Source organism: Methylobacterium sp. Leaf102 (genome assembly GCF_001422425.1).
Lineage (GTDB): Bacteria > Pseudomonadota > Alphaproteobacteria > Rhizobiales > Beijerinckiaceae > Methylobacterium.
On the sequence record NZ_LMMX01000001.1, the window covers coordinates 721,840 to 779,510 of the forward strand.

Sequence of the window (57,671 nt, forward strand, 5' to 3'; positions counted from 1 at the left end):
CTGGCCGAGGACGCGTCGGATACACGCAACCTCGCCGCTTCGCGGACGCGGCTCGATACAGGCGCCGACGAGCTGTTACGCGAGGCCGACCTCGATGCCCTGCGCGCGGCGCCGACGCCCCTCGTTTTCTGGCGCGAGCGCCGCGGCATGGCTGCGGCGGCGCTGGCCGAACGGGCCGGCATCACGGAGCCTGATCTCGCGGCGATGGAGCAAGGCGCATACGCGGGCGACACCACGGACTACCGATCTCTCGCCGCAGTGCTCGGCGTCGATCCGGACGATCTTCTGCCGGACGCCAAGGCCGCGTGAGCGTCTGTCACCCCGCCACCCCCCCGAGCGCCGCCAGCTCGCCCGGCAGGGCGTAGGCCCATTGGGTGATGTTGCCCGCGCCCAGGCACACGACGTAGTCGCCCGCCTTCGCCCGCCCGGCGACGATGCCGGCGAGATCCTCGGAGCGGTCCAGGGCGATGGCATCGCGGTGGCCGCGCGATTTGAGGCCCGCGACGAGGCCGTCGCGGTCCATGCCTTCGATGGGGGGTTCCCCGGCGGCGTAGACGGGGGCGACGATCACCGTGTCGGCGTCGTTGAAGCAGGTGCAGAAATCGTCGAACAGGGAGGCCAGCCGGGTGTAGCGGTGGGGCTGGACGATGGCCACCACGTTGCCGTCCGTGGAGGCGCGGGCGGCCTTGAGCACCGCCTTGATCTCCACGGGATGGTGTCCGTAATCGTCGAAGATCAGGGCGCCGTTCCACTCGCCGGTCTTGGTGAAGCGGCGCTTGACCCCGCCGAAGCCGGCGAGCGCCTTGCGGATCGCCTCCGGCTCGACGCCGAGCTCGTGCGCGACGGCGAGCGCCGCCGTGGCGTTGAGGGCGTTGTGCTTGCCCGGCATCGGCAGGACGAGGTCCTCCATCTCGATGCGGAAGCCCGGCCGCCGGTCGCGGATCATCACCCGGAACTTGCTCTGGCCGCCACGCAGATCGATGTCGATGAGGCGCACATCGGCCTGCGGGTTCTCGCCGTAGGTGATGATACGGCGATCCTCGATGTGCCCGACGAGGTCCTGCACCACCGGGTGGTCGATGCACATCACGGCGAAGCCATAGAACGGGATGTTGTCGATGAAGCGCCGGAACGCGTCCTTGACCGCGTCGAACGAGCCGAAATGGTCGAGGTGCTCAGGGTCGATGTTGGTGACGATGGCGACATCGGCCGGCAGCTTGAGGAAGGTGCCGTCGGATTCGTCGGCCTCCACCACCATCCACTCGCCCTCGCCCATGCGGGCGTTGGTGCCGTAGGCGTTGATGATGCCGCCGTTGATGACCGTGGGGTCCATGTTGCCGGCGTCGAGCAGGGTCGCGACCAGGGACGTCGTGGTGGTCTTGCCGTGGGTGCCCGCGATGGCGACGCACGACTTGAAGCGCATGAGCTCGGCCAGCATCTCGGCCCGGCGCACCACCGGCAGGCGGCGCTCGCGGGCGGCGACGAGTTCGGGGTTGTCGCGCTGGATCGCCGTGGAGACGACCACGAGGGCGGCGTCCTCAACGTTCGAGGCGCTGTGGCCGACGAAGGTGCGGATGCCTTTCTCGGCCAAACGTCGGACGTTGGCGTTGTCCGAGGCGTCGGAGCCCTGGACGGTGTAGCCGAGGTTCATCATCACCTCGGCGATGCCGGACATGCCGATGCCGCCGATGCCGATGAAATGGATGGGGCCGAGCTTGTCGGGCAGCTTCATGGGATGAACCAGTCCAGGCCGGGCGCACCCGAGGCGGCGCCCATGGAGGGGAAGATCAGGTGCGGGCGGCCGTGGCGACGACGATGTCGGCGAGGCGTTCGGCGGCGTCGTGGATGCCCGCGCTTTTGGCCGCTGCCGCCGCCGCGGTCAATTTCCCGCCCTCCGTGAAGCGGTCCACGAGTTCGGCCGCGAGGCGATCGGGCGTGAACTGGCTCTGGGGAATCGCCAGGGCCGCGCCGATGGAGGCCAGGGTCGCGGCGTTGGCGGCCTGATCCTGATCCAGCGCCCCGGGGAGCGGCACCAGGATCGACGGTCGGCCGATGGCGGCGAGTTCCGAGACCGTGGAGGCGCCGGACCGCCCGACGACGAGGTGGGCGGCGGCCATGCGGGCCGGCAGGTCCTTGAAGAAGGGCGCCGCCTCGAAACCGCCGAGGCCGAGGCCGAGATAGAGGTTCTGCACCGCCGTGAGATCCTCGGCCCGCACCTGCTGGACGAGGTGGAGGCGGGCGCGCAGGTCCGCCGGCAGGCTCGCGATGGCTTTGGGCACCACCTCGCCCATCACCCGCGCGCCCTGGCTGCCGCCGAAGACGAGGAGGTGGAGGGGGTCGCCTGGCCCGACGGAGGGATAGGGCGTGGCCGCGGCCGCGATCACCGCCGGGCGCAGGGGATTGCCCGTGTGGGTGCGGGGCGCCAGCGCCTTGAGGGGCACGCCGCGGACCTCCCGGAAGCCCGTGGCGATGGCCCGCGCGCCGCGGGCCAGGAAGGCGTTGGCCCGGCCCATGACGGCGTTCTGCTCGTGCAGAACTGTCGGCACCCGCAGGATCTGCCCGGCGAGCATGGGCGGCACCGTGGGGTAGCCGCCGAAGCCCACGATGGCGGCGGGATCGAGGCGCTTGATCTGCCGCGCGGCGACGCCGAAGCCGCGCCCCAGGGTGAGGAGGGCGAGGCCGCGCTTCACCGGGGACCGGCCCGAAGGCGTGGCCGACGCGATGGTGACGATCTCGGAGGCCGGAAACCCCGTGGCGATGGAATCGACCCGCGCGTCGGTGGCGAGCACCACCCGCATCCCGCGCGCGCGCAGGACGTGGGCGAGGCTCTCGGCCGGAAACAGGTGGCCGCCCGTGCCGCCGGCACACAGGAGGATGGTAGCGGTGGCGACGGTCAACGCATCACTCCGGCGACGGTCGCCGGGGCGGTCCCCGGCGGCTTCTGGCTCAGGGTGGTGGTGCGCGGGCGCTTGCGGGTCAAGGCGACGAGGAAGCCCATGCCGAGGGCCAGGGACAGCATCGACGAGCCGCCGTAGGAGACGAACGGCAGGGTCATGCCCTTGGCGGGCATCAGCTGGACGTTCACCGCCATGTTGATGCAGGCCTGGAGCCCGAACAAGGTGACCAGACCCGTGATCGCCAGGCGCGAAAAGGTGTCGTCCGTGCGCCGGGCGAGTTTCAGGCCGCGCATGACCAGGTAGGCGAACAGCGACACGAGGCCGAGGCAGACGAGGACGCCGAACTCCTCGCCGATCACCGAGAACAGGAAGTCGGTGTGCGCGTCGGGCAGGTGGCGCTTGGCCAGGCCCTCGCCCGGCCCGACGCCGAGCCAGCCGCCGGCGTTGAACGATTCGTGCGCCCAGAAGCCCTGGAAGTTGTCGCCGGACTCGGTGTTCATGAACCGGTCGATGCGCTCGCGCACGTGGTACAGGAAGCGGTAGGCGACGCCGACGCCGAGCAGTCCGGCGATGCCGAGGCCCGCGACCCAGAACCAGTGCAGGCCGGCCACGAAGAACAGCGCGCACCACACGATAGTGATGAGCATGGTCTGGCCGAAATCCGGCTGGAGCACGAGGGGCACGATGGTGATGGGCAGGAGCAGGATCGCCAGCAGGCCGCCCGGCATGTCGCGGCGCTGGGCGCCCTCCGAGAAGGCCCAGGCGGCCACCACCACGAAGGCGGGCTTGACGAATTCCGACGGCTGCAGGCCGAAGGGGCCGAACTGGATCCAGCGATGCGCGCCCTTGATCTCCGGCCCGAACTTGCCGGCGAGCACGCACAGGACCACGCCCATGAGCCACGTCGCCAGGGCCACGCGCCGGATGTGGCGCAGGGACAGGAACGACACGGCCACGATGATCAGCAGGGTCGGCGCGAGGTAGAGCGCCTGCCGGTTGAGGAAGTGGAAGGTCGGCAGGCCGATCTTCTCGGCCACCGGCGGACCGCCGCCCATGAGGAAGACGAGGCCGGCCACCATGAGGGCGCCGAGGCCCGCCAGCAGGCCGCGATCGACGGTCCACCACCAATCGGTGAGAGGCGTGCGTTCCGCGCGGGACATCATGGTGAGCGCTCTCCGTGAGGCCTGGGCGCTCGAAGGAGCAGCCGCCGGCCGCCGGCAGCATCGGGAGCCGGCACGGCGCGATCCTGTGCCGGAATGGTAAACCAATCCTTTGCGGTCAGGCCCCATCCTCGGGATGGCGCATCATCCGTGTCGCCACCCAGCCCACCGCGATGGCGACGGTGACGCCCCAACCGACCTCGAGGAGGCGTGAGCCGAACATCTGCTGGGCGGTGCCGACATGGGGCACGAGCAGGATGATGGTGGCGGTGATGCCGGCGAGGCGCCCGGCGCTCGCGACGTTGAGGAGCCAGCACGCGGTGAGCGAGAGGATGACGGCGACCGCGTAGGCGACGAGGTCCTGACCCACGGTACTGAGCACGCCAAGACCGATGAGGCCGCCCGTGGCTGCGCCCAGGAACTGGTCGCGGGCCATGGTGCGGGTGGCGCGGAACTCCGTCTGCACCACCGCGATGGCCGTGATGGCGCTCCAGAATCCCTCGCGGAGGTTCAGCGCCTGGGTCGGCATGTAGGCGATGAGGGCGGCGGACGCCGACATCAGCCCGTGCGCGGCCCCGCCGACGAGGCGCCGGCGCAAGGGCATACGCTTGCGCAGGCGACCGATCTGCTGGCGCAGCCAGCCGATGCGGACCTCGTCCCGCGTCACCTCGCCCGGCAGGACCGGGGGCTCGCGCAGCTCGTGCTCCACGGAACTCACTCGATGGGGCTCAGGCCGCCGCCTTCGTCGCGGAAGCGAGGCCGGGGGCGACCTGCGCGGCGATCTGACCGGAGGCGAGATTCTTCGATTTCGCCTCGATCTCGAAATCCGCCCAGGCGAGGTGCCGGCCGACGAGGGCGTTGACGGCGCGGTTCCACATCATGTCCGAATGGGCCGCGAGGTCGCGGCGGGAATGACCCGCAGCCGAGAGCGCGACGAAATCGGGTGCGGCCTCGGGGTCGGTGCCCGCCAGGAGATTCTCCCGCGAGACGCTGATATGCGCGATGGGGCGCACGCCGCGCCACGAATCGCGCACCTGCGCGATGCGCGGATCCTCGGGCTCGATGTAGGCGCCGCCACTCTCGACCCAGTGGTGATGGAGGTCGAGCACCACCGGCACGACGTCGGCGAGTTGCAGCACCGTGTCGAGGCCGAAGGCATTCTCGTCGTTTTCGACGGTGATGAGGTCGCGCGCCGTTTGCGAGAGCAGGGGCAGACTGGCACGGAACCCCTCGACGCCGGGGTCGCGGGCGCCGACATGGATGTTGATGTGCGCCCCATGCGGGTGCCACCCGGAGCCGTACCCCATCAGCGCCATCACCTCGGCGTGATACTCGAACTCGGCGATGCCGTTCGCCTGCGCGGACGGGTTGCGCGAGGCGATGACGCAGAACTGACCGGGATGGAAGCTGAGGCGCACGCCGGCTGCCCGGGCGAGATCGCCGATGCGGGCGAGCCCCGGCTCGATCAGGGCGCGCAGGCCCGGCTCGGCGTAGATGTCGCTCGCCACCGGGTGCGTGTAGCCGGGGAGCACGTTGCTCGCCATGCGCAGCAGCCGCTCGAGGGGCGGACGCGCGGCGACCCAGGCGATCTGCCGCTCCAGGGCGCCGAGGTTGTGGCGGGCCAGATCCTCCAGCTTCGCCCGGCGGTCCGCAGGCGCGAGGCGCGTGAGGTTGGCCATGGTGACGTGGCTGAGGTTCATCTCCAGGGCCGCCTCGCGGGCGGCCTTCAGGGTCTTGAAGCTCTCCGGCGGGGCTTCGAGGATGAACTTGCAGCAGAAGCCGAGGCGCGGTTCGCCATCGGTCAGGGGTGCGGGAAGGTTCGGGGTCTGGGTCATCGTCTGAGTCATCCTGGCCCCAACGCCGCTGGGCCGGTTTGGTCCCGCCCGACCCGACGCGTGCGGGCCACAGCCCCGATGAAAAACGTCGCGCCCGGCCTCCGCTCCCCGGACAGGCATTGACGGGGCGGCGGGCCTCGCCTTTACCCGCTTCCATGCAGGCAGATCGGCCCAGGGGAGCGAGCCGCCGCGCGATCATCGCCGTGATCGCGCTCTACGCCCTGTGCCTGCAGGCCATCCTGGGGACCGCCGTGCCCCTGTCGCCCCCCGGGGTGGACCCCGCCCTGTGCCTGCACGAGGCGGGCGAGGCCGGGCCGGACGCGCCCGCTCCCGTCCACGTGCACGTGTCCTGCTGTACGGCGGCCCAGGCCGTGGCGAGCCTCGACCTGCCGTCCCTCGTGCCCACCGGCGTCGTCTGGCCAAGCCGGCGCCGCGTCGCTGTGGCGTGGCGCCCGCACGCGGCCGCGCAGCCCCGGGCGCCCCCCGAACGAGACGCACAACCGCGGGCACCGCCCGTCGCCTGAGGGCGCCCTTCGTCCGCCGCCGAGCTTCGGTGCGGCCGGCGCCCCGATCCCCGAACGACCGTCCGCCAGACCGGACGGGTTCGATGGATCGGCCGTGCCCGCGAGGCGCGGCCCCGAGCGCTCGCGACCGTCCAGGACGACCATGCCCTCCTCCCTCACCGGCGCCGCCGCGCCGTTCGCCGCGCCCATTCGCCTCTCCCGCGAGGCGGTCTACCGCGCCGTGTGGCGCTGGCACTTCTATGCCGGGCTGATCTGCCTGCCGTTCCTGATCCTGCTCTCGACCACGGGGGCGCTCTACCTGTTCAAGGACGAGATCAACGTCGCCCTGTTCACCCGGCGCTTCGTCGTCCCGGCCTCGGACGGAGCGTCCCTGGGCCCGGACCGCCTCGTCTACGTGGCGAGCCAGGCGGTGCCGGACGCCACCCCCCTCACCTACCTCGACCCGGCCGGCCCGACATCCCCGGCGGTGGTCACCCTGGTGAAGGACGGGGCCAGGACCCTGGTCTCCCTCGACCCGCGCAACGGCGACATCGTCGGCCACGTCGCGGCGGATGGCGACGTGATGGCGGTGATCCGGCGCCTGCACAGCCTGTCGTATTTCGGGCCGGTGGCCAACGGGATCGTCGAGGTGGTGGCGGGCTTCCTCGTCGTGCTCGTGATCACCGGCACCTACCTGTGGTGGCTGCGCGGCCAGTCCGGCGGGGTCGTCGGCGTCCGGGGTACGCCGCGCCGCCGGGTGTGGTGGCGCGATCTCCACGCGGTGACGGGCTTTGTGGCCGGAGGCGGCCTGCTGTTCCTGGCGCTCACCGGCCTGCCGTGGTCCATCGTCTGGGGCCAGCAGCTGCGGGCGCTGTCCAACGCCGCCGGCCTCGGCCAGCCGAGCGCCCTCTGGGCGCGGGTGCCGGTGTCGACGGTCCCCATGGGCGACGCCCTCACCACCGCCGGCTGGGCCCTTGAGGACGCGCCAGTGCCCCTGTCGCGGCCGGCCCCCGGCCAGTCCATCGGCCTCGACCGGGCGGCGGCGATCCTCGTGGAGCGCGGCATGCCGGCGGGCTACGAACTCGCCCTGCCGGTGGGCGAGACCGGCGTCTACGCCGCCGCCGCCTACCCGCGCGACGTCACCCGCCAGCGCATGATCTCCCTCGACCAGTACACCGGCCAGGCCCTCGTCGACGTGCGCTTTTCCGAGATCGGCATCGTCGGCCGGGCGATCCAGTGGGGCATCGGCCTGCACAAGGGCGAGACCTTCGGCCGGCTCAACCAGCTCCTCATGCTCGCTGTCTGCCTCGCCGGCCTCCTCCTGAGCGTCACCGCCGGGGTGATGTGGTGGAAGCGCCGACCCTCGGGGAGTCTCGGCATCCCGCCCTGGCCGCGTGCGCCCCGCGTCGTCGCCGGGGTCACGCTCCTGGTTCTCGGCCTCGGCGCCCTGTTCCCGCTCACGGGCGCGGCGATCCTGGCGATGATCCTCCTCGATTGCGGCGGCCGTGCCCTCGCCGGGCGGATCGCGGCCTGAAGCCGACCCTTACCGGGCGCGTCGCCCGTGTCTTCCCGCGCCCTCCGGGACCGCCTCGGAACCGCCCTTCTTGTTCTGGCCCTCTGGCTGCAGGCCCTGGCGCCGGGGGCGGCCCTGCGCCTGCCCCCGCCCGATCCCCTGGCCCACGCGATCATCTGCGGCCATGGCATCGAAGCCGCCGTCGCGGCGGAGGACGGGATGCCGGGCCCCTGTGCGGCCTGCCCGTTCTGCACCGGCATCGCCCTCGCGCCCCTCGTCCCGACCGGCCCACGGGTGGCCCGCACCGCCCGGTGGCACGCGGTCGCCTGGGTGACACCGCCCCCGATCCCCTCCCTCCGCCGGCCCCGGCCCGCCGGCCAGCCCCGGGCCCCGCCCCTCCCGTCCTGATCCCGTCGCCCCTCCCCCTTCGACCGATCGGACGCGTTTTCCCATGTTGCTGTTCTCTCCCGCACGACGGCGCCTCGCCGCCTTCCTCCTCCCCGCCGCGGGCCTGCCCGCCGCCTGCCTGCCCGCCGCATCCGTTCCCGCCGCCGCGCAGGCGCAGGTCGCGTCCAGCGTCACCCTCGACGAGGTCTCCGTCGTCGGCGACGGCACCGGACGGCCGACCGGACGCACCGGCTTCGGCGTCGCCGCCCTGCCGGGTTCGGCCGCGAGCGTCATCGAGAATCCCGTCGGCCAGATCGTCACCGCCGTCGGGCGGGACAGCACCATCGCCAACCGGCCGGCGACGAACATCGGCTCGGTGCTGCTCGACAGCCCCGGCGTCACCGTGCGCCAGGGCAACGGCGCCCGCGACGTGATCATCTCCGTACGCGGCAACAACGCCCGCTCCACCGGGGTCACCCGCAACATGGTCGTCCTTGAGGACGGTTTCGTGCTGACCCAGCCGGACGGTTTCTCGCGGTTCGATCTCGTCGACCCGCGCGCCTATTCCCGCATCGACGTGTTCCGGGGTCCGCAATCGGCGCTGTTCGGCAATTACGCCACGGGCGGCGCGCTGGCGTTCCGCACCCGCACGGGACGGGAGATCTCGGACGGGAAGATCTTGGGCTACGAGGTCGGGGTCGATGCCGGCAGCTTCGGGTACCTGAGCAACTACTTCACCGTCGGCGGCGTCAGCGGCCCGGTGGAGATCAGCCTGTTCGCCAGCGACGTCCGCGCCAACGGCTACCAGGACCATTCGTCCTACGACACGCAGACCGTCAACCTGCTGGCGAGCTACACCCCGACGCCCGACAACCGCTTCACCCTGAAGGTGATCAACAACGAGCTCCACGCCGACATCGCCGCGCGCGCCTCCCTGAACCAGTACCGGATCAACCCGTACCAGCGCGGCTGCGCCTCGGCAGCCACCGCGGCTTCGGGCTGCACCACATACAGCTTCTTCCGCAACGGCGCCTTCGGCGCCACCTCCCCCGTGACGGCGACGGAGGTCGGGCTGGAGCGCAAGGACCGGCGCACCATCGTGGCCGCGCGCTGGGAGCACGACATCGACGCCCAGACCACGTGGCGGACCCAGGTCGGCTTCGACGAACGCAACATCAACCAAGCGTTCTTCACGAGCTCCGGGCGCGGCAGCGTGCCGTCCTACAACGCGATGAGCGACATCACCCACCGCTCGGAGCTGTTCGGTCTGCCGGCGGTGAGCTACGCGGCGCTCTCCTTCAGCGCCCTCGATTCCCACGCCACCACCTTCAACCTGACACCGTTCGCGGGGCCGACGCTCGGCGCCCTCATCGGCGATCAGTTCGCCGTCCAGTCGAACCTCGGCGGCCGGGCGCGGACGGAGGTCGCCCTGTCGGACACCTGGACCGGCGTGGTCGGGATCAGCGCCGAGAACACCTGGATCACCGGGCGCAACCTCGCCTACGCCTACTCGGCGGCCGGGCGGACCACGAGTCCGGCCCTGGCCGACCGCAGCTTCCTCAACGTCGCGCCGGAGCTCGCCCTGGTCTACCGGCCGAGCGCCGAATGGGCGTTCCGCGGCCGGGCCGCCACGGGCTACACCGCCCCGGCCGCCGGCAGCCTGTTCGTGACGCCGGCCGGGGTGCCGGGCAACAACACCCAGCTGCAGACCCAGCAGAACCTCGGCTTCGATCTCGGCGCCGACTGGACTCCGTGGGAGGGCCTGCGCTTCAGCCTCACCGGCTTCTACGAGTTCTTCCGCAACGAACTGGTCTCGCAATCGCCCGGCGCCGGGCTTCTGGCCTACACCTTCAACGCCCCGGCCTCCGAGCACCGCGGCATCGAGGTCGCGGCGGACTGGGCCTTCAGCCCGGGCTGGCGCGCCACCCTCGCCTACACCTTCGACGATCAGTTCTACACCCGCTACGTCGAGCAGCTGAGCGGGGTAAGCTTCACCGCGCGGTTCGACCGGGCCGGCAAGCTCATCCCGGGCGTGCCCGCCCACCAGCTCCTCGCCCGCCTCGGCTACGAGCAGGTCGGCGGCCCCCTCTCGGGACTCGGCGGCTTCGTCGAGGTGGTGGCGCAGGACGATTTCTTCGTCGACAACGCCAACCTGCTCAAAGCCCCGGGCTACGCCCTCGTCAACGCCAACGTCCACTACGTTACCGACCTGACCGGCGGCTACGCCCGGCGTCTCAACCTCTACGTCGAGGCACGCAACCTTCTGGACCGCACCTACGCGTCGTCGGTCCAGAACCTCGCGAACAGCCTGAACGCCGGGACCGGCGGTCTCAACGGTGCCGGTGTCCTCGCGGGCATCACCGGTTCGGTCTATGCCGGCGCGCCGCGCACGGTGGTGGCGGGCATGAAGCTGTCGTTCTGAGACGCCGAGGGCGTACGCCGGCGTCGCCCGCCTGCGCGAACGGGCTTTTTCGCGCCCATTCGGCAGGGTGGCGTAGGGTCGGGTGTCCGGGGAGGCCGGTCGCCGGGCCGGGACGTCCGGAATCCTCGGTCCCCTTGTTCCGATCCGCGCGGGCGCCCCGGCCCTATTTCAACTGGCGCCGGCGGAACGGGATCGGACGGCGCCCCCGGCGCGTTCGGTTCCAGACTTCGTATCGGTTCCAGACTGGTCGCCCCCTTGTCCGTGCGGGCTTCGGATTGGCCGGGCGATCGATCGCGAGAATGCAGGGGACCAGCGCATGAGCGACGAGACCGCCCGCGAGATCGGGTCACGTCGGCCCGTCCCGCATGGGACAGGACTTGAGACAGGGCTCGGGGAAGGACTTGGCTCAGGGCTTGGCTCAGGGCTTGGACCGAGCCGCCGCAGGGTCATGGAGGGGGCCGCCGCCCTCGCGGCCTTCGGGGTCGCCGGGTTCGGCACCGTCCGGCCGGGTCTCGCCGCCCTCGCGCCGGCCCCCGGCGACCCGGCCCCGCAGACTCTGCCGGTGCGCCTGACCATCAACGGCGAGGCGCGCGACCTCGTCCTCGACACCCGCACCACCCTCCTCGACGCCCTGCGCGAGCACCTCGATCTCACCGGGACCAAGAAAGGCTGCGATCACGGCCAGTGCGGGGCCTGTACGGTGCTGGTCGACGGACGCCGCATCAATGCCTGCCTGACCCTGGCCGCCATGCACGAGGGTGACGCCATCGAGACCATCGAGGGGTTGGCCAAGGGCGACACCCTGCACCCGCTCCAGGCGGCCTTCCTCGATCATGACGGCTACCAGTGCGGCTACTGTACGCCGGGGCAGATCTGCTCGGCCAAGGGCATGCTGGCCGAAGTCGAGGCCGGATGGCCGAGCCACGCCAGCGCCGACCTCCTGGCCGTCCCGCAACTCACCGAGGCCGAGATTCGCGAGCGCATGAGCGGCAATCTGTGCCGGTGCAGCGCCTACCCGAACATCGTCGCGGCCATCGTCGACGCCGGGGGCCGCAGCGGCTGAGTTAACGGAGTGTTTCACGGGAAACACCGTCCCGTCCCATCCCGTTGTTGTCCCTTCGGGATTCGGACGGATGGGTATCTTGTCCACAGGACCCCACCAGAACGGGTACCGCGCCGATGAAAGCCTTCACGTACGCCCGACCGAAGACCGTGGCGGAAGCGGCCGAGATGGCGGCCGCGCAACCGAACACCCGCTTCATTGCCGGCGGCACCAACCTGCTCGATCTGATGAAGCTGCAGGTCGAGACACCGGCTCACCTCGTCGACGTGAACCGGCTCGGCCTAGCGGAGGTCACGGAGACCGGTGACGGCGGCGTGCGCGTCGGCGCCCTGGTGCGCAATGCCGATCTCGCCGCCCATCCCCGCATCCGCAGGGATTACGCGGTACTGTCGCGGGCGCTGCTGGCCGGTGCCTCCGGGCAGTTGCGCAACAAGGCGACCACCGCCGGCAATCTGCTCCAGCGGACCCGGTGCCCGTACTTCTACGACACCGCGCAGGCCTGCAACAAACGAGCTCCCGGTTCCGGCTGCGCCGCCATCGGCGGCTTCACCCGTATCCATGCCGTGCTCGGCGCGAGCGAGGCCTGCATCGCCACCAACCCGTCCGACATGGCGGTGGCGATGCGGGCCCTCGACGCAACTGTCGAGACCGTCGACGCCAAGGGCACGGAGCGGACGATCCCGCTCGCCGACTTCCATCGCCTGCCCGGCGACACGCCCGAGATCGAGACCGCGTTGCGGCCGGCCGAGCTCGTCACCGCCGTGACCCTCGGCAAGCCCGTGGCCGGCACGCATCTCTACCGCAAGGTCCGCGACCGGGCGTCCTACGCCTTCGCGGTGATCTCCGTGGCGGCGGTGATCGACAAGAGTGCCGATGGCCGGATCCGCGCCGCCCGCCTCGCCTTCGGCGGCCTCGCTCACAAGCCCTGGCGGGTCCCGGCGGCCGAGGCGGCCCTCGTCGCCTCCAACGGCGATCCGGACGCGGCCGCCGATGCGGTCCTGGCGGGGGCCAAGGGCCAGGGCGGCAACGACTTCAAGATTCCGCTCACCCGCCGGACCCTGCGCGCCGTCGTGGCCGAGGCGCTCAGGGCCTAAGACCCTTCGAGCCTCCCGCGACGCCCAATCCCAGAAGAATCAGGAATCGTCCGATGGACATGAACCAGCCGATCGGCCGCACGCCCCTCGACGACAGGCCCGACGGCCTGCTGGGCAAGCCCATCGACCGGATCGAGGGTCGTCTGAAGGTGACGGGCGCGGCGCCCTACGCCTACGAGACGCGCGAATTGAAGAACCCGGCCTACGGCGCCCTCGTGGAGGCCGGCATCGCCAAGGGTCGGATCCGCCGGCTCGACGTGCGGGCGGCCGAGGCCATGCCGGGCGTGCTCCACGTGATGACCCACGAGAACGTGCCGCCCCAGGGCGAGAAGAAGGAGCAGGTCGCTCCGGTCCTGGCCGGACCCGAGATCCGGCATCATGGCCAACCCATCGCTTTCGTGGTGGCCGAGACCTTCGAGCAGGCGCGCGCCGCCGCCGCTACGATCAGGGCCGAGTACGCGCGGGAGACCGGCGCCTACAGCCTGCGGGCCGGCATGGCGGGTGCCGTGGTCCCGAAGCAGCTGCAGAGTCCGCCGGATTCGACGCTGGGCGATTTCGAGGGCGCCTTTGCGGGAGCGCCCGTGCAAGTCGACGTCGAATACACCACACCGGTCCAGACCCACGCGATGATGGAGCCGCATGCCACCATCGCGTCGTGGGAGGGCGACCACGTCACCCTGTTCACGTCGAACCAGATGCTGAACCGCGGCCAGGCCTCCCTCGCATCGGTGTTCGGCCTGCCGCCGGAGAACGTGCGACTGGTGAGCCGCTACATCGGCGGCGGTTTCGGCGGCAAGCTCCAGCCCCAAGCCGACGCGATCTTCGCCGCCCTCGGCTCGAAGGCGGTGGGCCGGCCGGTGAAGGTGGCCCTCACGCGCCAGCAGGAATTCCACGTCACCACCCGGCGCTCGGACACGATCCAGCGCCTGCGCCTCGGCGCCGGACCGGACGGCCGGCTCGTTGCCATCGGGCACGAATCCTGGTCGGACACCACGCCGGGTGACGGGTTCTACGAGACCTCGGCCAATGCCACGCGCTCCCTCTACGCCGCGTCGAACCGGATGACGAAGCATCGGCTCGCCACCCTCAACCTGCCGCTCGCCTCGGCCATGCGGGCGCCGGGCGAGGCGGTGGGCATGCTGGCGCTGGAATGCGCCATGGACGAACTCGCCGAGCGCCTTCGCATCGATCCCATCGAGCTGCGCATCCGCAACGAGCCGACCCAGGACCCGGAGAAGGGGGTGCCGTTCTCCACCCGCCAACTCGTGCCGTGCCTGCGCGAAGGCGCCGCGCGCTTCGGATGGGACAAGCGTCGCGCGGCCGGCACGACGCGGGAGGGGCAGTGGCTCGTCGGCCTGGGCGTGTCGGCGGCCGCCCGCCTCAACCCGCTCAGGCCCTCGTCGGCCGCCATCCGCCTCGAAAGCGACGGCTCCGTCACGGTCCGCATGGCGATGACCGATATCGGCACCGGCACCTACACGATCCTGGCACAGATCGCCGGCGATATGCTCGGCCTGCCGGTGGAGCGGGTTCACGTCGAACTCGGCGACACGCGCCTTCCGAAAGCCGCCGGTTCCGGCGGCTCGTTCGGCGCCGGCAGCGCCGGGTCGGCCCTCTACGTCGCCTGCGAGGCTCTGCGGGCGAAGATCGTCGCGGCGGCCGAACTCGGCCCGGAGGAAGCGCGCTTCGCGGACGGGCGCGTCGTCTCCGGAAACCGTTCGGAGAGCCTGGCCGACATCGCCGGCCGCGCCGGGGACATCGAGGCCACGGGGGAGATCAAGCCCGGCGCCATGACCGAGGCGTTCTCGCAATATTCCTACGGCGCGCATTTCGCCGAAGTCGGCGTCGATGCCGATACGGGCGAGGTGCGCCTGCGCCGGATGCTCGGCGTGTTCACCGGGGGGCGCATCCTCAACCGGAAAACCGCGCGCTCGCAGGCCATCGGCGGGATGGTGTTCGGCGTCGGCGCCGCCCTGATGGAGGAGGTGGTGATCGACCCGCGCACGGGCCACTTCGTCAACCACGATCTCGCCGAGTATCACGTGCCGGCCCATGCGGACATTCCCGCCATCGACGCGGTGTTTCTCTCCGAACTCGACGACAAGGCCAACCCGCTGAAGAGCAAGGGGCTGGGCGAACTCGGCATCTGCGGCGCCGGGGCGGCCCTCGCCAACGCCGTCTACAATGCCACCGGCGTCCGTATTCGCGACTACCCTCTCACCCTCGACAAGGTGTTGCGCGGTCTCGAGGCCCGCGATCGGCCCCCGGTACGGCCGACCTGACACGTTCGGACCGACGATTTCATGATGATCGGCGTAAGATCCGGACCGAATGCGGAGCGCGACGACGTCGTGATCCAGGTCGTCTCCCTCCGTTTGAAGCGGGCGGGCCGCGCTTCGCGCAGACAACCTTGTGCGATGCTGCCCGGCAAGCGCGGAATGCAAGGGGTTCGAAAGGAGCAGGGGGGCAGGTAGAGCGTGCGCACCGGATCGCGGTGCGAGCCCGAAGCCCCGTCGCCCCATGGTCCCCTCGCCTTACCTTCCCAGCCGGGCCCTCACGCCGCAGACGCTGGTCAGCCGGTTCCGGCATGCCCGCGCGGGTGCCACGGCGGTGGAGTTCGCCATCCTGGCGTTTCCGTTCCTCGCCCTGATCACCGGCATCATCGACATGTCGATGATGTTCTGGGCGAGCCAGACCCTCGACGACGCCCTCGCGGACGCGACGCGCACGATCCAGACGGGACAGTTCCAGAGTGCTAATTCCGGCGTCACCGACCCGGCGACGATCTTGGAGAACCTGCGCCAGAAGCTGTGCCAGGTGAACGGGGCCGAGCGCCTGACCCTGTTCCGGTGCACGGACGTGAAGCTGGAGGTGCGGGTCTACGCATCCATGACCGCGGGTACGAGCACCAATCCCGTCGATCCGTCGACCCGGGACTGGTCGACGGGGTTCGGCACGGCCTACGCGAACGCCCAGGCGAGCACCATCGTGGTGGTGCAGGCGGCCGTGAAGTACCCGAGCTTCACACTAATGTTCCCCATCACCCAGAGTTTCGCGGACGGCTCGCGCCTGCTGCACTCCGTCCAGGTCTTTCGCACGGAACCGTTCTAGGCCCGAGGATGCTGCGCACCCCCCTGCCCCCGAGCCGCGTTTCCGGCGCGTCTCTTCCCGCCACCGACCGGCCGGCCCCGGGCGCCTTCGGCCGCTTCCGGCGGGCCCGGGACGGCGTGGCGGCCGTCGAGTTCGCCCTCATCGCCCCGGTGCTGCTGCTGGTTTATGTCGGCAGCGCCGAGCTGGCCCGCGGCACCATGGCCCAGCGGCGCACCACCCTGCTGACCCGGACCGTTGCCGACCTCACGTCCCTCGGCGACACGACCTCACCCATGACGCGCACGACCATGGACAGCATCCTGGCGGCCTCGAAGCTCGTCTACAGTCCCTTCGACGCGACGAAGGCCGTCATCCGGGTCGCGGCCATCGGCATCTACATGCAGGGCACGACGCGGACGGTGCGGATCTGCTCGAGCGACGCATCCCCGGCCACCGCCAAATGGCCCGTCGGCCTCGCCCCCGCGAGCCTGACCATCCCGGCGAGCTACAACCGCCACGGCATGCGCCTCGTGGTCGCCCAGGTCACGACGCCCTACACACCGGTTCTGGGCGCCGCGTACGTCAGCTTCACCCGGGCGAGCACCGCCGAGTTCCCCCTGGAGGACACGGTCGTCTGGCCGACCCGCCAGGGCAAGGCGGTCACCGGCGGCGCCGACGACGAGGTCGTCCTGCCCGCCGGCGTCGCCTGTCCGGTGACCGCGAACTGAGAGGCGCGGTCCGCCCGCCGGGTCAGCGCACGATGCGCAGTTTGCCGATGCTCTTGGCGATGTCGTCGAAGGCCGCGATCAGGGCGGTGGACGAGTTGGCGACGTAGGCCTGGGCCGGAACCGTCGCGCAGTCCCGCAGCAGATTGATGCCCGCCTGGTCGATGGGATCGTTCGGCACGCTGAAGCCGATGGTGAACACGGCGATGTTGCGCGCCTTGGCGTTGGTGCAGGCCTCGCGCGTGAGGGCATCGAGGGCGGCCCGGGCCTGAGCCAACGTCGTTGGCGTCCCCGTCCCGGACGTGAGACGGCTCGGCAGCCCTGGGCTTCCCGACACCTTGGTTCCGTTGGCGTTGATCATGTAGCTGAACGGACTGAAGATGGAGTTATGCATGTTTGTGAGATCGAACGCGGAATTCGGGTACCATGAGTTCTCGCCGTCGGTCATGAGAACGATGACCTTCCGAACGCTCGTGTCGCTGTAGGCCGTCGCCTGACCGAAGACGCTGGTTGGGGAGATCGTCCGCCAAGCCCACATGAACCCTTCGAAGATGTTCGTACTGCCGCTGGCGATCAGACTGTCGATGAGGGTCTTGAGCTTCCCCGTCTCGTTGGTCAGGGTTTGAAGCGGCTTGCTCGTGCAACCGTTGTTCGGGCCATTGGGCAGTTGCAGCACGTTCTTCGAGGTGGAGACGGACCACACCGGCTTGTAGTATTTGCAGACACGCATCTCCGCCTCGGTCAGAGTCATCGCTTTGAAGGCGCAACTCGGCTCGTTCGTATTATCGTCGAGATAGCTATTGATGTAAGTTTGCGCTTGCAGCGGAAGCCCCGTGTAGCTGTTCTTCGTGTCGGGACTCTTGGAAAGGACACTGAGGGTCACCTTGCCCGTCGTGTCACCGCCGGGTTCGTCCGGGGCGAACATCGGCACGAAATAACTGTTGGGGTCGTCCAAGGTGGGGGCCGAATCCTGGACGTTGAGGGGGTAGGGCAACGTCTCGAGGCAGCCAGCCCAACCCCAGCTGGAATCGAGTTTCCTGAGCTGATCGAAGATATCGAACCGGCTCCTGATCGCCGTCTTGACGGTGCTGCTGGCCGCGGAAAAGTCGACGTTGGTCCAGTGATAGGCCGACTTCGCGGCTCCATCGATCCAGGGCGTCGTCGACCCGTAGGTCTTGGGGTCCACCGCCACCCCTCCGGCGAAGGGAACGATGGAGATCCGGGTCTGCGGGCTGAAGGCCGGCTTGGTGTAGACGTAGTCGATGAACTTCTTGGCGGCGTCCTGAGCCGCCGACATCTTGGTGCCCGAGCCGCCCGCCACGTCCATCGAGCCCGTCGTATCGAGGGCGATGGCGATCTCGAAGGTCTGCGCCATGGGAGTCGCGCATTGCGACGCCGCACCGACATCGATGGTGTTGATGCGCAGAAGGCTGGCGAAGGCGGTCCGGTAGGTGGCGCTGGCCTTGACCAGGATCGTGCGCGGATTGGCGCCGATGGCCAGCGGCGTCTCCAACGTCGCCCCCGGCATGTAGGACGCGATGAGCTTCGTCGCCTGATCCTCGAGGGCGGCGCTGGTCGTGGCCGTGCCGGTCTGGCACAGGCTCAGGGCGGTCCCGTCGACGGCGTTCTGCAACCGGGCGCGCATGGACGAGGCGCGCCCGTAGTCGATGCCGGTTCCGGCTAGGAACATCAGCGGGAGAAAGCTGAGTCCGAAGATGACCGCGATATTGCCGCGCCTGTCGCCGAGAAATCGACGTGTAAGAGACATCGCTCGAGTCCTGATCGATCTCCGGACACATCCATCAGGTTTCGATTAATACCTCGTGTACGATTTCGAACAGGCGCTACACTACCATTGATCGGATCGAAATCACGATACAACTCCGCGGCCAGACCTAGAGCTGCGCCCGACCACGTTGGGTCGGGACACATCTCGAGCGCGGCCTTTGTCATGCCGCGCTCTTTTCGCCGAACCGGCATCCACTTCGGCGGAGAGCGCTTTGGCACCGCAGCGGTCGCGTGTGGTGGTCGGTCCGATCCGCAGGGGCCGCGCGCATCCGTGCATGATGCCGTATGACCGGGCGCGGGGCACGCATCGCCCCGGGCGGGAGGCCGGCACCATGCGCAAGAACGATCCCTGTATCGCCGTCTGCCGCTTCGACGGTCGGACCGGCTGGTGCGTGGGATGCGGTCGGACGATCCCGGAGATCCGCGCCTGGATAAAGCTGACGCCGTTCCGGCGCACGGCGCTTCTGCGCGAATTGCCCGCCCGGGTCCGGAAGGTTCAGGATGCCCCCCAGCCGGATTGAACGGGTCGCCGCTCCCTCGAATGTAACCCCGATCAAGATTTCGGGGCCGCCGTGCTCCGTCGCAGACAGGCGCGGCGCGATCCCGTAAGCCTGTCTCAAGGGCCGCGCCGCAGGAACGTGGGACGACGGCTCAGCGGAGGACACCCCCATGATGATGCGCCGCGCACTCCTCGGCCTCGCCGCCTTCCTGCCCCTGGCCGTCCTGGCGATGCCCGCGCAGGCCGACCCCATGCCCTTCGAGGCCGGCGCCTTCGCGGCGGCTCAGAAGGCCGGTCGGCCGATCCTCGTCGAGGTCAGCGCCCCGTGGTGCCCGATCTGCAAGACGCAGAAGCCGATCCTCGCCAAGCTCGCACAGGACCCGCGCTTCAAGGACCTCGTGATCTTCGATGTCGATTTCGACAGCCGCAAGGATGTGCTGCGCCGCTTCGATGCCCGCATGCAGAGCACGCTAATCGTCTTCAAGGGCGAGACCGAGACCGGGCGCTCGGTGGGCGAGACCCAGCCCGAATGGATCGAGGGCCTGGTGGAAAAGGCGCTCTAGGCGTGCCCGACAATCCGCGCGATCGCCCCGGGATCCCGCTTCAATGCGGCGGGCGTTCCGTGAGAGACGCGTAAGGCGACCCATGGGCACCTCCCTCGGCCTCGCCTTCCTCGCCGGACTCCTGTCGGTGCTCTCGCCCTGCGTGCTGCCGCTGCTGCCCCTCGTCCTCGGCGCGGCGAGTTCGGAGCACCGCTACGGGCCCGTGGCGCTCGCGGGCGGCCTCGCCCTCGCGTTCGTCGCCATCGGGCTGTTCGTCGCCACCATCGGCTTCGGACTCGGCCTCGATACGGATGTGTTCCGCAAGGGCGCCGCCCTGCTGCTGGTCGGTCTCGGCTTCGTCCTGATGCTGCCCGCCGCCCAGACGCGCCTCGCCGTCGCCGCCGGCCCGTTGAGCGACCGGGTCCAGGCGCGATTCGGCGGCGTGTCCTCCACGGGCCTCGGCGGACAGTTCGGCGTCGGCCTGTTGCTCGGCGCGGTCTGGAGCCCCTGCGTCGGCCCGACCCTCGGGGCCGCCTCCCTGCTGGCGGCGCAGGGCCGCGACCTCGCCGCCGTGGCCCTGACCATGGTGACGTTCGGCCTCGGGGCCGGGCTGCCCCTCGTCGTCCTCGGCACCCTGTCGCGGGCGACGCTGCTGCGCTGGCGCGGCCGGATGATGGGCCTGGGCCAGGGTCTGAAGGCGGTTCTCGGGCTGATCCTGGCGGCGACCGGCCTCGCCATCCTGACGGGCCTCGACAAGGTCCTGGAGACCGCCCTCGTCGACGCCTCGCCCGCCTGGCTCACCGCCCTGACGACGCGGTTCTGAACACCCACTCCTCGCGGGCGCCCGCGACGGGACGGCGCACGACCGGGCGGCAGACATGATTCCCAAGAAAGGCGAAGCATCGGGGATCTCGCGCGGTCTCGACAAGACAGCCTGCGACCCAGACACCGGGAACACAGAGCTTCGGCGCATCGTCCCGGAGCAACGGACCCGGTTGCGGTCCAGACCCATCACGCCCCCGACAGGCGAGGACTGGCGGAGCGGCGATGCGCACCGAACCGCCCCCCCCTTCTTCATCGCAGATCTTCACGAAGTTCGGATGTTTCTGGAATAGCACGTGGTTATTCAATCGTTACGAAATCCAGCTGCGGCCGCGAATGGTTCGATCGTGGTAAACGGTCTCTTAATGAAGCCCACCCCATAACCGCCGGAGGATCAACCCGGGAATGGGGAGCAGGCACGAACGGTCATGGGAATCCCGGCATCCCTCGGTCTCCTCCTGGCGTTCGGCGCCTCGGCCCTCGGCCTTGGCGTCGCGACGGCGGCCGAGCCCGATGCCGTCTATGGCCGCCCGGTTCCGCCGGCCGAGTCGGTGTCGCGGCGGGGGACCGACCAGTTCATCGGCGGCGTACCCGAACAGGCGGTGGAGTTCCGCCCCGGCGTCGTCAGCCTGAACCTCGTCGAGGTGCCCATCGCCGTCGCCGCCAAGGCGGTCCTCACGGATGCCCTCGGCTGGGGTTACACCCTCGACGAGCGCGCCTCCGGCACCATCACCCTGCAGACGGCCGGGCCCGTGCGCCGCGAGATCCTCCTGCGGATGTTCGAGAGCGCGCTGTCGAGCCGCAACCTCACCCTGCGCCGCCGGGGCACCACGGCGCAGATCGTACCGGCGGGGCCTGCCACCGGCGCCGTGCCGGTGCAGGGGCTCGGGGCCGCCGGCGGCGGCGCCCAGGCCGTGCCGCTCCGCTGGATCGCCGCCGCGGAGATGCAGGCGATCCTCTCTTCGGTGGCGCCCCGCGACGTGGTCCTGCGGGTCGACCGGGTCCGCAACCTCCTCATCCTGTCGGGGGACGCCGCCCAGATCGAGGCCCTGCGTCAGACCATCAGCGTGTTCGACGTCGACTGGATGCGCGGGATGTCGACGGCGATCCTGCCTGTCCGCAGCGCGAATCCGGCCGCGATGGCGCGTAACCTCACCCAGATCTTCGGCGGCGAGACCGCCGGCACCGGCGACATCATCCGGTTCGTTCCCAACGAGGCGCTGGGCGCGGTCCTGGTGATCAGCACCCGCGCGGCCTACCTCGACCGCGCGCGGGACTGGGCGGCGCGCCTCGAATCCGTCGCCGCCGACCGGGAGCGCCAGCTCTTCGTCTATCGCATCCAGAATCGCTCGGCCAAGGAGTTGGCCGCCGTGCTGCAGGGCGTCATCGCCGCCGAGATGGGGGGCGGGGCGAACGCGGGCGGCTACGGCGGCGGGGGCTATGGCGGTGCGGCCTATGGCGGGCTCGGCGCGGGCGGACTCGGCGTGGGCGGACTCGGCGCCTATGGGGGCGGAGGCGGCGGTTACGGCGGGGCGGGTCTCGGGGCACCGGGGCTCGGAGCACCGGGGCTCGGAGCACCGGGTCTTGGCGCCGCCGGTCTCGGCGCGGCGGGCTTCGGCGCGGCAGGTGCCGGCGCGTCCGGTTTCGGAGGGGCGGGCGCGGGCTTTCCCGGGGCCGGCGGTGCGTCGGGAGCCGGCGGCTTCGGCGGCGAGGCGGGCGGGGCCGGAGCGGGCGGCATCGGTGCCACCGCCACGGGTGCGGGAGGTTTCGGCGGCGGTGCGGCTGCGGCCGGTTTCGGCGGCGGTGGCGGCGAAGCCTGGGGCGGCTCGCCCGCGACCGGGGGCGGCGTCTTCGGTGCCGCCGGACACGAGGGGGGCTACGGCGGGGGGGCCGGCTACGCGGGTCAGGCGGCGCATGCGGGGGCCATCATCGGCGTCGTCGCCGACGATGCCAACAACAGCCTCGTGATCTCGGCCACCCGCACTCAGTACGACAAGCTCCTGCGCATCCTCGCCAGCCTCGACGCGATGCCGACCCAGGTTCTCCTCGAGACGGTGATCGCCGAGGTCACCCTCAACAACGAGCTCCAGTTCGGCGTGCAGTGGTTCCTCAAGAACCAGGGTTCGCGCTTCAACCTCACCCAGGCGGCGACCATCGGTGCGGCGAGCGCCGCGACGGGCGGCACCGCCGGGCTCATCGCGGCGGCGACGCGCGGCGTCACGGGCTTCAACTACCTGTTCAACAACCCCGACTTCAGCGTGGTGCTCAACGCCCTGCAAGGCATCACCCGCGTCAACGTCATCTCGTCGCCCAATATCACCGTCCTCGACAACCGCACGGCCAAGCTCCAGATCGGCGATCAGGTGCCCATCGTGAAGCAGACGGGCCAGAGCGCGCTCGCGGGCAACGCCCCGATCCTCAACCAGATCGAGATGAAGGACACCGGCGTGATCCTCTCGGTCACGCCGCGGGTGAACAAGAACGGCCTCGTCGTCCTCGACATCAACCAGGAGGTCAGCGACGTGGTGCCGACCACCACCTCGACCATCAACTCGCCGACCATCCGCCAGCGCCGGGTCGCCACCAGCATCGCGGTCCACGACGGGCACAGCCTCGCCATCGGCGGCCTGGTGCAGGAGCGGGCCCTGATCACCAACGAGAGCCTGCCGGTGCTGGGCGACCTGCCGCTGATCGGGCCGGCCTTCCGCAACCGCATCGACAGCCGCATCCGCACGGAACTCATCATCTTCATCCGCCCGCGGGTGATCCGCGGCACCGTCGATGCCGACCGGATCAGCCAGGATTTCCGGGCCCAGCTCCGGACCATGATGCCGGTGCGCCCCGTGCCGGCGCCGATGCCCATGGCCGCCGCACCGGCCGGCCCCCCCGGCTTCCTGCGCCGGATGGTCGACTGACCCGGGATCGGGCGGAGCGGCGCCCCCCCGGTGCGGATCAGGGCCGGGGCGGCGTGATCGGGATCGTGCGCACGCGCGCCGGCACCGTCTCGGGGGCGAGCCGGAGGGCGGGCGGCTCGACCCACGACGGTGCGGCCGGTGCCGGTTCGGCCAGCACGACGGCCTCGGGCGGCGCCCGGTCCAGCGCCCGCCGGCGGCGCGGCGGCTGCAGCGTCGCGGGCTCCCCGAGGAACGCGAGATCGTAGGTGCGGCCGTCCTGGCGCACGGTGACGCGCTCGGCCTGCACGGCGGCGAGAACCCACCCGGCGCGGCCCTCGCCAGGGGCGAGCCAGACGGGAAGGCCCGCCCCCTCCTCCTCGATGAGGGCGCGTCCGCTGCCGTCGCTCATGAGGATGCCGCGCACCCGGAGCACGGAGCGGATCGGCGTCGCGGGGCTGAGGTCCGCCAGGGAACCCCGCGCGGTCCAGGCCCGGCGGTCGGGATCGAAGAGCGGGCGATGGAGCGCGCCGCCGCTGTCGGCGCGGCGGACCGGCGCGGCGGGCGCCGCCACGGGCCCGGCATCGAGGGGGGCGGCGGGCCAGACCCATGCGGCCAGCACGGCGAGGCCCGCGAGGCCCGCGAGCGCCCGGGGGACGGGACGGCTCGCGGCCAGCGCCGACGCCAGGGGGGCGAGGCGCGCCCTCATCGGCCCGTCTCCGGCCGGGGCGGCGCGTCGGCGGGCGCGAGCAGCCCGCGCACGGTCAGCGACAGGCGCAGGAGGGTCGGCCGCTCCTCGTCCGCATCGGCCGGGCTCGCGACCGCGATCTCCGCCGTCTCGGTGCGCACGCGCGGAAGCCCCCCGTCCAGCTCCGCCAGGACGCCGTGCAGCCCCTCGGCCGTCCCGCGCAGGGCCGCGTTCAGGAGCGGCAACCGCACCTGATCCGGATCCGGGACCACGGTGACGTCCTCCAGGATGACGGCGCGGCCGGCGATGGCGGTCTCGATCCGGGCACGGAACGCGGCGGACACGGCGTCCGCATCGACCCCGGAGAAGGGCGTCGACGGGACCGGCCGGGCGGCGGCCGCACGGGTGCGGGCCAGGCGGTCGCGGGCCTCGGCGATCCCGTCCCCGAGTTCGCGGATCTCGGAGACCGGCCCGGCGACGGCGAGCCCCAGGACCGCGAGGGCCCCGAGGGCGAGGAGGACGGGCGCGCGCGGCATCCAGCCGGAGACGCGATCGGACAGGGCGGCGATCATGGCATCGGCTCCGGAGCCCGGTGGGGAAGCCGCACGGTCAGCCGGCGCGGCGCGCCCGGCGTCTCGGGCGCGTCCAGCACCGCGGCGGGCCCGAAGCCCGGAAGGGCCGCCAGGCGGGGCAGCGGATCGGTCGCGTCCCGGACCAGCAGCGTCAGGGTCAACCCCTGCGCGTCGAGGCGCAGGGCTTCGGCCGAGACCGCATCGGGCAGGGCGTCGGCGACGGCGCTCCAGACCGGGGCGAGGGACGGCCGAGCCGCCGCACCCGCCAGGATCGCGGCGGCGCCGGCGGGAAGCGGGGCCCGGCGCAGGGACGGGGCTCCCCGCGCGGCCAGGATCGCATCGTCGAGGGCGGCCAGCGTCGCGCCGCGATGGTCCCGCACGAGAACGAGGCTGCCGAGCAGCAACAGGCCCGCGAGGGCCAGGAGCGCGAGGTCGCCGAGGCCGAGCCCGCGCAGCAGCGGCGGGATCGCCCGACGCCCCCCCGACAGGAGGTCCACCGGCATGGCGGTCGTCTCCGCGCGCCCGACGGCGACCGGACCCGGCACGAGGCCGGCCCGGCCCATGGCGGCCAGCAGCGGATCGAGGCGCACGCGCTTGATGACGACGTGGCGGACGCGCAGGGTCCGCGTCGCGGCGTCCTCGCCCTCGACGTACCAGTCGCTGTAAACGCCCTCGGCCCGGAATGGGGTCGCCGCCTCGAGTTCCTGCACCAGCACCTCGCGCATGCGCGGCAGGGACGCCGTCGGCAGGGTCAGGGTGCGGACGAAGCACTGCGCCGGATCGAGGAGGATCTTGGCGCCGAGCCCCCGGCCGCCGCCCCGGATCGCGCTCAGGCGCTCGGCGAAGTCGTCCGCGTCCGTGTCGAGGCGATAGGTGCGGGGCTCCGGCCCGCGCCGGTCGGTGAGCAGGAGGGTGCGGCCGCCGGGTTCGGGACTGAGGAGGATCCCCGTCGTGGGCCGGTCCGACCGGACCTCGGCGAAGCCCGCGCGGGCGGCCCAGCCGGCGAGCCGGCCCCGGATCCCCGGGAGGCGGCCGGACGACCCGGCGGCCCGCAGGGGTGCGGAGGGCGTCACCGTGTCCATGAGATCCGCCTCCATGAACCGCGCCTTCGATCGCATCCGCAAGCGAGGGGCCGCTCCGGGAGACACGTTGTTAACCCAACGTCGGTTTCTATCGGCTTAAGAGCGACTCACGACGGCTCCTCCTCCGGGGCACCCGAGAACGGACATTCGTCATGCTGAACATCTGGGCCGGAAAGCGCCGCCCGAGGCGCGCCCGGCCCGACCGGCGGGCGCCCGAACGCGACGCCCGGGATGCGGCCCGGGATGCAGCCCGGGCGTTCGTCGCGGACCTCGCCGAGATGCAGGTGCTCGATGCCGCCGGCCTGGAGCGGGCGCTCGCCGCCCTCGACCTGCCGGGGCGGCGCCCGGTTCCGATCCTGCTCACCGAACTCGGCCTCGTCCACGAGGCCACCCTGGTCTCGGCGCTCGCCGCCTCGACGGGCCTGCCGTTCCTGCGCGACGAGGAGGTGCCGGCCGCCCCCGTCCTGCCGGCGGAGATCGGCGCCGAGTATTGCGCCCGCGTCCGGGCGCTGCCCATCGCGGTCGACGCGGACGAGCTCGTCGTCGCGGCCGTCGACGTGTTCGACAGCGAGATCGCGCTGGCCCTGGAGCATCTCACCGAGCGGCGGGTGCGCCTGTGCATCGTCGGACCGGCCGCCTTCGAGCGCGTCCATCGCGCCGTCTACGGCGACGCCGCCCCGGATTCCGAGGCCGGCCTCGACGACGACCTCGCCCGGCTGCAGGATGTGGCGAGCCAAGCCCCCATCGTGCGCCTCGTCGCCCGCCTCGTGCGCGACGCGTTCGCGCGCGGCGCCTCCGACATCCACGTGGAGGCCGAGGAGACGGACGTGCGGGTGCGCTACCGGGTCGACGGGGTGCTCGTCGAATCCGAGCGCCTGCCGAAATCCGTCCAGCTCGCCCTCACCACGCGGGTGAAGATCCTGGCCGGCCTCAACATCGCCGAGCGGCGCCTGCCCCAGGACGGGCGCATGCAGGTGCCCGATCGCGGCCACGACATCGACATCCGCGTCTCGACCCTGCCCACCGCGCACGGGGAGAGCGTGGTGATGCGCGTCCTCGACGGCTCGCGCCGGGTCGACGATTTCTCCGGCCTCGGCTTCGACGCCGCCGCCATCGCCGAGATCGGCGCCATGACGGCGCGGCCGAACGGCCTCGTCCTCGTCACCGGCCCCACCGGCAGCGGCAAGACCACGACCCTCTACGCGGCCCTGCGCGCCATCAGCGGCGCGCACCTCAAGGTCGTCACCGTGGAGGACCCGGTGGAGTACCGGATGGCCGGGATCAACCAGGTCCAGGCCCATCCGGGCATCGGCCTCGACTTCGCGGCGGCCCTGCGCTCGATCCTGCGCCAGGACCCCGACGTGGTCATGGTCGGCGAGATCCGTGACGGCGAGACCGCCCGCATCGCCGTGCAGGCCGCGCTCACCGGCCACCTCGTGATCTCGACCCTCCACACCAACTCGGCCCCCGCCACGGTCACGCGCCTCGTGGACATGGGCGTCGAGCGCTTCCTCATCGCCGCGACCCTGAACGGCGTCATCGCCCAGCGCCTCGTGCGCCGGGTCTGCGCCGATTGCGCGGCGGACGAGCCGGCTTCGCCCGAGGCCTGCCTGCGGCTCGGCCTCGACACCGCCGCGCCCCCGACCCTGAAGCGGGCCCGGGGCTGCGCGGCCTGCAACGGCACCGGCTATCGCGGCCGCATGGTGGTCTCCGAGATCATGACCCTCGACACCCCCCTGCGCACCCTCATCGCGGAGGGCGCCGACGAGCAGCGCCTCGTGGCGCAGGCCCGCGCCTCCGGCATGGCCACCCTGGCGGAGACCGCCCGCGCCCGCGTGATGTCCGGCGAGACCACCCTCGACGAGATCGGCCGCGTGTTCGAGGGGCTGGTCTGATGCCGGCCTTCGCCTACAAGGCCTACGCCCCCGATGGGCGCCTGCGCACGGGCCGGATCGAGGCGGAGGGCCGCGAGCGCGCGGTGTCCGCCCTGCGCAACGACGGCCTGCAGGTGTTCGAGATCGCGCCGGCCGCCGCCGGAGGCGTTCCGTTCTGGCGCCGCGACCTGTTCGGGCGCGACCGCATCAACGATGCCGGCCGCATCGGCTTCCTCAAGGAATTCGGGACCCTGCTGGGTGCCGGCCTCACCGTCGACCGGGCCCTGCGCCTCGTGGAGCGGCAGGCGAGCGGGGCGCTCCGCCCCGTCCTGTCCGATCTCCTCGAGCGGGTGATGGCCGGCGCCGCGCTGTCGCGGGCGATGAGCGCGCACCCGCAGGCCTTCCCGCCCGACATGATCGACGCCGTGCGGGCCGGCGAGGCGACCGGCACCCTGGTGGGCGTCCTCTCCAGCCTCACGGCGTCCCTGGAGCGGCGCGACGCCGTGCGCCGCCACCTCACCTCGTCGATGGTCTACCCGGCGATCCTCATTCTCATGGCGATCGGCACGCTGGCCATGGTGATCGGCGTTCTGGTGCCGGCCCTGGCCCCCCTGTTCGACGGCACCGGCAAGCCCGCGCCCCTGGCGATCCGCGCCGCGTCCGCCCTCGGCGACGCCCTGGCCGCGTGGTGGCCCGTCCTCCTCGGCGGCGTGTTCGTGACGGGGGCGCTGCTGGCGAAGTTCTGGGCGAATCCCGCCTTCGCAGCCTTCCGCTCGCGGACGGCCCTGCGCCTGCCCATCGTGCGGGAGATCGTGGTCGGCGCCGAACTCGGCCGCATCTGCCGGGTGCTCGGGACGCTCCTCGAAGCGGAGGTGCAGATTCCCGACGCGGTGGCGGCCACCCGGCCGCTGGCGCGCAACGGCCTGTTTCGCGAGGCCCTGGCCCAGGCGTCGCGCCGCCTGAGCGAGGGCGGCAGCCTCGCCTCCGGCCTCGCGGGCTTGCGCCCCTACGCCGCCTCCACCCTCAACCTCATCGCCAGCGGCGAGCAGGTGAACCGCCTCGGCACCGTGCTGCTCCACGCCGCCGAGATGCACGAGACCCGGACCCGCGAGCAGATCGACCGATTGCTGGCCCTGCTGACGCCCCTCGTCACCGTTACCATCGGCGGCCTCATCGGCGGCCTGATCATCTCGGTGATGAGCGCGATCCTCAGCGTCGGCGACCTCGCGCAATGACGGAAGGACCGGCCCCGGGAAGCGCCGGGATCAGGCGCGGGCGCTGACCGTCTCGATCATGCGGGCGATGGACCCGACGGAGTAGAAATTCTTCGGGTTCAGCTGCGCCGGCGGGATCATGATGTCGAACTCCGCCTCGACGGCGATCATCAGGTTGACGAGGTCGAGGGACGAGAGCCCCACGTCGACGAGGGCGTCTTCGGGCTGGAAATCCCGCGCCTGCGACTGCTGCGCCAGGATACCCTTGGCGAGGTACATGGTCCGATCTGTATAGTTAACGGTATCCAAAGCAGGGCTCATGACGATGCGTCCATGTTGAAGCCGGGTCCGCGCACAGAGGCCACGCAACCGCGACGGTCGTCCAGCATCTTTGGATCGCCGCCCAGCGCCGGTCAACGTTCGGTCGAATCCGAGCGTTATTGGCGTTAATTTTAATCATATCCTCAGGGTTCCGATTCCGCTTCCACAAATAAGCGCGCCTTAATGTCTTCCCTATATTGCTGCATCCCGTGCCGGACAGCACGTTGGGCCCTCGGGTTCCGTGGCACGTGCCGTGACTGAACCGGAATGCTTGCGGGCGGAAGGCTCGGAAGCGGAATGCTTTCGAGGATGACCATGACGATCCAGCAAGGAGCGATGTCCGCCGGGGCCGTGGGCGAGGCCGCCGATCTGCAGGCCCGGGCCGCCGCCGTGGCGGCCGTGGCCGCCGCCCACGCGGAGGCGGTGGACCGCGAGGGCCGCTTTCCGGACGAAGCCCGGGACGCCATGCGGACGCACCGCCTGCTCGGTGCGGCGATCCCCATCGATCTCGGTGGCGAGGGCGCCTCGATCCAGGCGCTCGCCGACATCTGCTACACCCTCGGACGCGCCTGCGCCTCCACGGCGATGATTTTCGCCATGCACCAGACCAAGGTGGCCTGCCTCGTCCGCCACGGCCGCGGCGCGGCCTGGGTCGAGGCGGTGATGCGCCGCATCGCCAGCGAGCAGCTGCTCATGGCGTCCTCCACCACCGAGGGAAACAACGGCGGCAACGTCCGTGTCTCGGCGGCCGCGGTGGCGCGGGACGGCGAGGACATCGTCCTCGACCGCGCCGCTACGGTGATCTCCTACGGAGCGCAGGCCGACGGCATCGTCACCGTCGCGCGCCGGACGGACGAGGCCGCCGCGTCGGACCAGGTGCTGTGCGTCTTCCTGAAGGCCGATTACACCCTGGAACGCCTCGGCGGCTGGCAGACGCTCGGCATGCGCGGCACCTGCAGCAGCGGGTTCCGCCTCCTCGCCCGCGGCCGGGCCGAGCAGGTGCTCGCCGCCCGCTACGCCGACGTCCACAGCCAGACCATGACGCCGGTCTCCCACATCCTGTGGTCGAGCGCCTGGACGGGCATCGCGGCCGGGGCCGTCGACAAGGCGCAGGCCTTCACCCGCACGGCCATGCGGGGGGCCGGCGGCGTCGCCCCGCCCGGCGTCCTGCACTACACCCGCGCCGTGTCCGGCCTGAAGCAGGCCCGCGCGCTCATCGGCCAGAGCCTCGACCGGTTCGAGGCCGCCACCGGCGATCCCGCCGCCCTCTCGGCCCTGGATTTCCAGACCGCCATCACGATGCTCAAGGTCGAGGTCTCGGAACTCGCCGTCTCGACGGTGATGAGCGCCATGCGGGCCAACGGCCTCGCCGGCTACCGGGAGGACGGCGACTTCGCCATCGGCCGGCACCTGCGCGACGTGCTGTCCGCGCCGATCATGATCCACAACGACCGCATCGTCGCCAACCTCGCCACCGCCACCCTGATGGCGCCCGTCGCCGCCTCCCTGCGCGACTGATCGTCGAGACCCGCCGCCCTCCCGCCGAATCCGCCTTTCGCGAAAGTCGAGACCCATGAACATGAATGTCGGCCGCGCCCCGGCCTCGCCCCCGGCCACGGATCCCCTCGACGCCCTGTTCGACACGATGTTCCGGCCCATGGACGCGCAGGGCGTCTACGCCCGGACCGGCGCCTACGAATCGGTGGTGGAGGCCCTGACCGCGCTGATCTCCTCGAAGCGCGAGGCGGACACCGAGGTGTTCCGGTTCCCGCCGGTGATGAGCCGGGCGCATCTGGAGCGGCACGGCTACCTCAAGAGCTTCCCGAACCTGCTCGGCTGCGTCTCGTGCCTGGAGGGCACCGAACAGGAGATCCTCGCCAAGGCCGATCTCCAGGCGAAGGGCGGCGACTGGACCAGCGGCCTGGAGACCGCCGACCTCGTGCTCACCCCGGCGGCCTGCTACCCGGTCTATCCCATCGCGGCCGCGCGCGGCGCCGTGCCGGCGGCGGGCTATCGCTTCGACGTCGCCTGCGACTGCTTCCGCCGCGAGCCCTCCCCGCACCTCGACCGGCTCCAGTCGTTCCGGATGCGCGAATACGTCGTCATCGGCACGCCCGATCAGGTCGCTGAATTCCGCGAGCGCTGGATCGGCCGCGCCACGGCGATCGCCGACGAACTCGGCCTGCCCTACGTGATCGAGCAGGCGAGCGACCCGTTCTTCGGGCGGCTCGGTCAGATCAAGGCGTTCAGCCAGCTCGAGGCCGCCCTGAAGTTCGAGCTGCTGATCCCGCTGCGCGGCGAGGCCGCCGGCACCGCCTGCATGAGCTTCAACTATCACCGCGAGCATTTCGGCACGACCTGGGATCTGCGCCACGCCGACGGCGAGCCGGCCCATACGGGCTGCGTCGCCTTCGGCATGGACCGCCTCGCCGTGGCGATGTTCGCGACTCACGGCGCGACCATCGCCGATTGGCCGGTCTCCGTGCGGGCGGCCCTGTCGCTCTGAACCGAACCCGATCGAAGGCGAGCGTGATGGGCCTCGACCCCGCCGTGCGGCGGTTCCTCGACATGATGGCGCTCGGCGGCACCGGCGCGCGCGGCGTCGCCGAACGACGCAAGGGCCAGCAGGTGCTGGCCCAGCTCGCGGGCGCGACGCCCGTCGCCGTCGCGGCGCGGGATCTCGTGCTCGATCTCCCGTCGGGGCCGTGCGCCGCGCGGGCCTACGCGCCCCGCGACGCCGGGGAGACGGGGCCGGGGCTCGTGTTCTTCCACGGCGGCGGCCTGGTGTCGGGGGACCTCGACACCCACGACGCCATCTGTCGGATCCTCGCGGACTCGGCCGATTGCCGCGTCGTCGCCGTCGCCTATCGTCTCGCCCCGGAGCACCCCTACCCCGCCGCCATCGAGGATGCGGTGGCGGCGTTCGCCCACGTGGCGCAGGCGGCGGAAGCCTTCGGCCTCGACGCGAGCCGCCTCGGGATCGGCGGGGATTCGGCCGGCGCGGGTCTCGCCGCGCGGACGACCCAGATGTTGCGCGGCCGCGCGGCCATCGCCGGTCAGCTCCTGATCTGCCCGGTCCTCGATCTCACCTGCGCGACGGAGTCCCACCGCGCCTTCGCCACCGGCCACTTCCTCGACGCCGAGACCGTGCGCCACGACATCGCCGCCTGCGGCGTCGCGGACGTCGTGGCGGATCCCCGCGTCTCGCCCGGGCGCGAGCCGGACCTGACGGGCCTGCCCCCGGCCCACATCCACACGGCGTCCCACGACATCATGCGCGACGACGGCGCCGCCTACGCGGCCCGTCTCGCGGAGGCCCGCATCCCCGTGGTCCACACCTGCCACGCGGGCATGATCCACTACTTCTACGGTCTCGGCCGCCTCATCCCCACGGCTCGCCCGATCCTCGCGGAGATCGGTGCCGCATTCGGCGCTCATCTGCGCGGCGATCCGGCCCGAACCATCCCCCAATCCCCGCACCGGAGAGCATCATGAGCGTTCGTTCCACCCTCGTTTCCGAGATCGAAGCCATCACCCGCGATCACGACAAGGCGATGCCGCCGCTGACCGACGACCTCGTGCTCCTCGACACGCCGTTCGATTCCCTGTGCTTCGCCCTGCTGGTCGCCCGCATGGAGGATCTCGTCGGCGTCGACCCGTTCAGCACCCTGGAGGTCGCCGACCTACCGGTGACGCTGGGCGACCTCGTGGCACTCTACGAGCGCGCCGCCGTCGCGGCCGCGGCCTGAGCCGATGACCCTGCGTGACCGCCTGACGCGCGCGGGCAGCCTCGACGGCTTGTTCCTCTCGGACCGAACCGCGCGCCGGTCGCTTCCCGCCCTGATCGCGTCCCAGACCCGGACCGACCTCACGGAGCGCCTCGCCGGGCGCGCGGTCCTCGTCGCCACGGGCGGCCAGATGAACGCCGCCCTGGCGATGCTCGCCCTCGACGGGCTGGTGGGCCGGATGGTGCTGGCCCCTCCGGGCCTCACGGGAGAGGAAGCGGCACAGATCCTCGCCACCGCCGAGATCGACCTCTGCGTCACGGACGCGGCCTGTCCGTTCCGGGTGGCGCTGAACGGGCTGCCCTGCGTGGAGGCCACGGAGGCGGCCCTGGCCGCTCCGCTCGCGGCCCCCCGCCCGACCGAATGGGTGCTCGCCACCTCGGGCACCACGGGTGCGCCGAAACTCGTGGTCCACACCCTCGAGGGCCTCGCGGGCGGGATCAACGTCGCGGCGACGCCCGAGCCCGGCACGGTCTGGAGCACGTTCTACGACATCCGCCGCTACGGCGGCCTCCAGGTGTTCCTGCGGGCGATCCTCGGGCCGACGCCCCTCGTCCTGTCGGAGGCGGACGAGCCGGTCCGCGACTACCTCGTGCGAGTGGCCGAGGCCGGGGTCACCCACATCCTCGGCACGCCCTCGCACTGGCGCCTCGCCCTCATGAGCACGGCCCTCGACCGCCTCGCGCCGCGCTACGCCCGCCTCTCCGGCGAGATCGCCGACCAGGCGATCCTCGACCAGATGCGCGCCGCCTTTCCCGAGGCGCGCATCGCCCACGCCTACGCCTCGACGGAGGGCGGCGTCGGCTTCACCGTCGAGGACGGCCGCGAGGGGTTTCCCGCCGGGTTCGTCGGCGCGCGCACGGGCATCGAGATCGTGGTGCGCGAGGGGACCCTCCAGATCCGCTCGCAGCGCACGGGCCGGCGCTATCTCGGCGCCGACGCCGCCGCGCTGACCGACGCGGACGGGTTCGTCGACAGCGGCGATCTCGTGGAATTGCGCGGCGCGCGCTACCACTTCCTCGGCCGGCGCAGCGGCATCATCAACGTCGGCGGCGCCAAGGTTCAGCCAGAGGAGGTCGAGACCATCCTCAACAGCCACCCCCGCGTGTCCATGTCCCGGGTCCGGCCGCGGCCGAACCCGATCCTCGGCGCCGTGGTCGAGGCCGAGATCGTCCTGCGGGAGGATGGCGGCGCACCGGACGATCCGGCCGGCCTCAAACAGGCGATCATCGCCCATTGCCGGCCGCATCTGGCCAAGCACAAGGTCCCGGTCAGCGTGAAGTTCGTGCCCGCCCTGCCGATCTCGGCCGGCGGCAAGCTCCTGCGGGGCGTCTCGTGACGGGGCCGAATCCGACCGAACCGACCCCGACCCAGCGGCGCACCGTCATCGTCACGGGCGGGAGCCGGGGCATCGGGCTTTCCATCGCCACCGGCCTGGCGGCGGAGGGCTTCCGGGTGGTGGCCGTCGCGCGCCGCCCCTCGGAGGCGTTCGAGGCCGCGGCGCGGGCGGCCCCGGACGGGGCGATGCATTTCTCGGCCTGCGATCTCGGGCAGACCGAGGCGCTGCAGCCCCTGGTGCGGGGCATCCGCGCCGCGCACGGCCCGATCTACGGGCTCGTCAACAACGCGGCCATCGGCACGCCCGGACTGCTCGCCACCATGCCCGACCGCGAGATCCACGACCTCGTGCACATCAACACCGTGGCGCCGATGGTGCTCACCAAATACGTGGTGCGGGGGATGATGGCGGCGGGCGCCGGGCGCATCGTGAACGTGAGCTCGATCATCGCCTTCACGGGCTACAACGCGCTCTCGGTCTACGCCGCCACCAAGGCCGCCTCCATCGGCTTCACCCGCTCACTCGCACGGGAAGTCGGCCGGCTCGGGGTCACGGTGAACGCCGTCGCACCGGGCTTCGTCGAGACGGCGCTGACCGAGGGGATGGACGAGGCCGAGCGCGGGCGGGTGGCCAACCGCGCCGCCCTGCGCCGCCTCGCCGACCCGGAGGATGTGGCCAACGCCGTCGCCTATCTGATGTCGGACAAGGCCCGCAACGTCACCGGCACGGTTCTCACCGTGGATGCCGGCAGCACCGCCTGAGCCTCACGCGCTCCGGCGACGGACGCGCTTCACCATCCGGCGGGGCGAGACGCGCGGGGCCCGGGCGGAGCCGTCGATGAATTCGAAGCCGCCGGCGGCGTTGAGCGAGTGCAGCCGCGAGCCCGGCCAGAGGGGGCCCGCCTCGATCCGCGACAGGAAGCTCTGGGCGAAGCCGTCCTCGTCGAGGCGGTCGATCCGCATGAGTCCGAGGGCCCAGCCGTAACCGCGGCTGCAATCCTGGACCGGGCGCACCGCCTGCCCGTCATGCACCACGACGCGGCCGGCGGGCCGCGCGGCGGCGGTGTCGACGAGGACCGGGTTCGCCCGGTGCGGCGCCCATGGTCCGCGGAAATCCGGCGCGCTCCAGAGGTAGAGCGCGTCGGAGAACGAGCCGTGCCCGAGGGGGGCCGCCGCCGGCGCCTCGCGCACGGTGGCGAACAGCCACCAGCGGCCATCGTGCTCGAACAGGGTCGGGTCGCTCGCCGCGACGTCGGCGACGAGGGTCGCCTCCTTGACCCAGCCGCCGGGGAAGTCCGTCGCGCGGTAGAGGTCGATGGTGCCGGCGGCGCAGCACTCGGGCACCATCCAGACGGCGCCGTCGCGCGCGAAGACGAACGGATACGACAGGTGGTGGGCGGTCTCCAGCACCCGGACGGGCGTGCCGACGGGCCCGGTCTCGTCGAAGGCCACCGCGGAGATCACGCCCTTGGCCGAGGCGTGATCGTACTCCTCCACGAACAGCCAGCACCGGCCCGCGTGCACGATGGGGAAGGGATCGGCATAGAAGCGTCGTCCGTCGTCGGGGAGTTCGTGCCAGCCCGAATCCGGGTGGCGGCCCAGGGCGACGAGGTCCGGTCCGTCGAGGCGTCGCCAGCCGATGCGCCAATGCGGGGCGCTGTAGCCGAGGTGATAGAGGCGCCGCACCGCGCTGCCCACGGCGATGCGGGCCGCGCGCCGGGCGAGGTCGCGGGCGCCGAGACCCGCCCCGGGCGCGGGCGGCGGCGAACCGGCGGGGATCGGCGCCGCGCCCCCCACGAAGGCGGCGGCGATCATCGTCACCGTCCGGGCGAGCCCGTCCTCGAAGGTGGTGCGGACGACGCCCCGCACTTCCGTGCCGAGGCGCGCCTCGCAGAGGACGCGGCCATCCGCGACCAGGCTCGCGACCGGCACGCGGCCGGCGAGCAGGCTCGCCAGAAGCGCCGCCTCGCCGGGTTGTCCGTCGTAGAGGAGGCGCCAGACCGGGACGCCGTCGGGCGCATCGCAATCGCCGCCTAGATCGATGACGCAGTCGGGCCGCACGGCCGCACGGTCGGCCGAGGCCAGCCACGGCAGAGCCGCCGCCTCGGCCTCGTCCAGGCGGGCGGCGGGACCGCCCGGCGGCAGGCCGTGAAACAGGGTCTCGATCCGGAACAGCCGGTCGGCGTTGGCGGGCCACGCGGCCACGCGCGAGCGGGCATCGACCACGACGCGGCAGCCCGGCCGGGCACCGAGGCGCGCGACCAAGGCGGCGTGCCACCCGCGGGGGCCGCGCCCGTCGAGGCAGAGCCTTACGAGCACGACGGATCCCGCAGGCGGATCGGGTTTCGAAGGCCCGACGAATTTCGAAGGCCCGATGGATCTCGAAGGCACGCCAGGTTTCGCATCGTCGTCACTTCCGCTGCCGGGGCATCCCGGTCCACCGCGCGACCGGGCGCATCGACGGGCGGGGTACGGGCGCTGCTCGGCGGGATGGGCCGAGGGCCGGATCGCCGGCGGCCCGTGACGAGCCTGCGGAGACGAAGTAAACTTTCCCTTTCCGGCTGAAGTCTTCCCCAATTCTTCACGCCCCGCCGACGAAACGGGCGCGGGACGTGACGATCAATTAAGCATCGATCGATTAACTCTGGGCACGGGCGGGAGCCGGGCCCGCTCCGGGTCGGGCCTTCACCGACGTTTGACCTCCTTCGCGCGGAGTATGGGCCGGGTCGCGGACGCATGCATGGAGTTCCGCCTGTGAACCATCAGTGGCCAAGCGTCCGACCGGCCGAGCGCGACGCGGGCCGCGCGGCCGTGCTGATGCCCTACGTCGCCGACCGGCCCGAGACCGTGGGCAAGGACACCGCGGCCGACATCGGCGACCTCTGGCGCATCGTGGTGCGCCGCCGCTGGATCGTGCTCGCGACGACGGCGGCCTTCACGGTCGCCGCCCTGGTGTACGGCCTCCTCGCGACGCCGCTGTACTCCGCGAATTCGCAGCTCCTCATCGATCCGCGCAACCGGCAGGTGGTCAACCACGACCTCAACGAGAGCGCCGCCGCGGCGGATGGCGGCGTCACCATCGTGGAGAGCCAGGTCAGGGTCATCGAGTCCGACGCGGTGCTCCTGCGCGCCATCGCGGAGGTGGGCCTGGAGGACGATCCCGAATTCGGCGCGCCGGCGGCGGGCCTGGTGCAGCGGACCGTGCAGAGCCTGAAGGATACGCTCCTCGGCCCCTCCGAACCGACCCTGCGCAACCACAAGACCCTCGCCCTGCAGAAGCTCCGGCGCAAGCTCGCGGTGAAGCGGGCCGACAAGGTGTTCGTGGTCGACATCGTCGTGACGGCGTCGACCCCCGACAAGGCCGCCGACATCGCCAACGCCATCGCGCGCGCGTACCTCGCCGACCAGGCCGAGGCCCGCTCCAACGGGGCCAAGCGGGCCGCCGGCGAGCTGCGCGACCGTCTCGAGGGCCTGCGCGCCGACGTCGGCGCGGCCGAACGGCGCCTCGAAGCGTTCAAGGCGGCGAACGGGCTGATCTCGTCGAGCGGCCGCCTCGTCAGCGAGCAGCAGCTGACCGACAGCAACGCCCGCCTCGTCGCCGCCCGCGACCGCACGGCCGAGGCGAAGAGCAAGCTGCAGAACATCGCCACGGCGCGGGGCGCGGCCTTCGACACCAGCACCCTGCCGGAGGCGATCCGGTCGCCCACCGTCGAGCGCCTGCGCGCGCAATACGCCGAGCTCGCCGCCAAGGAGGGCGACCTGCGCACGCAGCTCGGCCAGCGCCATCCCTACATGGCCGCCATCCGCACCCAGATGGGGGACGTCAAGCGTCTCATCGATGCCGAGCTCGCCCGGATCACCAAGGCGGCCGAGATCGACGTCCAGCGCGCCCGGGCCGCCGAGCGCCTGCTCATGGACAACCTCGAGACCCTGCGCGGCGAATCGGTCCAGACCAGCAAGGCCGCGGTGCAGCTGCGCGAACTCGAGCGCACGGTCCAGGCGAGCCGGTCGGTCTACGACACCTATCTCGTGCGCTCCCGGGAGATCGCCGAGCAGGCCACCATCGATACCGCCAACACGCGCGTGATCTCCTGGGGCCTGCCGCCGGAGGAACGCAGCTGGCCCCTGCGCGGCTTCCTCCTGGCGGCCGGTTTCGTCGGCGGCCTCGGCGTCGGGGTCGGCGTCGCGATGGTGAGCGAGTACCGCCGGCCGACGCTGCTCTCCGCCCGGCAGTTCGAGCGGCTCCTGAAGGCGCCCGTGCTGGCGACGTTCCCGCCCGCGCCCGCGTCCGACTCCGCTGCCTGTCAGAAGGAGGCCACCGTCGCCCTCGACACCCTGCGCAGCCACGGCAGGGTTCAGACGAGCGTGAATCCGAAAGGCATGACTCCGAGGAGCATCGGGCAGAACGGCATGGAGCGCGCCCTCATCGTCGCCGTGGCGGCCGGTGGGGGAGACGGCGCGGCGCAGAAGGCCGTGATCGAAGTCCTGTCGGCCACGGCGGCGGCACAGGGAGACCGGGTCCTCACCATCGAGGCCGATCTCGGCGGCCGAAGCCGCGGCAGGAGCGGGCTCCTCGACGTGCTGAGGGGCGAGAAGGGCCTCTACACCGTGGTCTCCACGGATGCGGCCACCGGCGCGTGCTGGCTCGGGATCGGCAACGGCAACAGGGCGACGCGGGGAACCTTCGACCGCGCCAAGGTCGAGGCATTCCTCAACGAGGTCGGCGAGCGCTTCGATCTCGTGCTGATCGATTGCGGCATCCTCTCCTCCAACACGCGCCTCGGCGCCGTGGTCGGCGCGGCGGACCGGCTCGTGGTCGTGGCCCGGGCCGGACGCACCCTGCAGGCGGACCTCGTCGACCTCGACCGGGTCGCCGCGGCCATGGGGCGACCGGCCTTCGGCGCCCTGCTCATCGACGACCGGGCCTGAATGTCGAGCCGCGAGGGGTTACGCGGCGAGGTCGCCGGGCGGGGCGGGAGCCCCGGCTGGAGCCCCGGCGCCCACGCGCGCCTCCGGGCACTTCCGGACCCTGCCGTCGCGGTCCTGACGGTTCTGGTCTTCTGCCTCTCGGGCGGAATGCTCTGGACCATCGCCGGCATCAATTACGACGGCCTCACCGGCTCGCCCGTCCAGAAGATCCATCCGGCCACCTACGCCGCCGTCCTGCTCCTCGCGTGGACGCTCCTGCGTGCCGGCAATCCCGTGGCCAACGCGGTCACGATCCTGGAGCACAGGCCGGCGAGCGCGTTCCTCGGCCTCATGGGCACCGCCCTCGCCCTCCAGATCAGCCTGCGCGGCGGCGCGGGCATCGCCGGCGCCATCGACACGTTCCTGCTGCCGAGCCTGACGTTGATTCTCCTCGGCGGCTGCGACGGGCGCAGCCTCGCCCGGCTGGAGACCCTGGTCCACGTGCTGATGGCCGCGAATGCGAGCCTCGGCCTCGTCGAATTCGTCGTCGGCGGGCCGTTCTTCCCGTTCCGCCTCGACGGCCTGCTTCTCGAGAACGACACCCGCTCGGTGGCCCTGCAGGGCCACCCCCTGACCAGCGCGACGCTCACGGCCTGCTACGTGATCGCCCTAGCGGCGGGCGGCGGGTCGCTCGATGCCGTGCGGCGCCTCGCCATGCTCGGGTTGCAGACCGTCGCCCTCGTCACCTTCGGGGGACGCTCGGCCATCGTCGTCACCCTGGCCCTCGGCGGCGTCCTGGCCGGCCGAGGCCTGATCCGGGCCGTGACGCGCGGGCGCATCCCGCTGCTCGCCGTCGCGGGGGCCGCCTTCGCCATGCCGCTGTTCGCCCTGGCCCTGGCCGGCCTCGTCGGCCTCGGCTTCTTCGACGCCCTCATCGGGCGCTTCGTCGACGACGGCGGCAGCGCCAACGCCCGCGTCCTCGTCGTCGAGCTGTTCAACCGTCTGTCCTGGCGCGAACTCGTGGTCGGCCCGGACCCGACCATCATCGACAGCCTGCGCCGCATCAACGGCCTCGCCCTGGGGCTCGAGAACCCCATCGTGCGGATCGTCCTCTACCAGGGCGCGATCATGACCGCCCTGCTCACCGTGGCCGTCGCGCTGTTCCTGGTCGAGCTCGCGCGCCGGTGCCGCCCCGGCATCGCCATGCCGATGATCGCCTTCGTGTTCCTCGTGAACACCTACGAGAGCCTCGGGGGCAAGACCACCCTGATGGCGAAGTTCGCCATCCTCCTCGTCGCCCTGTACCGGCCGACGCCGGCTTCGCGCCGCGCCGGATAGGCTCGCGTCAGGGCGAAAAGGTCCCGGATGGCGATGCCCCGGATGGAGCCCCCGCGGGTGGAGCGGGGAGGCCGAGGGCGCCGAGGAGCGCCGGATCGAGGCTCCGCGTCTCGCCCTGCACGAGGCCCATGCCGTCGAACAGGTTCCAGAACGCCCAGGGGAAGCCCGCCGCCTCTGCGCTCCGGCGCACGTCGCCGACGTAGCGCGCCCGGTCGGCCGCCCCCGAGGCGACGTAGCGGTGATCGCTGCGCAGGGCCCCGAACTCGCCCAGGAGGATTTCGCCCGTCGGGATGCCGTGGCGCAGGGCCCAGGCCCGCACCGGGGCGAGCCCCCGGTCGAGGAAGCCGCGATCGGGCCGGGCGGCGAAGTACTCCGCGAGCTTGAGTTCGGTCTCGGCGTAGGCCGTCGCCTTGCGGGCGGCCGGGAGCGCGGCATCGCCCGCCATGCGGCGGCGAACGGCCGCGAGGGTCGCGTCGAGGCGGCCGGCGGAGGCCGGCCACGGCACGGCGTTGAGGGCGCGGTAGACCGGCTCGTCCATCCAGGGCGCGCCCTGGTGGCTGAACAGGTAGGGCTCGTAGAAGTGGAAGGTGTAGAGCAGGGGCCGGAACGCCGTCAGGGCGGCCGGATCGAGGGCGGTGAGCCCGTCGACCAGGCTCCCGCAGGCGCCGGTGGCGACGAGGGTCAGGGCGGGCGCGGCGGCCCGCGCAGCGCCGAGGAGGCCGGCCTGGATGCCCCCCCACGCCTCCGCGCCGCAGGCCTGGGGCGGCTCGTTCACGGGCTCCAGGGCGACCCGGCCCTGCGGGTGGCGCGCGAGGGCGCGGGCGAGTTCCGCCACGAGGTCGCGGTAGGCGTCGAGCAGGGGCGCGTCGGGGCCGCCGTATAGGGCCTCCGGCGTGTAGTGATGCGTCGCCGCGTTGGCGTGGAGGTTGAGGACCACGGTGAGTCCCTCCGCCAGGGCCATCGCGACGGCGGCGTCGAGCATGCCGAACAACACGGCGCGGGTCCGGCCCGTGAAGAACAGGAACGGTCCAGGATCGATGGGCAGGCGCACGAAGTCGAAGCCCGCACGCGCGAGGCCGGCGAGGTCCGCCCGGGTCGGGACCGGGCGGTCCGGATCGAAGGCCGGCCAGGCGTAGTCCGTGCGCGGGGCCGGGTACTCACGGGTGAGGGAGAACCACGGCCAGAGGTTGATTCCGCGACGCAGGACGACGGGCTTCGCCGACGGGGTCTCCCTCGGCGCAGCAGGCCCGGGCGAGACCGGTCTGGCCCGCACGGGCTCCCGCCCCAGGGCCGCCGGCATGGGGTGTGCGGCGAGGCCGCCGGCCGCGAGTCCGGCGGCGATCACGCCGCGCCGGGTGGGCGGCACGCGCCCGGTCATCGGCCCCGATTCTCCCGCGGACCTAGACGGAGGTCCGCGACGCACCGGAGCCGAGGCGTGCGGCGGCGACCTCGGCGGAGCGGACGGGCACATGCGGCGCGCCGACCTGGCGGATCATGGTCTCGTAGGCTTCGAGAATGTCCGTCCACGTGAAGTTCAGGGCCTGGCGGCGCGCCCCCGCCCGCGCCCGGTCCAGGGCCGCGTCGTCATCAAGGAGACGGGTGATCTCGGCCTCGCACCCGTCGGCATCGCGAAAGTAGCTCTGGTCCGCGCCGGCGGTGACGCTGTTGAACGGATTGTCGTGGGCGATGATGGCGCTGCCGGCCCAGAGGGCCTCGACCAGGGACGGGTTGGTGCCCCCCACCGTGTGCCCGTGCAGGTAGGCCCGGGCGTGGAAGCGCAGGGCACCGACGATCCCGGCCTCGTAGATCGCCCCCGGGAACACCACGTCGGCGCTCGCCGCGGCCCGGATCCGCCGGTGATAGGGATTGTCGTCGCGCAGCTCCCCGACCACCACGAGCTTGGCGTCCCGACGCTTGCGCGAGAACGCCTCGACGATGGTGAGGATGTTGTTGTCGGGTTCGATCCGGCAGATCGAGACGAGGAAGCGTCCGGGCTCGACCCCGAAGGCGGCCAGCGGCGCGCGCGGAGCGTCGGTCACGGGGTCGCCCCCATACGGGATGGTGCTGATCGCACTGCGCGACCGGCGGGTGGCGACATGGTCGGCGATGGCCGGATGGTCGGCGACGAGGTGGTGCGACGACCAGGCGGCGATCCACTCGTTGACCCAGAACCAGGCCCGCACGGGCAGGGACCATTTCGGCCGGCGCCACTCGATGCCGTCCATGTTCGTGATGATGCGGCGCCCGGCGAGGCGCAGGAGCGGCAGGAACACGGCGCCGTTGTAGCCCAGCACCAGGCTGACCGCGTCGCGCTCGGCCGCGTGGCGGACGCATCGGTAGTCGAAGTCGAGGGTCGCCTTGGGGCCGCGGGTGGCGACCTGCACGTGGATGAGCTCGATGCCGCGCCACGTCTCGCTGCGGAACCGCTCGGTCACCGTCTCGACCTCGTCCTGGCAGTAGACGCCGACGGACCAGCCGCGCGCGACGAGGAACAGGGCCAGGCGCTCGGCAAACGTCTCGAAGCCACCGTGATCGGCCGGGAGTCCGCGCGTTCCGAGTATCAGGAGCGCGGGAGCGGGCGGGGTGGTCATGGAATGTCACCTTTGCCGGATTTGCAGGATCGTGCCGGGGTTTCACGATCGACCGCCGTCTGTGCGCGGGCATGCCCTCACGGCACCGTGCTGTGTCATTCTTTAACAAAGGATCCATAGAGACCGATCCAACGAGGTCTGTCCTGATCTCTCCGGCGACGCACGATGTCGGAAACGATCCGTGTCGGAAACGATCCTCGGCATCCCGGGAAGAGCTCCCCCATGCGTATCACGTGCGTTCACCAGGGGTTCGAACTCTACGGGTCCGACCGCAGCTTCATCGAGACGGTCCGGGTGATGCGGGCGACGTGGCCGGACGCCGTCATCGACGTGGTCCTGCCGCGTCGCGGCCCGATCGTCGCCGCCCTGGAGCCCGTGGCGAGCCGCATCCACGTCGAGCCCCTGTGGATCCTGCGCCGCCGCGACCTGCCACGGCTCGCGACCCTGGGTCTCCTGACCCTGCCGGTGGCCGTCGGCCGCGCGATGCGGCGGATGGCGCGCAGCGACCTCACCTACGTCAACACCTCCGTGGTCACCGACTATCTGCTGGCGGCCCGGTTCTTCCGCCGACGCTGCCTCGTCCACGTCCACGAGATCCCGCAGGGCCTGGTGCGGACCGTGCTGCGCGGACTGATCGGGTGGGCCGGCTGCGGCGTCATCTTCAATTCGCGGGCGACGCAAGCCGCCTTCGCCCCCCCGCCCGGCCGCTCGGGGACCGTGGTCTACAACGGCATCGCCGATCCCGGCCGGCCGAAGGCCGCGACGTATCGGGGCGACCGCCCCTTGCGCGTGCTGATGCTGGGCCGGATCAGCCGGATCAAGGGCCAGGACGTCATGGTCGAGGCCCTCGCGCGCTTGCCCCGGGGAACCCGCGACCGGATCGCGGTGCGGATCGTCGGCAGTGCCTTCGAGGATGAGGCGCGGGAGCACGCCCTCGCGGCGCGCATCGCGGAAGCCGGCCTCGCGCGGACCGTCGAGCGGCTGGCGTTCACGCCGGACCCGGCGGAGCATTTCGCCTGGGCCGACATCGTCGCCGTGCCCTCGCGGCTGCCGGAATCCCTGGGCCGGGTCGCCATCGAGGCCATGGCCTCCGGCATTCCGCCCGTGGTCTCGGACATCGGCGGCCTGCCGGAAGTGGTGGAGGACGGGGTCACCGGCTGGCTCGTTCCGCCGGGCGACGCCGCCGCCCTCGCCGAACGCCTCGCATTCCTGGTGAGCGAGCCCGAGGCCTGGGTCGGTTTTCCCCGGGCCGCGCGGGCGCGCTACGTCAACGTCTTCGCCGAGGCGGCCTCGGCCGCCGGCATGGTGGCGTGCTTCCGCGGGGTTCTCGAGGGCGGCGCCCCGCTGGATCAGGCCAGCGGCAGGCTGCCGAAGCGGCCGAGCCGGTAGACCAGCGCGTCCGCGTCCTCGTTCGCGATCCGCACCTCGCCCACGGCACCGAGCAGGATCGCGTGGCTGTGGCGCTCGATCACCTCGTCGAGGGTGCAGTCGAGGATGGCCTGTGCCCCGGCGAGGCCCGAGGCCCCCGACGGCATGGCGACCCAATCGGCATCGGCGTAGCGGGCCGCGCCCTTGAGGCCGCCGATTCCGGCGAAGCGCTCGGCCACCGCCTGGTGCCCGGCCCCCAGGATGTTGATGCAGAAGTGCCGCCGGCGCGCGATGACGGGCCACGCCGAGACCGCCCGGTTGATGCAGACCAGCATGGTCGGCGGCTCGACGGAGAGCGAGACCGCTGAGGTCGCCGTCAGGCCGACGCGCTCCTCGCCGGAGCCCGCCGTCACCACCACGACGCCGCCGGCGAGGCGCCGCATGGCCCGCTTCATCAGCGCGGCGCCGGCGAGCGGCGGGACGTCTCGGACCGGACTGCTCAATGTGCTCTCCTGCCCGGGCACCGCGCCCGCTCTCTGTTCATCCGCCGCCGGCCCGGGAGACGCGATCCCCCGGTCGCCGCGCGGCGCGACGGACTCACTCTGTTTCAGGGGCCGGCGCCCGCGTCACATGGGAAAATCGCCGCGCGCCTTCATCCGGATTCGTCGTGCGGCATACCCCATTTCGTCGCGCTGGCTACCCGTTCAGGTCCGCACGGGCGCGCGCCCGTTCCGAAGCCCCGTCCGCGCGGGGGCCGCCGGATCGCCCTCGCGGGGCGCCTCCGCCTCCGACACGATGGCGGCGGCGGCCAGCACGGCACCGTCGGCGCGGCGTGCGAGGCGGCGGAAGTTGAGGACGTACCACAGGCAGCTGGCGAGTTCAGAGGCGATCAGACCCAGCAGCGCCGTGTGCGACGGCAGGCTCAGCAGCATCGGGATCATGATGGAGAACCCGAGCAGGGCGGCGCCGATGGCGCCCCAGGCGATGGAGCGGAACGCGGCCGAGGCTTCGAGGTAGGTGCGCGGAATCGCGTAGAGCAGGGAGATCGTCGTCACGGCCCAGATTCCGAGCCCGATCCAGGCCATCGGCTCCTGGCCGAACCGCCCCTTGAAGAGAACCTGCTCGATGAGCGGCAGGGCGAACCACATGGCCGCGCCGTAGACGAGGCAGCCGAGCGCGATCACCGCCGTCGAGCGGACGACGATCCGGTCGGCCTGCCTGGCCTGCCCGGTGGCGAGCAGCCCGGTCACCTCCGCCAGGACCATGTTGACCAGGGCGTTGGTGGGGATGCGCAGGGGGGCGAACAGCACCAGGGTGGCGGCGATCGGCGCGTAGGCCGCCGGGCCGACGATGGCGGCGAAGGCCAGGGTCAGGCCCTGGCCTTGGACGATCATGCTGGTGACCCCGGTCAGCGACCACAGCAGCGTCCGCCAGAGGCCGACGTAGCGCCGCCACAGGGACCGGCGCAGGGTGATCCGGAGGGGCTGACGCAGGGCGACGTAGGAGACCACGATGCCGCAGGCATGGGCGAAGGCTAGGGCCAGGAAGGCGTGATCGAGGGCGGACGCATCACCCGCGTACAGGATGGCGAGGGTCAGGGTCAGGCCGACGCCCGCATAGACCCCGTCGCTCATCCCCGCGATCCGGGCGGATTTCCGGGCGAGCAGCACGAGGCGCAGGTAGCTGCGGAACGCGTAGAGGGCGACGAACGCGCCGGCGCCCAGCGCCCCGGCGACCCCCATGACGGGGATGAGGAGCGCCAACGCCAGGGCGGCCATGCCGAGGCAGAGCGCCAGGGCGCCCGAGCCGAACACCACGTCGTAGCCGCGCTCAGCCGGCCGGCCGAGGCTGCGGGCGATGTGCAGGGTCGCCGGGACGGCGACGAGGGCCCGGATATAGGCGAGCCCCACGGCGCCCCCGGTGAACACGATGGCGAACAGCCCGTAATCGTGCTGGCTCAGGATCCGCACCAGGGCGATGTTCAGGGCGAAGTGGAACAGGCTCTGGATCAGCTCGCCCGACAGGATCACGGCGAACCGGCCGCCGAACCCGCCCCGCGCGACCGGCGGCGCGGCCGTCTTGCCCACGGGGCTGCCCGCCGCACGGGGCGCGCGTCGAGTCGGCAAAGCGGATTTCAACGCTCGGATCATGATGCAACGGTTCGCGTGGGCTCGCGGGTCTTACGCGCGAATCTTGGCGCGGGACTCGGCGCGGGTCTCATCGGCTCCACCACCGGCGAAAATCTTTAAGGATGCCTCTCTAGGATCGGCAAATCGATCGGAGACCGACGTTCCGCCCGGACGCGGGCATCGCCACGAGAGCCACGCCGAACCTCGGCCGGTGCGACGTCGCGGCTGCGCCCGCCACCGAACCCGCCCCCACGCGACGCCGTCGCCCGCGATCCGGATTGCCGCATGCCCGCCCCCGTCTCAGACGCGTCCCCCCGGTCCGCCGCCCGGGCCCTGGTCGACCAGCTCGCCGTCAACGGCGTCGACCACGTCTTCACCGTGCCGGGCGAGAGCTTCCTGCCGGTCCTCGACGCCCTCTACGAATCGCGCATCCAGGTCACGGTCTGTCGCCAGGAGGGCGGCGTGGCGATGATGGCGGAGGCCTACGGCAAGGCGACGGGCCGGCCGGGCGTGTGCTTCGTCACCCGCGGCCCCGGCGCCACCAACGCCTCGGCGGGCATCCACGTGGCCCAGCAGGACTCGACGCCGATGATCCTGTTCGTCGGCCAGATCGAGCGGGCCTTGCGCGACCGCGAGGCGTGGCAGGAGATCGACTACCGCGCCGCCTTCGGTCCGATCGCGAAATGGGCCGCCGAGATCGACGACGCGGCCCGCGTGCCCGAATACGTCTCGCGCGCCTTCCACGCCGCCACCGGCGGCCGGCCCGGTCCGGTGGTTCTCGCCCTGCCCAAGGACATGCTGAAGGACACGGCGACCGGGCCGCTCGCCGCCCCCTGGGTCGCCGTCGAAGCGGCGCCGGGCGCGGAGGAGATGGAGCGTCTCGCGCAGCTGCTGGCCCAGGCCGAGCGCCCGTTCCTGCTGCTCGGCGGCAGCCGCTGGAGCGAGGCGGCGTATCGCGACATCCACGCCTTCGCCGACCGGTTCGACCTGCCCGTCGCCACGAGCTACCGCCGCCTGCCGCTGTTCGATCCGCTCCACCCCGCCTATGCGGGCGATCTCGGGTTGGCGGCCAACCCGAAACTCGTCGCGCGCGCCAAGGCGGCCGATCTTCTGATCGTGGTGGGCGGGCGCCTCGGCGAGGTCCCGAGCCAGGGCTACGATCTCCTCGCCATCCCGAATCCCGCCACCCGTCTCGTCCACGTGCATCCGGGCCCGGAGGAACTCGGCAGGGTCTACGTCCCGCACCTCGCCATCAACGCCGCGCCCACCCGGATGGCCGCCGCCCTGGCGCGCCTCGCCGCGCCCGCAGCCCCCCCTTCCTGGGTGGCCCAGACCCGGGCCGGGCACGCGGAGTACCTCGAGTGGAGCGAGGCGGCGACGCCGCAGCCCGGCGCCGTGAACCTCGGCGCCGTGATGGTGCACCTGCGCGAAACGCTGCCCGCGGACGCGATCCTGTGCAACGGCGCCGGCAACTACGCCGCCTGGATCCACCGCTTCTACCGCTTCCGGCGCCCGGCCACGCATTTCGCCCCGACCTCGGGCTCCATGGGCTACGGCGTCCCGGCGGCGGTGGCGATCAAGCGGCTCTACCCCGACCGCACGGTGATCGCGCTGGCGGGCGACGGCGATTTCCTGATGACCGGGCAGGAATTCGCCACCGCCGTGCAGTACGACCTGCCCCTCGTCTGCATCGTCTGCGACAACGCCAGCTACGGCACCATCCGCATGCACCAGGAGCGGGATTTCCCCGGCCGGGTCTCGGCCACCGACCTGCGCAACCCGGACTTCGCCGCCTATGCCCGCGCGTTCGGCGGGTTCGGCGTCACGGTGGAGCGCACGGAGGACTTTCCGGCGGCGTTCGCGGCGGCCCTCGCCTCGGGCCAGCCGGCCATCGTCCACCTCAAGATCGCGACGGACGCGATCTCGCCGGGCCTGAGTCTCACGGCGATTCGCGAGAAGGCGCTGGCGGCCGGGTGAGGCGCGCCGCCTACCGGCGCCCGTGGGCGAAGTCCCAGTAGAGGGCGCGGGCGCGGCGGAACACGGAGCCTGGCTCGAAGCGGACCTCGTCGAGGCCGGTGACGGGGGCGACCTTGGCGAAGTTGCCCGCCGTGAACACCTCGTCGGCGGCGAGGAAATCGTCGTACGACAGGGTCCGCTCCACCACGGTGACGCCGTCCGCCCGCAGGAGCGCGATCACCCGGGCCCGGGTGATGCCGGCGAGGAACGTGCCGTTGGGCACCGGCGTGTGCACCACGCCGTCCCGGGCGAGGAACGCGTTGGCGTTGGCGAATTCCGCGATATTGCCGAGCCCGTCCCGCATGAGGCAATTGCCGAAGCCCCGCGCCTGCGCCTCCATCAGCGCCCGCGCGCCGTTGGGATAGAGGCAGCCTGCCTTGGCATCCACCGGCGCCACCTCGATGGACGGCCGGCGGAACGGCGAGAGGGTCGCCCGCACGCCCGTCGGCACCGGCATCGGCGCGTGGTAGAGCGACAGGCACCAGTTGGTGGACTCGGAGTCGAAGCGCACGCCGCCGGCGAATCCGAGTTCGGCCCAGTACATCGGCCGGATGTAGAGTTCCGCATCGTGCGGGAACCGCGCCAATCCCTCCCGCACCAGTTCGTCCCAGCGTTCGACCGCGACCTTGGGCTTCAGCCCGAGGGCCACCGCCGAGCGGTTGACCCGTTCGAGGTGGAGGTCGAGGTCGGGCGCCACGCCCTCGAAGGCGCGCGCGCCGTCGAACACCGTCGACCCGAGCCACGCCCCATGCGTGCGCGGCCCCATCATGCGGACGTTGCCGGGATGCCAGGCCTCCTCGAAGTAGGTCCAGGTCTCCTCGAAATGGGTCCGGGTGTCGGGATCGGGCGCCGTCATGGCTCGGGGTCTCGGGCGGGCTGGGAAGGCGGGATGGGGCGGCGTTCTCAGGCGGCCTTGGCGGGGCCGACCTGGAAGCCGCCGGAGGAGCCCTTCATCATCCTGACGAGGCGGTCGAACGCCCGGATCACGAAGGCGGCGGGCCGCGGCAGGGTCCGGCGGCAGAACGCGACCTTCTTGACGTAGGTCTCGACGTGCCAGTGACACACCGAACCGTGGGGCAGGAACAGCACGTCGCCCGGCCCGTAGGTCTTGGCCGGGTTGTGACCGTCCGAGATCGTCGCCGAGCCTTCGAGGAAGTAGATGGTCTCGTCGATGTCGTAGATCCACTCGAACTCGCCGGCGGTGCAATCCCAGACCAGGGTGCTGGCGAGACCGTCGGCGCTGCGCGACAGGGTGGCGTTGCGGGCGAGCGGGTTGCCCACCCGGATCCAGCCCGGCTCGATGGGGGCCGCCCGCAGCTCCACGGACGTCACGGACGGAATGATCGGTTTCGTCGCCACACGCGCTCTCCCACACCACGATCGGATCGGCACTCGTGGATCGTCACGAGGCTGTTGCAAAAGCAAATGCCATAGTTCCACGCCACGGCAAGTCCGCATTCGCCGGATACTTAATGGATGAACAGAGATCGCAAAGCTTAAACCATGACCGGTCACAGTTGTCGCAAATCAAGACTCCCGCCCCATCGGGACCGTTCCGACACGGGACGGTCGAATCCGGCTGGGCCGTTCCGACACGGAACGGTGGAATCCTAGAGGACGACCGCCCGCCGCGAGTCGGCGGCCGGCGGGTCGTCGCGGATCGGCGAACGCGCCTCATGCGAGAAGGAAGATTTAACCAAGTCTTCGACGCGTTTCCGTTCATCGTCTTTGTCAATGATATGTCCCGATTCGACGCGCAAAAGCTTGGCCTGCACCTTGCTGTGAGGTCGCCGAGCTCATCGTGCCGAGACGGACACGCTCCATGCGCAGTGAAACCATCGCCGTCCATGCCGGCTTCGATCACGATCCGACCACGCATGCCGTGGCGGTCCCGATCTACCAGAGCGTGGCCTACAGCTTCGACAGCGCCGATCACGGCGCGGCGCTGTTCAACCTCGAAGAGGAGGGCTACCGCTACAGCCGCATCGCCAACCCGACGGTGGCCGTGCTGGAGAAGCGCGTGGCCGAACTCGAGGGCGGGCACGCGGCTTTGGCCGTGGCCTCGGGCCAGGCCGCCCTGCACTACGCCCTCGCGACGCTGGCCGACCACGGCGGCAACATCGTCTCCGTGCCCCAGCTCTACGGGACCACGCACACGCTGCTGGCCCACGTGCTGCCGCGCCAGGGCATCCAGTGCCGCTTCGCCGCGAGCGACGATCCGGCCGAGATCGCCAAGCTCATCGACGACGACACCCGTGCGGTCTACTGCGAATCCATCGGCAACCCCGCCGGCAACATCTGCGATATCGAGGCGCTGGCCGCCGTCGCGCATGCCCGGGGCGTGCCCCTGGTGGTCGACAACACCGTGGCGACGCCGATCCTCCTGCGCCCCATCGATCACGGCGCCGACATCGTCATTGCCTCGCTGACGAAGTTCATGGGCGGCCACGGCACCACCATGGGCGGCATCATCGTCGATTCCGGCCGGTTCGACTGGGCGGCGCAGGCGGAGCGGTTCCCGATGTTCTCGGTGCCGGACGTGTCCTATCACGGCCTCGTCTACGCGACGCATTTCGGCAAGGGCGCCTTCGTCGCCCGCGCCCGCAGCGTCTACCAGCGCACCACCGGCGCCGTGCTGCCGGCGCTCTCCGCGTTCCTGCTGCTCCAGGGCATCGAGACCGTGGCCCTGCGCGTGGAGCGCCACGTCGCCAACGGCCGCAAGGTCGCCGAATTCCTGCGCGCCCATCCGGGCGTCGCCTGGGTGAACTACGCCGGCTTCCCCGAGAGCCCGCACCACGCCATGGCGCGGAAGTACCTCGGCGGCGAAGGCTCGTCCCTGCTCACCTTCGGGCTGCACGGCGGCTTCACGGCCGGCAAGGCGTTCTACGACGCCCTCAGGCTGGTCAAACGCCTCGTCAACATCGGCGACGCCAAGTCGCTCGCCTGCCACCCGGCCTCGACCACCCACCGGCAGATGACGCCGGAGGAGCAGCGCACGGCCGGCGTGTTCCCCGAGATGATCCGCATCAGCGTCGGCATCGAGCACATCGACGACATCGCCGCCGATCTCGATCAGGCGCTCCGGGCCGCGACCGCCCTCGCCCACGCGGCCTGAGCGCCCCTCACCGTTCGCCCCGGAGTTGCCGTCGCGATGCTGGATCACGCCCCTTCCGAAGTCCCCTCCCCCCGCCCGGGCGACGGTTCGGGGCTCCGCGCGGACATGCCGTCGCGGGCGGTCCCCGTGCCGCCCCTGCGGATCGGCCTCCTCAACAACATGCCGGACGCCGCCTTCCTCCAGACCGAGCGGCAGTTCCGGCGCCTCGTCGGCCCGCAGGCGATGCTCAGTCTGTTCGCGTTCCGCGACCTCCCCCGCGCGGGCCTCGCGGCGGCGCACGCGCGGGCCCACTACGAATCCCATCGCGCGCTCCCCGGGGCGGGGCTCGACGCCCTCGTGGTGACGGGGTGCGAGCCCGTCGCCCCGCATCTCGAGGACGAGCCGTTCTACGCTCCCTTGAGCGCCGTGGTGGATTGGGCGGCGGAGAACACGGTCTCGACCCTGTTCTCCTGCCTCGCCTCGCACGCGGCGGTGCTCCACCGCGACGGCATCCGGCGCCGCCCCCGCACCGCCAAGCTCTCCGGCGTCTACCCGTGCGCGTGCACGCCCCATCCCCTGCTCGCGGGCCTGCCGGACTTCGTCTCGGTGCCGCATTCGCGCTGGAACGACCTGCCGGAGGACGAGCTCGTGGCGGCGGGCTACACCGTGCTGCGTCGCTCCGACGCCATCGGGGTCGACCTGTTCGTGCGCGAGGCCGGCAGCCTGCTGGTGTTCCTCCAGGGCCATCCCGAATACGACACCGCGAGCCTCGCGCGCGAGTACCGCCGCGATGTCGGCCGCTTCCTCGACGGCCAGCGCGCCACCCTGCCCGCCCTGCCGGAGAACTACTTCTCGGACGCGGGCGCCGCCCGCCTCGACGCTTTCGCCCGCCGGGCCGCGGCCGAACGCCGGCCGGACCTGTTCGCGGCGTTTCCGAACCTCGCCGACACGCCGCTCCGCCCCCCCGCCTGGCCGGACGACGCGGACCGATTGTTCCGCAACTGGGTCGCCTACGTCGCCCGCCACCGCGCCGACAGCCGGGCCGTCCGATGAGGTCCGGCGCCGTGACGCGGCCTCCGTCGGCCGCCATCCCGCTTGCGCCTGCGCCCCGCCCGCCCTCGGCCACGTCCGGCTGGGTCGCGGCCCTCGCCCGCACGGCGCGCATCGAGGCCGAGCCCGAGCGCACCTTCCCGCGCGTCATCGACGAACTCGCCGCGCGTTACGGCGCCGCGCCGGCCCTGATCGGCACCGACGAGACCCTGAGCCACGCGGACCTCGCGGCACGCCAGAACCGCTACGCCCGCTGGGCCCTCGGCCGGGGCCTCGCCAAGGGCGAGACCGTCGCCCTGCTCATGACCAACCGGCCGGATTACCTCGCGATCTGGCTCGGCCTGACCCGCGTCGGCGTGCGCGTCGCCCTACTCAACACCAACCTGCGCGATCGCGGCCTCGCCCATTGCGTCACGGTGGCGGCCCCCCGCCTCGCCATCGTGGAGGCAGGTCTGGCCGAGGCCTGGGCGAGCGCCGCGCCGCATCTGGCGGCGGCGCCCGCGATCCTGTGGCAGGGACCGGGGGCGGGGTCCCTCGCGGACGCGTCCGCCCCCCTGTCCGGTGCTCCCCTCGAGCCCGGCGAAGCCCCCGCCGTCGGCGTGCGCGACGAGGCCCTGCTCATCTACACCTCCGGCACCACCGGCCTGCCGAAGGCCGCGCGGGTGAGCCATCACCGGGTGATGATGTGGACCCACTGGTTCGCCGGCCTCGTCGACCCGACGCCGGACGACCGGATGTACAATTGCCTGCCGCTCTACCACAGCGTCGGCGGCGTGGTGGCGCCCGGCAGCGTGCTCGTCGGCGGCGGCGCGGTGGTGATCCGGGAGAAGTTCTCGGCGAGCCGCTTCTGGCGCGACGTCGTCGAGACCCGGTGCACCCTGTTCCAGTATATCGGCGAATTGTGCCGCTACCTCGCGGCGGCCCCGCCCGACCCGTTCGAGGGCCGCCACACCCTGCGTCTGTGCACCGGCAACGGGATGCGGCCGGACGTGTGGACGCGCTTTTCGGAGCGCTTCGCCGTGCCGCGCATCCTCGAATTCTACGCGGCCACGGAAGGGACGGTCTCGCTCTACAACGTCGAGGGCAAGCCCGGCGCCGTTGGCCGCGTGCCGCCCTTCCTCGCCCGGCGCTCGCCCGCCCTCATCGTGCGGCACGACGTCGAGACGGGACTGCCCCTGCGCGACGCCGCCGGGCGCTGCGTGCCGGCCGGGCCCGACGAGGCGGGCGAACTCCTGGGCCGGCTCTCGGCCAAGGCCGAGCACAGCTTCGAGGGCTACACGAGCGCGGGCGAGACCAGCGCCAAGATCCTACGCGACGTGCTCGCCCCCGGGGACGCCTGGATGCGGACCGGCGACCTCATGCGCCGGGACGCCCAGGGATTCTTCTACTTCGTCGACCGGATCGGCGACACCTTCCGCTGGAAGGGCGAGAACGTCGCCACCACCGAGGTGGCCGAGGCCCTGGGCCACTGCCCCGGCGTGATCGAGGCCAGCGTCTACGGCGTCGCCGTGCCAGGTGCGGAGGGGCGTGCCGGCATGGCCGCCCTGACCATCGGGCCCGGCTTCGACCTCGCCGCCCTGCACGCCGCCCTGACCGCACGCCTGCCGGCCTATGCCCGGCCCCTGGTGCTGCGGATCGTGGCCGATTTCGCCCACACGGAGACCTTCAAGCAGAAGAAGACCGTGCTGGCGGCCGAGGGCTTCGACCCGGCCCGGATCGCCGATCCGCTCTACCTCGACCGCGAGGGCGGCTACCGCCCCCTCGATCCGGCCCTGTTCGGGGCGATCCGCGCGGGCACCGTCCGCCTGTAGAACGGGATCGGCGCCTCAACCGGGGTGGCTGATCCGGTAGATCACGCCGTTCTGGTCATCGCCGAGGTAGAGGCTGCCGTCCCCGGCCACCGCGAGGCCGAAGGGCCGGGCGAAGCGCTGCCAGGCGCTCGGGCCGCCCTCGGTCAGGAAGCCGGACACGAAGGGCTCGATGGATTTCGGCGCGCCGTTCTCGAAGCGCACGCGCAGGACCTCGTACCCGCTCGGCGGCTTGCGGTTCCACGAGCCGTGCATGGTGACGAAGCCGTCGCCCTTGTAGTCGGCGGGAAACTGCGCGCCGTCGTAGAACACGAACTGCATGGACGAGGCATGCGCCGTCCAGGTGAGGACCGGGCGGGCGCTGTCCCTGTCCCATTGCTCCAGGGAGCTTTTCGGGACCTCGCGGTAGAGGTTCTTGATCCCGTCGCCGAAGATGTAGGGCCAGCCGTACTTCTTGCCCGGCTCGATCCGGTTGAACTCCTCCGGCGTGGCGTCGTCGCCGAGCCAGTCGACGCCGTCGTCCCAGCCGTAGAGCGTGCCGGTGCGGGGCTGCCAATCGAACCCGATGGTGTTGCGCAGGCCCGAGGCGACGGTCTCGCGGCCGGTGCCGTCGGGCCGCATCCGCACCAGGGTGGCGTTCTCGGGGTTGCGCTCCTCGCACTCGTTGCAGGTGGAGCCGAGGCTGGCATAGAGCCACCCGTCCGGCCCGAAGCGGATGGTGCGGTTGGGGTGCTGGCCGGCGTCCGGCAGGTCCGAGACCAGCGCTGTCTCGGGGCCAAGGCTGCCGTCGGGCTTCAGGGGGGCGGAGAAGATCTGCTTCACCGTCACGAAGAAGAGCCGCCCGTCATGGATCGCGAGGCCGTGCACGTCGGCCTTCTCCAGGACCACACGGCGCTTGGTGCCGTCGGCGGGGTCGATGCGGGTGACCGTGCCGGCGTCCCGGTCGCTGACGTAGAGGGCGCCGTCCGGCGCCACCACGATGACGCGCGGGGCGCCGAGGCCCGTGGCGAAGGCCTCGATGCGGAACCCCGGGGGCAACTTGAGGGCCGCGATGCGCTCGGGCGTCGCCGCCAGGGGCGCGGCTTTCACCACATGCGCCGTGACGGTGGCGGTGCCGGGGTTCTGGAGGGCCTGGGCGAAGGCCGGCACCGGAGCCATGAGGGCGAGACAGAGGACGAGGCGGCGTGCCGGATGCATGCGGGTGGGGTCCGTTGAGCCGGGAGGGGACGCATCGGGAACGCCCCCCTGGAATCGCCGGTTCCGCCGCGCGGCCCGTCCGACCCGTCCGTGCGGCGTTTCGAATCCGCACCGGACCCGAAACGCCGGAGCCGATCTCACCAGGCGACGCGGGCGGTGACGAGGGCCTGGAACGGCTCACCCACCGCCACCAGCAAGGGGCTGGCCCCGGAGGAGGCGTAGTAGGTTTCGTCGAAGAGGTTCTTCAGGTTGAGCTGCAGGGTGGTCGGCAGGCCGTTCACCTGGGTCCGGTAGGCCAGGAAGGCATCGCTGACCATGTAGTCCGGCAGGCTGAAGGTGTTGGCGGCGTCGCCCGGCCGTGCGCCGACGTAGCGGGTACCGACACCGACTTCGAGGAAACCTGGGCCGAGGCGGGTCGAGCCGAACTCCGTCGCCTCGGCCACGGCACCGAGCTGATGGGTGAGGAACAGCGAGGCCGTGACCCGCGGGGTGTTCTGCAATTCCCTGCCGACGAGGACCGGGTCCTCGGTGACCACGGCCTGGGTGAAGCCGTAGCTGCCGATCACGGCCCAGTCCGGGAGGATCTGACCCGCGAAATCGAGCTCGAAGCCGCGCGAGCGGACCCGGCCGGCGGTGGAGGCGAAGCGCGTGCCATCGATGACCTGGGTGATCAGCACGTTGCTCTTCTCGGCGTCGAACATCGCACCCGTGACCGTGAGCCCCTCGGCGATATCCGCCTTGACGCCGACCTCGTAGGCTTCGCCCTCCTCCGGCAGCAGCGCACCGGTGACGTCGAGGTCGGTGACGTTCGGACGGAAGGATCGCGTGTAGCTGCCGTAGACCGAAAGATTGGGCGCGAGTTTGTAGACGAGGCCGGCGCGCGGCACCGGCTTCACACCGTCGATCGCCGTCGAGATGACGGCCGGGCGCCCCGCGAAGGCCAGCTGATCGTAGATCTGGACACCGACCCCGCCCACCAGGATCAGCCGGTCGGTGAGGTGGAGCGAATCCTGCACGTACAGGCTGGTGTTGCTGAGCCGATCGCGGTTGTTGCTGGCCGCGAGCGAGATTCGGTCCGAGGGGCCGAGCAGACCGTAGACTGGGTTGAACGGGTTGAAGCCGCTCACGTTCGGCCCGCGCACGGTGGTGCGCCGGTAGTAGTCGATCCGCTCGTGCATCACGCCGGCCAGGAGGTCGTTGCGCAACCCGAAGGTATCGAACCGTCCCGTCAGGTCGAGGCGCGCGATGTTCGCGTTGAAATCGCCCCCGCGCGTCGCATCCGCCCGCCGCGTGAGGATGCCGGTATCCGAATTGTAGGAAACCGGGCGGATCTGGTTGTCGTCGTAGCCGAGATGGGAATGACTGTAGCCGAAATGCAGCTTCCAGTCGTCGTTGAACCGGTGGTCGACATCGATGGAAGCGAGATGGCTCGTAGCGTCGACCCGGCTCACGCGCTCGTCGAAACGGCGGTCGCGCGGCACCCGCAGGGGGCGCCCGGTGCGTGGATCGAAGGTGGTGCCCCGGTCGAACGGGATGGTGTAGTGCGCGAACTCGTAGCCCGCCGTCACGGTGGTGTCGTCGCCACGCCAAGTGACCGACGGGGCCACCACCTGCCGCTGGATCCGGCCGAAGTTGCGCCAGTATTCATAGTCCTGGAAGTCCCCCACGACCCTGTAGGCGAGGTTGGTGCCCGCGATCGGCCCGGTGAGATCGGTCTGGACGAGACCGCCGCCGAAGCTCGTGCCGGTCAGGTCGAGGGAGCCCCGTTGAGTAAATTCCGGCCGCTTGGAGACGAGGTTGATGAGGCCGCCGGGCTCCGAGATGCCATAGAGCAGCGAGGCCGGCCCCTTGAGGACTTCGACGCGCTCGATGGCGTGGCTGAAGTTCTGCTGCAGAACCGTGCGGCGCCCGTCACGCAGGATGGAACTGTCGCGGGAGAACCCGAAGCCGCGCCGGACCACCGCTTCCTGCGTCCCCCCGAGGCTATTGGTCTGCACCACGTTGCTGACGTTCCGGAGCGCCTCGTCGAGGGACAGCACCCGCTGGTCGCGCAGGACGGCGTTCGGC

Annotated in this window: 48 protein-coding genes (2 of these 48 only partly in view); 29 read left to right on the forward strand and 19 right to left on the reverse strand. The window is 71.7% G+C overall.

Annotated elements, in window-relative coordinates:
- A protein-coding gene (locus tag ASF27_RS03495) for a helix-turn-helix domain-containing protein (RefSeq protein ID WP_056165838.1) crosses the window boundary here: on the forward strand, positions 1-309 show its 3' portion. The gene continues 81 nt to the left of window position 1, outside the view; the window shows 309 of its 390 coding nt (coding positions 82-390); its start codon lies beyond the left edge, outside the window; it ends in the stop codon at positions 307-309.
- Positions 310-316: 7 nt separating this feature from the next.
- Here the strand turns inward: ASF27_RS03495 and murC are convergent, their stop codons facing one another.
- The 5 genes from murC to ASF27_RS03520 form a co-directional block, all read right to left on the reverse strand.
- A complete protein-coding gene (gene murC / locus ASF27_RS03500; RefSeq protein WP_056264947.1) occupies positions 317-1,732 on the reverse strand; it encodes a UDP-N-acetylmuramate--L-alanine ligase in 1,416 nt (471 codons plus the stop codon).
- Positions 1,733-1,787: 55 nt separating this feature from the next.
- A complete protein-coding gene (locus ASF27_RS03505) occupies positions 1,788-2,897 on the reverse strand; it encodes a UDP-N-acetylglucosamine--N-acetylmuramyl-(pentapeptide) pyrophosphoryl-undecaprenol N-acetylglucosamine transferase (protein WP_056357671.1) in 1,110 nt (369 codons plus the stop codon).
- Positions 2,894-4,060 (reverse strand): putative peptidoglycan glycosyltransferase FtsW, encoded by a 1,167-nt coding sequence (locus ASF27_RS03510; protein WP_056165829.1) that lies wholly within the window; start codon positions 4,058-4,060, stop codon positions 2,894-2,896. Before ASF27_RS03510 ends, ASF27_RS03505 begins: the two co-directional genes overlap by 4 nt.
- A 115-nt stretch (positions 4,061-4,175) precedes the next feature.
- Positions 4,176-4,766, reverse strand: coding sequence for an FUSC family protein (locus tag ASF27_RS03515; protein ID WP_056357674.1), 591 nt, complete (start codon positions 4,764-4,766; stop codon positions 4,176-4,178).
- A 19-nt stretch (positions 4,767-4,785) separates the two neighbouring features.
- Positions 4,786-5,892 carry a UV damage endonuclease UvsE gene (locus ASF27_RS03520; protein ID WP_056357678.1) on the reverse strand — a complete coding sequence of 369 codons (1,107 nt, stop codon included), beginning with the start codon at positions 5,890-5,892 and terminating at the stop codon, positions 4,786-4,788.
- A 155-nt stretch (positions 5,893-6,047) separates the two neighbouring features.
- Here ASF27_RS03520 and ASF27_RS03525 point away from each other — a divergent pair, with 155 nt between their 5' ends.
- From ASF27_RS03525 to ASF27_RS03565, 9 genes are all read left to right on the forward strand, one after another.
- Positions 6,048-6,416 (forward strand): hypothetical protein, encoded by a 369-nt coding sequence (locus ASF27_RS03525; protein ID WP_056165821.1) that lies wholly within the window; start codon positions 6,048-6,050, stop codon positions 6,414-6,416.
- Positions 6,417-6,558: 142 nt separating this feature from the next.
- Positions 6,559-7,929, forward strand: a complete 1,371-nt coding sequence (locus ASF27_RS03530; RefSeq protein WP_056357681.1) for a PepSY domain-containing protein — start codon at positions 6,559-6,561, stop codon at positions 7,927-7,929.
- A 27-nt stretch (positions 7,930-7,956) separates the two neighbouring features.
- Positions 7,957-8,316 (forward strand): hypothetical protein, encoded by a 360-nt coding sequence (locus ASF27_RS03535; protein WP_056357684.1) that lies wholly within the window; start codon positions 7,957-7,959, stop codon positions 8,314-8,316.
- A 46-nt stretch (positions 8,317-8,362) separates the two neighbouring features.
- Positions 8,363-10,717 carry a TonB-dependent receptor gene (locus tag ASF27_RS03540; protein WP_156467444.1) on the forward strand — a complete coding sequence of 785 codons (2,355 nt, stop codon included), beginning with the start codon at positions 8,363-8,365 and terminating at the stop codon, positions 10,715-10,717.
- A gap of 448 nt (positions 10,718-11,165) precedes the next feature.
- Positions 11,166-11,780 (forward strand): 2Fe-2S iron-sulfur cluster-binding protein, encoded by a 615-nt coding sequence (locus ASF27_RS03545; protein WP_056357689.1) that lies wholly within the window; start codon positions 11,166-11,168, stop codon positions 11,778-11,780.
- Between the two features lie 116 nt (positions 11,781-11,896).
- Entirely contained in the window at positions 11,897-12,874 is a 978-nt protein-coding gene (locus ASF27_RS03550) for a xanthine dehydrogenase family protein subunit M (RefSeq protein WP_056357692.1), read from the forward strand.
- 53 nt (positions 12,875-12,927) lie between these two features.
- Entirely contained in the window at positions 12,928-15,156 is a 2,229-nt protein-coding gene (locus ASF27_RS03555) for a xanthine dehydrogenase family protein molybdopterin-binding subunit (protein ID WP_056357694.1), read from the forward strand.
- Positions 15,157-15,394: 238 nt separating this feature from the next.
- Positions 15,395-15,985, forward strand: a complete 591-nt coding sequence (locus tag ASF27_RS03560; protein WP_082478771.1) for a TadE/TadG family type IV pilus assembly protein — start codon at positions 15,395-15,397, stop codon at positions 15,983-15,985.
- A gap of 8 nt (positions 15,986-15,993) precedes the next feature.
- Positions 15,994-16,692, forward strand: coding sequence for a TadE/TadG family type IV pilus assembly protein (locus ASF27_RS03565; RefSeq protein WP_056357697.1), 699 nt, complete (start codon positions 15,994-15,996; stop codon positions 16,690-16,692).
- 22 nt (positions 16,693-16,714) lie between these two features.
- Here ASF27_RS03565 and ASF27_RS03570 read toward each other — a convergent pair whose 3' ends face one another.
- Entirely contained in the window at positions 16,715-18,457 is a 1,743-nt protein-coding gene (locus ASF27_RS03570; protein ID WP_056357700.1) for a pilus assembly protein, read from the reverse strand.
- A gap of 352 nt (positions 18,458-18,809) precedes the next feature.
- Between ASF27_RS03570 and ASF27_RS03575 the strand changes: the two genes are divergently transcribed.
- From ASF27_RS03575 to gspD, 4 genes are all read left to right on the forward strand, one after another.
- Positions 18,810-18,998: a DUF1289 domain-containing protein gene (locus ASF27_RS03575; RefSeq protein ID WP_056166883.1), complete on the forward strand. Its 189-nt coding sequence runs from the start codon at positions 18,810-18,812 to the stop codon at positions 18,996-18,998.
- A gap of 148 nt (positions 18,999-19,146) precedes the next feature.
- Positions 19,147-19,539: a thioredoxin family protein gene (locus tag ASF27_RS03580; protein ID WP_056165796.1), complete on the forward strand. Its 393-nt coding sequence runs from the start codon at positions 19,147-19,149 to the stop codon at positions 19,537-19,539.
- Positions 19,540-19,621: 82 nt separating this feature from the next.
- A complete protein-coding gene (locus ASF27_RS03585; protein ID WP_056357703.1) occupies positions 19,622-20,341 on the forward strand; it encodes a cytochrome c biogenesis protein CcdA in 720 nt (239 codons plus the stop codon).
- Between the two features lie 427 nt (positions 20,342-20,768).
- On the forward strand, positions 20,769-23,255 hold the full coding sequence (gene gspD, locus ASF27_RS03590) for a type II secretion system secretin GspD (RefSeq protein WP_056357705.1): 2,487 nt from the start codon (positions 20,769-20,771) through the stop codon (positions 23,253-23,255).
- A 37-nt stretch (positions 23,256-23,292) separates the two neighbouring features.
- Here the strand turns inward: gspD and ASF27_RS03595 are convergent, their stop codons facing one another.
- Genes ASF27_RS03595 through ASF27_RS03605 form a run of 3 tightly spaced genes read right to left on the reverse strand, consistent with a single transcriptional unit; the run spans position 23,293 to position 25,588 of the window.
- Positions 23,293-23,940, reverse strand: coding sequence for a hypothetical protein (locus tag ASF27_RS03595; RefSeq protein WP_056357708.1), 648 nt, complete (start codon positions 23,938-23,940; stop codon positions 23,293-23,295).
- Entirely contained in the window at positions 23,937-24,491 is a 555-nt protein-coding gene (locus tag ASF27_RS03600; protein WP_056357711.1) for a GspMb/PilO family protein, read from the reverse strand. The genes ASF27_RS03595 and ASF27_RS03600 overlap by 4 nt, the downstream gene beginning before the upstream one ends.
- Positions 24,488-25,588, reverse strand: a complete 1,101-nt coding sequence (locus ASF27_RS03605) for a hypothetical protein (RefSeq protein WP_056357713.1) — start codon at positions 25,586-25,588, stop codon at positions 24,488-24,490. Before ASF27_RS03605 ends, ASF27_RS03600 begins: the two co-directional genes overlap by 4 nt.
- Before the next feature lie 137 nt (positions 25,589-25,725).
- Between ASF27_RS03605 and ASF27_RS03610 the strand changes: the two genes are divergently transcribed.
- Positions 25,726-27,468: a GspE/PulE family protein gene (locus ASF27_RS03610; protein WP_056357716.1), complete on the forward strand. Its 1,743-nt coding sequence runs from the start codon at positions 25,726-25,728 to the stop codon at positions 27,466-27,468.
- The gene (locus ASF27_RS03615) at positions 27,468-28,682 is read left to right on the forward strand and encodes a type II secretion system F family protein (protein WP_056264891.1); all 1,215 of its coding nucleotides are present in this window, start codon (positions 27,468-27,470) and stop codon (positions 28,680-28,682) included. The genes ASF27_RS03610 and ASF27_RS03615 overlap by 1 nt, the downstream gene beginning before the upstream one ends.
- A 30-nt stretch (positions 28,683-28,712) precedes the next feature.
- Here ASF27_RS03615 and ASF27_RS03620 read toward each other — a convergent pair whose 3' ends face one another.
- A complete protein-coding gene (locus ASF27_RS03620; RefSeq protein WP_056357718.1) occupies positions 28,713-28,982 on the reverse strand; it encodes a phosphopantetheine-binding protein in 270 nt (89 codons plus the stop codon).
- A gap of 336 nt (positions 28,983-29,318) precedes the next feature.
- Here ASF27_RS03620 and ASF27_RS03625 point away from each other — a divergent pair, with 336 nt between their 5' ends.
- The 6 genes from ASF27_RS03625 to ASF27_RS03650 are packed head-to-tail and all read left to right on the forward strand — an operon-like array spanning position 29,319 to position 34,867.
- On the forward strand, positions 29,319-30,500 hold the full coding sequence (locus ASF27_RS03625; RefSeq protein ID WP_244480915.1) for an acyl-CoA dehydrogenase family protein: 1,182 nt from the start codon (positions 29,319-29,321) through the stop codon (positions 30,498-30,500).
- Positions 30,501-30,555: 55 nt separating this feature from the next.
- Complete coding sequence (locus ASF27_RS03630; protein WP_082478772.1) at positions 30,556-31,488, forward strand: amino acid--[acyl-carrier-protein] ligase; 933 nt, start codon at positions 30,556-30,558, stop codon at positions 31,486-31,488.
- Positions 31,489-31,514: 26 nt separating this feature from the next.
- Positions 31,515-32,477 (forward strand): alpha/beta hydrolase, encoded by a 963-nt coding sequence (locus tag ASF27_RS03635; protein ID WP_056357720.1) that lies wholly within the window; start codon positions 31,515-31,517, stop codon positions 32,475-32,477.
- A complete protein-coding gene (locus ASF27_RS03640; protein ID WP_056165768.1) occupies positions 32,474-32,731 on the forward strand; it encodes a hypothetical protein in 258 nt (85 codons plus the stop codon). Before ASF27_RS03635 ends, ASF27_RS03640 begins: the two co-directional genes overlap by 4 nt.
- Before the next feature lie 4 nt (positions 32,732-32,735).
- Positions 32,736-34,106, forward strand: a complete 1,371-nt coding sequence (locus tag ASF27_RS03645) for a fatty acid--CoA ligase family protein (protein WP_056357723.1) — start codon at positions 32,736-32,738, stop codon at positions 34,104-34,106.
- Complete coding sequence (locus ASF27_RS03650; RefSeq protein ID WP_056357726.1) at positions 34,103-34,867, forward strand: SDR family NAD(P)-dependent oxidoreductase; 765 nt, start codon at positions 34,103-34,105, stop codon at positions 34,865-34,867. Before ASF27_RS03645 ends, ASF27_RS03650 begins: the two co-directional genes overlap by 4 nt.
- Positions 34,868-34,870: 3 nt before the next feature.
- Here ASF27_RS03650 and ASF27_RS03655 read toward each other — a convergent pair whose 3' ends face one another.
- Complete coding sequence (locus ASF27_RS03655; RefSeq protein ID WP_056357729.1) at positions 34,871-36,424, reverse strand: hypothetical protein; 1,554 nt, start codon at positions 36,422-36,424, stop codon at positions 34,871-34,873.
- A gap of 435 nt (positions 36,425-36,859) precedes the next feature.
- Here ASF27_RS03655 and ASF27_RS03660 point away from each other — a divergent pair, with 435 nt between their 5' ends.
- Together ASF27_RS03660 and ASF27_RS03665 are read left to right on the forward strand one after the other, a co-directional pair.
- Positions 36,860-39,034 (forward strand): exopolysaccharide transport family protein, encoded by a 2,175-nt coding sequence (locus ASF27_RS03660; protein ID WP_244480907.1) that lies wholly within the window; start codon positions 36,860-36,862, stop codon positions 39,032-39,034.
- Positions 39,035-40,351 carry a VpsF family polysaccharide biosynthesis protein gene (locus ASF27_RS03665; protein ID WP_082478774.1) on the forward strand — a complete coding sequence of 439 codons (1,317 nt, stop codon included), beginning with the start codon at positions 39,035-39,037 and terminating at the stop codon, positions 40,349-40,351.
- Between the two features lie 7 nt (positions 40,352-40,358).
- On the opposite strand, the gene ASF27_RS03670 is transcribed toward ASF27_RS03665, so the two are convergent.
- Positions 40,359-41,729: a cellulase family glycosylhydrolase gene (locus tag ASF27_RS03670; RefSeq protein WP_056357732.1), complete on the reverse strand. Its 1,371-nt coding sequence runs from the start codon at positions 41,727-41,729 to the stop codon at positions 40,359-40,361.
- Between the two features lie 22 nt (positions 41,730-41,751).
- On the reverse strand, positions 41,752-42,942 hold the full coding sequence (locus tag ASF27_RS03675; protein WP_056357735.1) for a DUF1972 domain-containing protein: 1,191 nt from the start codon (positions 42,940-42,942) through the stop codon (positions 41,752-41,754).
- Between the two features lie 222 nt (positions 42,943-43,164).
- Here ASF27_RS03675 and ASF27_RS03680 point away from each other — a divergent pair, with 222 nt between their 5' ends.
- The gene (locus tag ASF27_RS03680) at positions 43,165-44,331 is read left to right on the forward strand and encodes a glycosyltransferase (RefSeq protein ID WP_056357738.1); all 1,167 of its coding nucleotides are present in this window, start codon (positions 43,165-43,167) and stop codon (positions 44,329-44,331) included.
- On the opposite strand, the gene ASF27_RS03685 is transcribed toward ASF27_RS03680, so the two are convergent.
- The gene (locus tag ASF27_RS03685; protein ID WP_056165752.1) at positions 44,292-44,765 is read right to left on the reverse strand and encodes a flavin reductase family protein; all 474 of its coding nucleotides are present in this window, start codon (positions 44,763-44,765) and stop codon (positions 44,292-44,294) included. The genes ASF27_RS03680 and ASF27_RS03685 overlap by 40 nt on opposite strands.
- A 249-nt stretch (positions 44,766-45,014) precedes the next feature.
- Positions 45,015-46,397, reverse strand: a complete 1,383-nt coding sequence (locus ASF27_RS03690) for a hypothetical protein (protein WP_200918678.1) — start codon at positions 46,395-46,397, stop codon at positions 45,015-45,017.
- 327 nt (positions 46,398-46,724) lie between these two features.
- Here ASF27_RS03690 and ASF27_RS03695 point away from each other — a divergent pair, with 327 nt between their 5' ends.
- Positions 46,725-48,416 carry a thiamine pyrophosphate-binding protein gene (locus tag ASF27_RS03695; protein ID WP_056357741.1) on the forward strand — a complete coding sequence of 564 codons (1,692 nt, stop codon included), beginning with the start codon at positions 46,725-46,727 and terminating at the stop codon, positions 48,414-48,416.
- Between the two features lie 10 nt (positions 48,417-48,426).
- Here ASF27_RS03695 and ASF27_RS03700 read toward each other — a convergent pair whose 3' ends face one another.
- Entirely contained in the window at positions 48,427-49,311 is an 885-nt protein-coding gene (locus ASF27_RS03700) for a branched-chain amino acid aminotransferase (protein WP_056357744.1), read from the reverse strand.
- Between the two features lie 47 nt (positions 49,312-49,358).
- Positions 49,359-49,814 carry a cupin domain-containing protein gene (locus tag ASF27_RS03705; protein ID WP_056165745.1) on the reverse strand — a complete coding sequence of 152 codons (456 nt, stop codon included), beginning with the start codon at positions 49,812-49,814 and terminating at the stop codon, positions 49,359-49,361.
- Positions 49,815-50,277: 463 nt separating this feature from the next.
- Here ASF27_RS03705 and ASF27_RS03710 point away from each other — a divergent pair, with 463 nt between their 5' ends.
- Genes ASF27_RS03710 through ASF27_RS03720 form a run of 3 tightly spaced genes read left to right on the forward strand, consistent with a single transcriptional unit; the run spans position 50,278 to position 54,410 of the window.
- On the forward strand, positions 50,278-51,570 hold the full coding sequence (locus tag ASF27_RS03710) for an aminotransferase class I/II-fold pyridoxal phosphate-dependent enzyme (RefSeq protein ID WP_056165743.1): 1,293 nt from the start codon (positions 50,278-50,280) through the stop codon (positions 51,568-51,570).
- Between the two features lie 36 nt (positions 51,571-51,606).
- Positions 51,607-52,602, forward strand: coding sequence for a homoserine O-succinyltransferase (locus ASF27_RS03715; RefSeq protein WP_056357749.1), 996 nt, complete (start codon positions 51,607-51,609; stop codon positions 52,600-52,602).
- On the forward strand, positions 52,599-54,410 hold the full coding sequence (locus tag ASF27_RS03720) for a long-chain-acyl-CoA synthetase (protein WP_082478775.1): 1,812 nt from the start codon (positions 52,599-52,601) through the stop codon (positions 54,408-54,410). Before ASF27_RS03715 ends, ASF27_RS03720 begins: the two co-directional genes overlap by 4 nt.
- A 15-nt stretch (positions 54,411-54,425) precedes the next feature.
- Here the strand turns inward: ASF27_RS03720 and ASF27_RS03725 are convergent, their stop codons facing one another.
- Together ASF27_RS03725 and ASF27_RS03730 are read right to left on the reverse strand one after the other, a co-directional pair.
- Entirely contained in the window at positions 54,426-55,604 is a 1,179-nt protein-coding gene (locus tag ASF27_RS03725; RefSeq protein ID WP_056357752.1) for a PQQ-dependent sugar dehydrogenase, read from the reverse strand.
- 137 nt (positions 55,605-55,741) lie between these two features.
- Positions 55,742-57,671: the 3' portion of a TonB-dependent siderophore receptor gene (locus tag ASF27_RS03730; RefSeq protein WP_244480908.1), read on the reverse strand. 176 nt of this gene lie beyond the right edge of the window; 1,930 of the gene's 2,106 nt are visible here — the last part of the coding sequence; the start codon falls outside the window, past its right edge — the gene reads right to left on this strand; its stop codon occupies positions 55,742-55,744.

Coding starts and splice junctions, on each gene's coding strand:
- ASF27_RS03530 (WP_056357681.1), top strand. CDS start 6,559: ATGCCCTCCTCCCTCACCGGCGCCGCCGCGCCGTTCGCCGCGCCCATT.
- gspD (WP_056357705.1), top strand. CDS start 20,769: ATGGGAATCCCGGCATCCCTCGGTCTCCTCCTGGCGTTCGGCGCCTCG.
- ASF27_RS03585 (WP_056357703.1), top strand. CDS start 19,622: ATGGGCACCTCCCTCGGCCTCGCCTTCCTCGCCGGACTCCTGTCGGTG.
- ASF27_RS03700 (WP_056357744.1), bottom strand. CDS start 49,311: ATGACGGCGCCCGATCCCGACACCCGGACCCATTTCGAGGAGACCTGG.
- ASF27_RS03620 (WP_056357718.1), bottom strand. CDS start 28,982: ATGAGCCCTGCTTTGGATACCGTTAACTATACAGATCGGACCATGTAC.
- ASF27_RS03560 (WP_082478771.1), top strand. CDS start 15,395: ATGGTCCCCTCGCCTTACCTTCCCAGCCGGGCCCTCACGCCGCAGACG.
- ASF27_RS03545 (WP_056357689.1), top strand. CDS start 11,166: ATGGAGGGGGCCGCCGCCCTCGCGGCCTTCGGGGTCGCCGGGTTCGGC.
- ASF27_RS03675 (WP_056357735.1), bottom strand. CDS start 42,942: ATGACCACCCCGCCCGCTCCCGCGCTCCTGATACTCGGAACGCGCGGA.
- ASF27_RS03625 (WP_244480915.1), top strand. CDS start 29,319: ATGTCCGCCGGGGCCGTGGGCGAGGCCGCCGATCTGCAGGCCCGGGCC.
- ASF27_RS03580 (WP_056165796.1), top strand. CDS start 19,147: ATGATGATGCGCCGCGCACTCCTCGGCCTCGCCGCCTTCCTGCCCCTG.
- ASF27_RS03635 (WP_056357720.1), top strand. CDS start 31,515: ATGGGCCTCGACCCCGCCGTGCGGCGGTTCCTCGACATGATGGCGCTC.
- ASF27_RS03645 (WP_056357723.1), top strand. CDS start 32,736: ATGACCCTGCGTGACCGCCTGACGCGCGCGGGCAGCCTCGACGGCTTG.
- ASF27_RS03520 (WP_056357678.1), bottom strand. CDS start 5,892: ATGACCCAGACCCCGAACCTTCCCGCACCCCTGACCGATGGCGAACCG.
- ASF27_RS03680 (WP_056357738.1), top strand. CDS start 43,165: ATGCGTATCACGTGCGTTCACCAGGGGTTCGAACTCTACGGGTCCGAC.
- murC (WP_056264947.1), bottom strand. CDS start 1,732: ATGAAGCTGCCCGACAAGCTCGGCCCCATCCATTTCATCGGCATCGGC.
- ASF27_RS03685 (WP_056165752.1), bottom strand. CDS start 44,765: ATGAAGCGGGCCATGCGGCGCCTCGCCGGCGGCGTCGTGGTGGTGACG.
- ASF27_RS03665 (WP_082478774.1), top strand. CDS start 39,035: ATGTCGAGCCGCGAGGGGTTACGCGGCGAGGTCGCCGGGCGGGGCGGG.
- ASF27_RS03565 (WP_056357697.1), top strand. CDS start 15,994: ATGCTGCGCACCCCCCTGCCCCCGAGCCGCGTTTCCGGCGCGTCTCTT.
- ASF27_RS03725 (WP_056357752.1), bottom strand. CDS start 55,604: ATGCATCCGGCACGCCGCCTCGTCCTCTGTCTCGCCCTCATGGCTCCG.
- ASF27_RS03715 (WP_056357749.1), top strand. CDS start 51,607: ATGCTGGATCACGCCCCTTCCGAAGTCCCCTCCCCCCGCCCGGGCGAC.
- ASF27_RS03555 (WP_056357694.1), top strand. CDS start 12,928: ATGGACATGAACCAGCCGATCGGCCGCACGCCCCTCGACGACAGGCCC.
- ASF27_RS03720 (WP_082478775.1), top strand. CDS start 52,599: ATGAGGTCCGGCGCCGTGACGCGGCCTCCGTCGGCCGCCATCCCGCTT.
- ASF27_RS03570 (WP_056357700.1), bottom strand. CDS start 18,457: ATGTCTCTTACACGTCGATTTCTCGGCGACAGGCGCGGCAATATCGCG.
- ASF27_RS03615 (WP_056264891.1), top strand. CDS start 27,468: ATGCCGGCCTTCGCCTACAAGGCCTACGCCCCCGATGGGCGCCTGCGC.
- ASF27_RS03630 (WP_082478772.1), top strand. CDS start 30,556: ATGAACATGAATGTCGGCCGCGCCCCGGCCTCGCCCCCGGCCACGGAT.
- ASF27_RS03595 (WP_056357708.1), bottom strand. CDS start 23,940: ATGAGGGCGCGCCTCGCCCCCCTGGCGTCGGCGCTGGCCGCGAGCCGT.
- ASF27_RS03710 (WP_056165743.1), top strand. CDS start 50,278: ATGCGCAGTGAAACCATCGCCGTCCATGCCGGCTTCGATCACGATCCG.
- ASF27_RS03510 (WP_056165829.1), bottom strand. CDS start 4,060: ATGATGTCCCGCGCGGAACGCACGCCTCTCACCGATTGGTGGTGGACC.
- ASF27_RS03525 (WP_056165821.1), top strand. CDS start 6,048: ATGCAGGCAGATCGGCCCAGGGGAGCGAGCCGCCGCGCGATCATCGCC.
- ASF27_RS03640 (WP_056165768.1), top strand. CDS start 32,474: ATGAGCGTTCGTTCCACCCTCGTTTCCGAGATCGAAGCCATCACCCGC.
- ASF27_RS03605 (WP_056357713.1), bottom strand. CDS start 25,588: ATGGAGGCGGATCTCATGGACACGGTGACGCCCTCCGCACCCCTGCGG.
- ASF27_RS03575 (WP_056166883.1), top strand. CDS start 18,810: ATGCGCAAGAACGATCCCTGTATCGCCGTCTGCCGCTTCGACGGTCGG.
- ASF27_RS03550 (WP_056357692.1), top strand. CDS start 11,897: ATGAAAGCCTTCACGTACGCCCGACCGAAGACCGTGGCGGAAGCGGCC.
- ASF27_RS03695 (WP_056357741.1), top strand. CDS start 46,725: ATGCCCGCCCCCGTCTCAGACGCGTCCCCCCGGTCCGCCGCCCGGGCC.
- ASF27_RS03610 (WP_056357716.1), top strand. CDS start 25,726: ATGCTGAACATCTGGGCCGGAAAGCGCCGCCCGAGGCGCGCCCGGCCC.
- ASF27_RS03600 (WP_056357711.1), bottom strand. CDS start 24,491: ATGATCGCCGCCCTGTCCGATCGCGTCTCCGGCTGGATGCCGCGCGCG.
- ASF27_RS03670 (WP_056357732.1), bottom strand. CDS start 41,729: ATGACCGGGCGCGTGCCGCCCACCCGGCGCGGCGTGATCGCCGCCGGA.